A 57,671-nucleotide genomic window follows, 5' to 3' on the forward strand; every position below is an offset into this window, starting at 1 on the left:
GCCCTGGTTCGAGGCTGCCGGAAGCTTCTCCGCTGTTTTCGGACTGACGTGGCGGATTGTGTTTGCCAGCCTGACCGCGTACCTGATTTCGAGCTTGCTGGACGTGGAGTTGTTCGCCAGGCTACGCGCAAGGCTCAATCCGGGAATGCGCGTCGTCGCTTCCAATGCCCTTTCGACGCTCGCGGACAGCGTGGTCTTTATTGCGATTGCATTCGCCGGAGTGTTTCCGCCGGCACAAATCGGGATGCTTATCCTGGGACAATACGTCGTGAAGCTGGCCGTGACCGGCGCAAGCGTTCCGCTGATATATCTTGTCCGGGCGACGGTGGAAGTCGGAAAATCAGAAACGGCCTAGGAGACTTCCATAGGCTTTTCGCCGCGCACAACGGTGCAAACCTGGTGGATGCCGCCGCGGACTTGGTAATCCAGCTCCATCCTGATCCATTTCGGCTGGACGCATTCCCAGAAATCGTTGAGGATGCGGTTGACCGCGTCCTCCTGGTAAATTCCCACATTACGGAACGTATGCAAATAGTATTTGAACGACTTCAACTCGATAATGTTCAAGTCGGGAAAGTACCAGAGGCGCAACGTCGCGAAGTCCGGCAGTCCGCTCCAGGGGCAGACACAGGTGAACTCCTTGGTTTCAATGAATACGCCTGTGTCCTGCGGCTGGTGGTCGTAAGGAAGCGTTTCGAGCACGGATGGGTCGATAAGCTCGACGCCGCCGATGTCGAACCTTTTGTCCTTGAGGGTTTTTATGTCCATCGAAGAAATTTTAGCGCAAACTGACTATCGGGCCATGGCTTCGAGGCGCTTGATGCGCTCCTTCGTGCTCGGATGCGTCGAAAACAGCGAAACGAGGGAGCCGCCCATCGCAGGCTGGACGATGAACATGTGAGCGGTAGCCGGATCGGCATACGGGAACTCGGCTCGCTTGTTATAACCTTCGAGACGCGCGAGCGCATATGCGAGTCCACGCGGGTTGCCGGTGATTTTGGCCGCACCCGCGTCCGCCTCGAATTCCCGGCTGCGGGAAATGGCGAGCTGAATCAGCGTCGCGGCCAGAGGAGCGACAATCAGCATCGCGAGCATTCCGAGCAATCCGCCGCCGTTGTCCCGGCTTCCGCCGAACCAGAACGCCATGCGGGCAATAAATGTAATCGCCATCGCCATCGCAGCGGCGACCGCCATCGTCAGCGTGTCCCTGTGTTTGATGTGAGCCAACTCATGGGCTACGACGCCTTCGATTTCGTCCTGCGAAAGACCGTTAAGCAGTCCCGTGGTCACCGCAACGAGGCCGTGCGAAGGATCGCGGCCGGTCGCGAACGCGTTCGGGATGTCCAGGTCTACAATCGCGATACGCGGTTTTGGAATACCTGCAGCGCGCGAAAGCCTCTCGACCATTTCGTGCAGCGCGGGAGCTTCCTGCGGTGAAACTTCCCTTGCGCCGTACATTGAAGTCGCGATTTTGTCGCTATACCAGTAACTGCCAAACGTGAATATCAGCGCGATTCCGAGGCCGATTGCGAGGCCGGACTGGCCGCCGAAATACGTTCCCGCGGCCATAATGATCGCGCCCATCACGACGAACAAAACGAAAGTTTTCAGGTTGTTGAGCATCGAATTCACCTGCCGGGATTTGATACCCGAAAAACACCGCGCAGGCGCATTGTTGGCCACCTTGTTACGGTGGTCAACAGCACCATGTTCGGCATCCAGTGAGACGAGATTCAGTGGATTTCGTTCGACTTGCCGATCGTCAGCGCCCGATGCAGTCGGCGCCGCATTCGATTGAATATGTGACAATCGGCTCGCCGCTTGCCGCCGAAGGTTCCCTGACCGCATTCGTGATATGCGCCGCCGTGTTGTAAAGCTTGTATATCGTGTTTCGGTCGCGTTTTGAAGGAACGCCGTTCATCGCAATTGGATACATCACGTCGCCTGAATATGGCGAGTGCTGCCACAGACCGAGCGCGTGCCCCATTTCGTGAACCGCGGCGAGCGCGACTTCGCTTTGGCTCACCGTCCGCCCGTTCACGTGGGTCGGCAGCTCAATCAGAATCGGCAAAATCAGCCGGCCGCCCTGGGCTTGGAATGAGGTCCGCCCCGCCGCGTTGCCGCCGAGCGAGTCCACCCAAACGACCCTTACATCGCCGTTCGACGATTTTTCGGTTTGCGACACGTGATAGATGCCCCATTTGTCCCCGACATCGTTCCAGGCGGTCATCTGCCTTGCCGCCGCGGATTCCAGCCCCGGGCTCCATCCGGAGACTCCTTCGCCGGATGCAATGTAAAAATTCACGTTTGCGCCGACCGTGAATCTGACCACCTGGCCGTTCGTGGTGAAACCGTACGTGTCGAGTTGGTTAATGTCCAGCGGCTCAGGGGTCGGGCTTGTCGGACCACCGCCTCCCTTGCAGGAGCCGAGTGCAAGAAGAGCCAGCGTCAAAACAGCTAGATGGATTTTGGAAATGCGGTTCATGATTCTGCTTCCTAGAAACAACGTTATTTTACCTCGAACAAGGCCAAACTTGAGCCAAATCGTGTGCGGAATAACCAAGGCTTTGACACTCGGCCGCTCTGCAGGCGCGCGTTTTTTTTCGGATTTACACTCATTTTGTAACCTGCAAGGGTAATAAGTGAATCCGGAGGTTGTGGTGAAGAAGAATTTTGTTTTTGGGGTCATTGGGGTTTTCGCGTTTTCGGCCGCGGCATTTGCCGCGGAAGAATACCCATCGTTCGATTTCGGCGCGGAAACCAGAACCAGGTTTGCCTACAACGACAACTACGACTGGAACAACGCAAACCTGGACGAGCGGTTTCCCTGGCAGAGCAGGATCAGGCTGGATTTCAACTGGAAACCTAAAATCGGACAGCGCCTGGTGGTGCAGCCACAGTTCAGCTACTGGGATAGATGGCACGGCGATTTGCCTCTACAAGGCGACCAGTTCGTTCTATACCAAGCCTACTACGAAATCCGCGATCCGAAGAAATGGTCGTGGGAATGGAGAATCGGCAGGCAGGAGCTTGATGTGGAAGACGGCTCATTGGTGGGCGCGAGCTATTGGGACAATCTCGGCCAGACCTTCGACGGGATTCGATTCCGCCAGCGATCCAACGAATTCGAATTCGACGTGTTCGCAGCACGACAGGGCGAATGGCGGGGCACCGGTTCCGAAGAAAGATTCATCGCCGGCATTGCGGCCGCGACTCATCCGTATTCACCACACAAGCTATTCGGACATGTGCTTTACAAAGCGGACAGGCGCGATTTCGCGGTATCGCTAAACCCGCTTTCCCTAGCTAAAAGCTATGTTCCTGCCAAGGAGCTTGATCAATACACGATCGGCGGCGGTTATCACTACAAGCCCAAGAACGGCGTGGATGCAAAAATCGGCGGTGATTATCAATTCGGAGATTCGGCCGGCGCTGACATTGATGCGTACCGCTGTTTCGTCGAAGTATCCAACATGGCGCGCGAACCGGCGCCAATAAGGATTGGAGCGCGGTATGAATTCGCGTCGGGCGATCCCGACTCGACAGACAACGACGTTCAGGGATTTTCACCCCCGTTCGCCGATTACTACGGCAAGCATGGAAATTCCTTCATTCTCGGCCCGCCGAACCTCAACGACCTTGCGCTTTTTGCGGATTTCAAGCCTCGGACGGATTTGACTATTCAGCCGGCTGTACATTTCTTTTGGGCCGACACGGTCCGCGGGTCCGTACATGATGCACGAGGAGGCGCTTCAATCCCTGCAAACGACGAAAGGCAAGGCAGCCGCGATCTAGGGGTTGAATTCGATCTCGATTTCAAATACCGGGCGTCCGACAAGCTTGTAGTCAATTTCGGCTGGTATAGATTCGCTCCTGGAGCAATGATCAGGGATTACACCGGCTTCGGAAACCACGCCGACATGGTGTTCGTGCAGCTTACCTATAATTTTGTCTAAACCTTAAATTTGGACGGAGTTGACTCGGATGTCGATAATGCGAATTTCGAAACTAACGGTATTAACCGCCATTTTTGTTTGCGCGGCTTCAGCGGCGCACGCCCAGCCTGTCACAATTACGAGGATAAAGGGCGAAGTGCAGATCAGGCGCGCGAATTCAAAAGACTGGGTGGTGGCCGAGCCGGATTTCACACTGGAAAAAGGCGACAGAATCCGTACGCTGAAAAACGGCAAGGCCGAGCTTCTATTCCCGGTAGGCACGTTGCTGATGATTAAAGAAGAAAGCGAAGTGCAGATTTCGAAGGCCGGAGATGGAAAGGGCGGCGGGTCGGTTAAGACAATCCTCGGCGCTGTCTTATTGAATATCAAGCAAGGGCTGGACCCCGGCTCAACCTTCGAAATAGACGGATTGTCTGCCCTTGGAGTCGTCAGAGGCACGGTGTTGCGCGTCGAGGTGGATGTCGACACGACCAGCTATTGGCATGGCTTTGAATCCCCTGTTGAGGTTTCCAACGAGCAAGGACGTTGGACAATGGAGGCCGGTACAAATTGCCGCGTTGACCCCTTTGGGAAACCTATTCCCGGCGGATGCAGAACGATGACGCTTCCAGAGTGCATCAGGGAGTTCGCCATTGACGAAACAGACGAAGCCTTGGCTGCCGAAATCGAGCGAAAACTGTCGGGTGAGATACCTTCGGATTCTTAGCACATCCCAAAATGTCAACACGGCTTTGCCGTGCGCCCGCGGTTGAGGTAAACTATTTCCACGCGCCGCAATTAAGCGGGTTGAAATCGCGGCCCGTGCTCGCGCGCGCTTTGTTTGCATTGCGAACGGCCAAGTGGTAAAATAGTGCGTTTAGGGCATGTTCGCGTATTGTCGTCGGAGTGTGCGTTAATGGTAGACAAGTTCGAAGAAATGCTGGATCGTTCGTTGGCCGAGGCCCATACCGTGGGCAGCATCGTCTCGGGCAAAGTCGTCCAGATTAACGAAGAAGGCATCTTCATCGACATCGGATCGAAAAGCGAAGGCATTCTCCAGTACAACAAGATTATTCCGGATGAAATTCCGGAAATAAACATCGGCGACACGATCGAGGCGAAGATCGTTCTGAAAAAGGAAGGCGTCTATTACCTTTCAAAAAAGGCGCTGGACTTCGAGCGCGGATGGAACAAGATCAAGAAGGATTTTGAATCACAGGAAATCCTCAAGGTCAAAATCACTCGAAAAGTCCAAAACGGCTATATGGCGGAAGCCTATCGCGTCGCATCCGGCTTTCTTCACGAGAAGAACTTTCAGACACCCCCGTCAATCGGCGACGAAGTCGATGTGGTTATCTCGGAATACAATCCCAAAACCAAAAAGCTGCTGTTTTCGCGCAAGCCATTGATCATCGCGGAACGCAAACAGCGGATGGAGGAGGAATTCCAAAAGATACATGTGGGAATGGAGCTGGAGGGAAAAGTAGAAAAACTTACGGAATTCGGTGCGTTTGTAAGGTTGAACGATTACCTGACCGGATTGATGCACGTAAGCGAAATGAGCCACGAGCATATCAAATCGCCTTCTCATGTGTGCAAGCTTGGCGACAAGATAAAGGTCAAAATCATCAGCATAGATCGCGACTCCGGCCGAATCGGCTTATCCCACAAAATGACCACGACCGATCCGATCCTCGACATCATTGAAGGTGAAGATTACGAAGGTAAAGTGGAAAACCTGACGGATTTCGGCGCGTTCGTTCGTCTGCCCAACGGCGTTGTCGGCCTGGTGCACATCTCCGAGATCTCGTACAACAGGTTCAACAAGCCCGGCGACGTGCTGAAAGCGGGAAGCAAAGTTCGCGTCAAAGTACTTAACGTCAACATACGCGACAGGCGCGTTTCACTGTCTATCAAGGCGCTTGAACAGGATCCATGGCAAGTAATCCACGAAAAGTACGGCTTGGGCGAACGGGTTGACGTAGTAATCAAGGAGCTGACCTCGGCCGGAATTGTTGTGAAGTTGGACGACCATTTTGAGGGATTTGTACCCATCTCGGAAATAGCCTACGAACGAGTCGAGCATCCTTCGAAGCTTTACTCTGTCGGCGATACGGTTAAAGCCCAAGTGATTAACCTTGACCCGGCGAAACGCAAAGTAAAGCTTTCGATCAAACAAACCTTGGACAGGTTTGCGCCGGAAGGCGAGCAGCAAGATGTTCGATTGACCGACGCCGAAGCAAAGCCGACCGGAACCGCCATGAAGCTCGGCGAAATGCTCGCGAAGAGCGGCATCGTGGCAAAGGAAATCGAGTCCGCGGATAAGGCGAGGGAAGATGACAAAACCGAAGCAGCGGCGCAGGAAGCTTCTTCCGAGATAGAACTAAATCGTCAGTCCGCTATGGAAGTCGACTCCGCAGTTCAAGGAGAGGTAGAAGAAACGACCGCTCCGGACGAAATCCAGGAGCCGGCAGCATCTCAAAATGCCGAAAATCATGACAGGTCCGGAAACGACAGTTAGTTTGGCCGAAATGCTTAGGTTTTGGGTCAGGAGCTAAATATTGATTGTCGGACTGACAGGCGGAATAGCATGCGGTAAGTCGATCGTGGCTGACACACTCGAACGCATGGGAGTGCGAGTCGTTGACTGCGACGTTTTGGCCCGCGAGCTGGTTAGGTTTGGCACAGGGGCGCTCCAAAAGATAACAGAGGTTTTTGGCAGCAGAATTTTAAATCCCGATGGTTCGCTCGATCGCAAAAAGCTCGCGGACATTGTTTTTTCCAGCAGTGCCGAGCGAATCAAGCTTGAAAGCATTCTGCATCCGTTGATCAAAGAAAGGTTGCGCGTCGAAATAGACGAGTGCAAGTCCAGAGATGAGGATTTGGTGATTGTTGCGCCGCTGCTAATCGAAGCCAAGGTCACCGACTATGTGGATGTTATCTGGGTTGTGTCTTCGCCCATCAGGCTAATGATTGAAAGGCTGTGCAAACGAGACGGAATCTCCGAGCTGGATGCTCACAGACGGATAAACTCCCAGATGCCCGTGGAAGAAAAGATTAAATACGCCCATTACATCATTGACAACTCCGGCACGATAGAGGAACTGAAACGGCAGGTGACTAGTACATGGGAGAAAATGCACAAGGAATTCGCCGCCGCCCGCAGCCCGATAAATGTTGTCGGCAGGGGAAGGTCATGACAGGCGGCGCAGGCATAGAGCGACACTCCAAAAAGCTTTTCCTTCAACCATTTTTCATTGCGGCTGTTTTGTTCGCAGCATTGCTTTATCCTGCTTTCGCGCAGGATTCGGATGGACCGGATAACCAGGAAGAACTCACTGTCGAACAAAAGGCTATCCGCTGGGCAAGACCGGAGCTTTCATTATCGAATATTCGCGAGCTCATAGAGGAAATCGAGCTCAACGCAAGCAAATTCGGCGTGGATTCAAGCTTCGCCGTCGCCCTTATTGCGGCGGAAGCTAGCGTATTTCCCGAGCAGGCGTTTGGACGGCAATGGTCGAATTACATGCAGCTTCGAAAGATGCATTCGTACGACCGAGTGGATATCGAGCCGGTTTGGCTGGACTCGCCAAACGCGATAAGCACGATTAGATTCGCCATCGACCAAGTAAAGACGTCAGGCAAATACGCAGACAGAACGCTGAAAAGCGCGCTTGAAATCTACTGGATGGGACCTGACCGAAGTGCAAACACTTCGTCATTTGACCGTTTTTATTTGGTTTTCAAGGAAAAATATAAAGCAATAGCAGCTGATTCGCATTCCTCATCTGAAGGCATGCCCATAATTCCGGACGAGCTCTCACAATTTCAAAGCAAATTGCCGAGAATGAGCGAATTGGATTCAAAGCTAAAGGCCTGGCCGATGGAAGACGCCTACGTGAAGGCCATTCTGAAATTCAACAATAAGCTTTCGGACAAAACGGCGTTGCTAATCGCAAGGGCTGTGCTTTCTTTTTCACACGATGCAGGGGTTGATCCCAGGCTGGTGATGGCCTTGATTGCGGTCGAGAGCAATTTCAAAGTGGGAGCGACAAGCCCCAAAGGAGCGATGGGACTGGGACAACTGATGCCCGCCACGGCAAAGTCCTTCGGAATCCGCGACCCGTACGAGCCAGTCCAGAACATATGGGTTTGTGTCCGTTATCTCGAACGCGAGTTTTATCGTTACAGGAACCGCTCCAACAGCCTTGACCTTGTCCTTGCGGCGTATAATGCCGGGCCGGGAGCGGTTGCCAAGTACGGCGGCGTACCGCCGTACAAGGAAACGGTACGATACGTATCCAAGGTCAAATCGCTCTACAAATCGTTAAGCGGCTAGCGGCCGGACCGCCAGTACCGACCTCGTCCGGACGCCCGCCTTGGAGACACGTATGAAAGTGATGATGGAAGGCGATATGACGGACGAACTGAAAAAAACCGCGCTTCACCAAAAGCACGTCGAGCTTGGCGCGCGGATGATCGAGTTCGCAGGATTCCACATGCCCGTATGGTATACGGGTATGATCGAAGAGCATATGGCGGTAAGGACAAAGGTCGGCATTTTTGACCTTGCGCACATGGGCGAGGTGTATTTCGAAGGGCCGGATGCTTTCGCGTATCTGCAGTCAATAACCTGCAACGACCTTTCCAAGATCAAGCCGGGCAAGTGTCAATACACGCTTTTGACAATCCCCGGCGGCGGTGTGGTCGACGATTTGATCATCTACCAACTCGAAAGCCAGCGATATTTGGCGGTAATAAACGCTTCCAATATCGAAAACGACATCGCCTGGTTTCGGGAACACTTGCCCATCGGCGGCGTTTCGATGACAAATGTCAGCGACGAAACTACCCTGATAGCGATCCAGGGACCGAACGCGCCCAATCTGTTGTCGGAATTCGGTCTTCCGGAAGTGGCAAAGGAAAAACCTTTCAGAGTGTTCGAAAAAAACGTCCGGGGAAACTTGATCACGGTCGCCACCACCGGATATACCGGCGAGGCCGGTGTCGAGCTGATTGTTCCCAACGAGTGCGCCGAATGGCTGTGGGATTCGCTTTTGGAAATCGGCGCAAAACATCAGATCTCTCCAATCGGCCTCGGCGCACGCGACACGCTCAGGCTCGAAGCCGCGTATTCGCTTTACGGACACGAACTGGACCGCACCACGACGCCGTACGAGGCCGGATTGGACTGGACTGTCAAGCTTGATAAAGGCGATTTCCTCGGAAAGGATAAGCTTGTAGAGCAGAAGGAAAAAGGAATAACGCGCCGAATCGCGGGTTTGGTTACCGAACGCAAAAACGGAATCCCGCGCAACGGAATGAAGGTGTATGCTATGGACGGCTCCGAGGCCGGCGTGGTAACCAGCGGGGCTTTTTCGCCTATCCTGGGTATGAACATCGCGCTGGCATATCTCCCTCCCGCGTTGGGGGAGCCGGGAAACAAGGTTCAACTTGAGATCCGCAAGCAGAAGGTAACCGCTGAAACTGTCAGACTTCCATTCTACAAGCGGGCCGATGCGTGATAGGGCTGCGCCTTATCCACCGTGATATATTCCGTAATCTTCCCTCGGAGGAGTATATGTCTGAGATTTGGTTTACCAAGACCCACGAATGGATCGCAAAGTCCGGAGCAGGCTGGAAAATGGGCATAACCGATTATGCCCAGTCCCAACTAGGCGACATCACTTTCGTCGAAGTTCCGGACGCCGGCACGCATTACAGCGCCGGCGAAACCATTGGCTCCATCGAAAGTGTGAAGGCGGTCAGCGAGTACTACGCGCCGGTGGACATTGACGTGATATCCGGCAACGAGGCACTGGAGGACAGCCCTGAACTTGTCAACGAGGATCCACTGGGGAGGGGCTACCTGCTCGAAGTAAAGGTACTCGATCCATCCCAGCTCAGCTCACTGATGGATGAGGCTACCTACAACGAATGGGAAAAAGGCGAGTAGCGCAAATCAGGGACAAACATCGCCCGTATGCACTGCGCAACGCGGCAGGATATGGCGTGTGAACAAGCGGAGCGCGATGAATTGGCCTTTTCTGGTTTGGGTGCTGATCATCTGCGCGTTCGCCGGTCTAAGGATTTTGTTCCCGGATGGCGTACCGAAGCTGGAATCGGAGCCTTCGGAACACAACTCAAAGCCCGAATTTGAAGTCTTCATTTCCCAATCTTCACTCCAGGCTTCAGGAAGCGCGCGCGATTACCGCACCTCAACATCAACAATCAATGGAATAATCGATATTTGCAGAAACGCAGATGACGCGCTTTTTTGCACATCCGCAGCCGATATCGTAAGCAAGCCAAGCGGGCAGGTTTTGTCCCAGGCATTTTATCTTGATCCTGTAATAGTTGTTGGAAGCCAGGACGAAAACGGAATGCTCTTGGTTGAGCTGCCTGCCCAACGCGGCTACCGCGGTTATTTGAGGGCGAACGAAGTTGCCGGCTGCGATCAGATCCTTCCAATTCAGCTGGCGGTTGTCAAGTCGCTAAACACCTGGGTTAGAGATGCCAGAACGGGAGAGGAATCCAAAATCCTGCAACTTGGCGCCATAGTCCCGGTGCTCGGCGCAGGGGGCGACGAAATTCAAATATCGGCTTTTAATGATACATACTGGGTGAGCTCGGAATCGCTATATAGAATTTCGGACGGACGGAAACCGAAGGGAGATGAAATCGTCCAAACCGCAGAGCGGTTTTTGGGACACCCATTTCTTAGCGGCGGGAACAGCTACGGGGGTTTCGATTCCGGCGGCTTCGTTTATTTCGTTTATAGGCTGAACGGGGTATTTCTGTACCGCACTCCTGCGGAGCAGTTGGCGGACGCCGAATTCTATGACATCAATGCGGAGTCCATCGGAACGGGCGATCTCGTCTTTCGAACATTCAAATCCGGCGCAGTCGAAGTCGGGATCCTGTCGTCATCAGATGTGGTGATTTACGCATCCGCCACAAAGGGAGTAGTCGAGGAACAGATTGACAATAGTCCATTTGCGCCGATTGGATCGGCGAAAATCAAAAGATTCCGCGGCTTGGAAATCAACAATTGACGCCGACTACTTTTTCTTGCTGTTTTTTTCATCCTCTTTTGCGGACGCGCTGGATGTGATTATCTCGTCCACTATCCCGTATTCAACAGCTTCTTCGGGGCTCATCCAGTGATCGCGCTCGCAGTCCTGAACGATCTGCTCGTACGGCTTTTTCGTATGCTTTTCCAGAATCCTGAAGATGCGCTCCTTGTGGAATTTCGCCTCGCGCATCATTATTTCGATGTCGGACGCCTGCCCCTGTACCTGGCCGAACGGCTGGTGAATTAAAATGCGGCTGTTGGGCAGCGCGAACCTGCTACCCGTCGTGCCGCCCGCAAGTATCACCGTGGCCAGCGACGCCGAAAGACCGACACAAATCGTGGAAATACGGGGCCGTATGTGTTGCATCGTATCGTAGATCGCCAGCCCGTCCAAAATGGAGCCGCCCGGGCTGTTGATGTAGATGTCAATGTCCTTTGAAGGATCTTCTTTTTCCAGAAACAGAAGCTGCGCGATAATCGCGTTTGCCACTGCGTCGGTGATGGGGCTGCCAAGAAAGACGATACGGTCCTTTAGAAGTCGGCTATAAATGTCGTAGGCCCGCTCGCCCCAGTTGGATTGCTCGATTACTACAGGAACAAAGTATGTCATTCAGTTCCTCCCGCGGCCTCCGGCGCATCTGTCGTCCGGTTGTTATTCTCTTCATCGGGCGAAGCTTGGGAAATATCAGCCGCAGCAGCGGCGCTTTCCCCCTGCTCCACGAACTTGACCTTCTCTGCCAGAAATTCAAGAACCTTACGCTCGACGATGCGCGCGTGCGTCTGGATCACGAAGTGGCGGTTTTTAAGAAGCGCGGTCGCTTCCCTGCGTTTCAAGTTGTACCTCTGTGCAACGTGCGCCGCCTCGAGCAGTATCTCGCGATCCGTTGCCGCGATATGGTATTGCTCTGCGACTGCGGCAATGACAAGATCCCGTTTAATCAGCTTTTTGGCTTGTGGCTCAAAATCCTCGCGGAGCTCCTTGATGGTGCGGCCCTGCTTTGAGAGAAACTCATCCAGCGTCAAACCGTTCCTTCTTAGCATCCGCTCCTGTTCCTCGACCATCAAGTCGACTTGAGGATTGATCATATCTTCGGTGATAAGCACCTCCGCGCCGGAAAGCACTTGGTCAGCCGCCAGTTCCTGTTTCCTCCGCCGGTTTTCTTCCTCGACTTCGTAACGAAGTACGGTTGTCAGGTAATCCTCGAATTGCTGTTCGTTCTCGAACTTGAAATTCTCTTTGATGAAATCCAGCGTGAATTCGGGGATAACGATGTTGCCGGCACCAAGCAGCGTGGTATCGATAATAAGCTTCTGGCCTGCCACACGGTCGTCCACAAAATCCTCGGGCATAATGTATTCGAACTGCCGGCTTTCGCCTTCCTTCATTCCGTATACGTGCTCGTCGAATCCAGGCAGGTTGTCGGGCAGCCCAAGCTCGTATTCCACGCTGTCGTTTTCAAAAGGCGATTGCTCACCGGTTTCGGCGAACTTGCTTTTTATGGCAAGCCGAACCCTGGCGCCCGCTTGAACCGTTTCGCCCTCGGGAAGGGGCTCGTACGACGCGTACCTTCGCCTAAGCTGCATCCTCAGGCGCTCGCGCATCTCATCGTCTATTTCCGTTGGCGAAAACACGATTTCCGCTCCTTCGAAAGGCGGAAGCTTCACCTCCGGAAGCACCGGGGCAGCGAAATGAAACTCTGCGCCCTCGCCTCGGACGGCAGGTCCCTCCCTGCTCCATTTGACATCGCCACGCCGCGGCCTAAGTCCGCTTTGGTCGAACGCGAGCTTCAATGCGCTTTCCTTAAGTTCATCAAGGACAATCGCTCCGAGGGATTCAGCGCCAACACGGCTTTCGACAACTTTCGGGGGAATCTTGCCGCGCCTGAATCCGGGAATGTTCAGCCGTTTCGAGTAGTACCTAATTACTTCGCGATAGTTGCGTTCGACCTCGTCGGCGTCGAACTTCACGGCGAAACTGGCATAGTTCGCCTCAACTTTATCAAGTGTAACGTTGCTCAATTGATGCTCCAATGTCCCGCAGTACATCCGGAAACTACTAATACCATCTTCGGGAACCTCATATCCTACACGCGGCTTCGATTAGTGTAAAGCGAAGCGGGCGCGGGCGCCAATTCATGCCAATGAAGGTTTCAGGATTCGCGCTTCTGATTGGCTGGGGAATGTGCTAGAATTGGAATCGTGACTTGCTCCCGACATCTAATTCTTCTGGCCGTGCTGTTGCTGGTTTCCTGCTCGGCCGGATCGGAGCCATGGCCGGCTCCCAGCGCCGTGGCGGGCCAGTGGCGCGGCCTTGCTTTCGGCGAAACAGAAAGTATCGCCGTTTTGCTTGTCTTGGTGCAGGATGGCAGGGATTTGAGCGCCGAGTTGCACTTGCCTACCCTGCCTTCAATTGAGGAGGCGACCGGCTGGGGCAACGTGGACGGCGGATCCATAAGCCTGGCCTTGACAGACAAGTCGGGCCGCTCAGTATTCGTCACCGGGGTATTGGACGAAATCGGGGCTGAATTGACCGGCGAAATGGCGGTAGGAGATGACGGAGCGATTTTGACTTTCGATTTGTTCAAGCAGTGATTTTATCGCCGCCATTCCGGTGCCTGTTTGTTGCGGTAGCGCTGGCCGCGAGCTTAGCCGCGCCGATTGTCGCCGGCGAACTTCCGGTGCCCGCGGACGGTCAGGATTGCGTGTATATTGTCGCGGAAAACGGCACCATCCCCGTTGCCCCACCGCCGGAAACCGTCGGCGAGCTTTTCCGCCAACTGGGTTTTGCTGTTCCCGCCTCGGCATTCGGACTAGATGCAGGCGCAAAACTGTCTGCGGGGCAGGCCCTTTTGCTTAAAAACGTAACTTTCGTGGAAGCCTCTTTCGAATCCCGTGTGCAGGCTCCCACCATTTTCGAATACGAATTCGATCCGTCAAATATCGGACTAAGCATAATCACACAGGGAAAAGAAGGGCGTGAAAGGTACACGGTACGCCGCTTCATCGGCCCCCTGGGTACTATCGCAGAGGCAAAAACATCCACAATCATACGTAAGCCCGAACCGCGCAAAGTGATTATGCGCATAGGAGTGCTGCCGGGATATTCGCCCACCTTCGAGGAACTACTCGAAAAACCGATTTTGTCGGAGGCGCTTCCCGCTCCACGAAGCTTCAAAAAAAAGCTTCTTATGGAAGCGACGGCTTATTTTCCCGGATTCGCGTCGAACGGCAAATGGGCCGGGACGACCGCTATGGGCTACGAGGCCCGCCCCGGCAGGGTCGCCGTTGATCCGAGGATTATTCCTTTAGGCTCTAGGCTATTCGTGGAAGGATATGGATATTGCGTAGCTGTGGACACGGGCGGAGCAATCAAAGGCAATCGAATCGACCTCTGTTACAACACAAGCGAGGAGTGTTTCGAATTCGGCCGGCGCGAAGTTTACGTATACGTACTGGATTAGACGATTCAGGGCAAGCGCGGCAATGCATCAGGCCTTTTCAATACGCGTGCTAACATTCGGCCCGTGGATCTCGAAACTTACACAAAATCCTGTCTGCGCAGGCTCGGATTCAAAGCAAACAGGCTTCGCGGCCAGAATTTTTTAATCGACGACAATGCACTGCAAACGATGGTCGAGTTGGCAGCGATATCACCATCCGACATCGTAATTGAAATCGGCACCGGTCTGGGAGTGCTAACGAAGAGTCTTGCAGGCCGGGCGAAGCAGATACACACGTTCGAAATCGAGAGAGAACTGTATCCATTTCTTGATTCCGAGCTGGCCGGCCTCGAAAACGTAACGCTGCAAAGAAAAAGCTTCAACAAATACAGCTTCGGAGAGCTGTTGGATGAAATAGCGGGCGTTCTTCAAGATGGAAAGGTAAAGATTGTGGCTAACCTGCCGTATCAAATATCCAGCCTGTTCATTCAGACGATTATCGAATACTCGGAATGGATCTCGCTAGCGTGTGTGATGCTTCAGCGGGAAGTCGCATTGCGGCTCGCCGCGGAACCGGGCGATCCGTCATACGGCAGCCTGACGGTATTCGTCCAAACCTGGTTTGAAGTCGAACTTGCGGCCGAAGTTCCACCGGCTTCATTTTTGCCCGCGCCAAAAGTAACAAGCTCGATTGTCAGGTTCGCGCCGATATTGTCGGATAAATTATCCACTCCGCCGGATTCATTTGAAAAGCTTGTCAGGGGATTGTTCCGCCATCGGCGCAAAACTGCGCTAAACGCATTGATGCGCGCTTTTCCGCATCTTGGCCATGAAAAAGCCAAGGCCATATTCGGCTTATCCGGAGTTGATCCTCACCTGCGACCGGACATGCTGGGGCGAAACGAGTTGTTGGCGCTTGCGACGGCATACGGGGCAACGATGCGCTCGTCACTTGACACTGACGGCGAAGCAATGGAAACACTGGAAGAGGCCTCAAAATGAACGACGGTGTTTTGTACCTTGTCGGCACGCCGATCGGAAATCTTGAAGACATGACCTTTCGAGCGGTCGAAGTTCTGAAAAAAGCCGAATTGATCGTTTGCGAGGATACGCGGCGGACCAGAAAGCTGCTTACACATTTCGGAATTTCGAAACCCGTCGAGAGCTTCCACGCCCACAGCGGCTATGTCAAGTCGCGGAAGTTAATCAAACGTATTTTAAGCGGCTCACAAATAGCCTATGTGACGGATGCCGGAATGCCAGCCCTTGCCGATCCCGGGTCGGAGCTGGTTGCGGAGGCCAGGAAATCCGGTTGCCGCGTAACGGTGATTCCCGGAGTAAGCGCGCTGACAACGTTGATTGCTTATTGGCCGTTTGAAGCGGGACGGTTCGTTTTCGATGGATTCTTGCCCAGGAAGGGCAAGGAACGCGAGTCCCGGTTGGCGGAAATCGCGGCGCGGCCCTGCCCTACCGTATTGTTCGAATCGCCCGCACGAATCGACGCGACCTTGCGCGAATTGGAGGCGGCCTGCGGCCCGGAAAGGACGGTCCTAGTGGGCCGCGAGATGACAAAGATTCACGAGCAAATAGAGATTTTCAGGCTCTCCGACAGAGATTCGGTGAGCCTGCCGGCAATGGGCGAATACTCGGTACTGGTGGAAGGCCTTAAAAATGCTGAAAAAAGCAATGAAGACCTGGAACAATGGCGGCGCGCAGTGGTCAAAATGCGTGAGGCCGGTATGAGCGGCCGTGATATACTTTCCGCACTTAAGGCGCTTGCGCCCGAAGCGGCCGGACGCCTTAGACGGATGGTGCAACGGAACGATGACTGAAACTCCGAAAACAGATGGCGCCGCTCCCGTGCGCGCCGGCTCGCACAAAACCGCCGTGCGGTTTCTCATTGCCCAGGCAGTCTTCTGGGGGCTATGGCTTGCGATTCTGGGCGCCACGGGCGCCAGAGATCGCGGCGTTCGCCTGTTTTTGCTCAACCACACACCGGACGAGCTCGTGGTCGTGAACGCCGAAAACGGCGCAATCGAGAAACGGCAGGCAATCGCCGACGGCCTTCGCAAGCTGGTATTCTCCTCGGACGGAAAGTACGCCTATATTTCCAATGCGGTAGATGTCACCAACAAAGTAACGGTTCTTGACGCGCATTCGTTCCTGAAAACCGAAGTGATACCTGTGGACGGCATTCCCCAGGATTTGGCAATTTTCCCGAACAACCGGTACCTGGCCGTCGTGAACGGGGCGCGTACCGACTTTATGGCCAGCGGCTTCGACGTAATCGACCTAAAGGAGAAAAGTCCAAGCAGCCCTCAGAGGAGAATGGTACTTTACCGCGCGCGTGATCGAAAGCTAGTCAACAGCATCCGTGTTTCCGAGGACGGGAAATGGGTTTATGTAATTGACTCCAAGGATTCAAAGGTTTTCAGATACGACTTCGAGAAGAGGGAACTTAAGGATTCGGTGGAAATTGACGGAGCTCCCATTGAAATGCATTTCCCGAAGAAGGGGCCTTATTTCTTCGTATCCACAATACGCAGGGAAAGCGTTTTCGTGGTGGACAAAGACAGCTTCAAAATCGTCAAGCGCATCAAAGTCGGCAGGTGCCGCCAGATGGCGTCGAATGAAGACGGCAGCATTTTGTACATTCCCCTAACGGAAACCAAGGATTTGGCGATTGTGGATGTGAATGCGGGCAGGGCCGTTAAGTTCCCGGACCTGCCGTTCAAGTCCGAAGTCATCGAAATGGGGCCTTTTTACGACAAGCTGTATTTGGTGGATACGTCAGTCGAAGGCAACCTTATTTGCGTCGACGTCAAAAGCCTTATGGAGGAGAATCGGAAACGCGTGAAAGTCCTTTGGCGGCGTTCGCTGACGGGCGAGTTTAGGGACATAGACGTGAGACCACTTGGAGGAAGCTAGTTGCCACTTACCTTCAGTTGGCCTGGATTCGCAGTATCACTTTTGGTGATTGCGTTCGGCATATGGGGCTATAGATCCGAGCGCAGGTTTCTTTCTTATTTGGCTCCTTCCGATCGGCTTTGGAGCGCGACACTCGGCGCCATCATAAATATTTGCCTGGCTTTTTTCTGCGTGGTTTTTACTTTCAACCTCTGGGTCAAGAGGGAAGTATTCGCCTTTACTATAGCCCTACTAATCGTGTTCCTGCTTGTGGTGATCATTTATCTTGCCGTCAGGTGGAGGCTGTCGCTTTTGCTTTTGGGCAATGAAGCAAAAGAAGGTATCAGGAAACTGAAAGAGGAGCTTGAGCGTTTCTCCGGCCAGGACAGAGGAGGAAACGGAATATGATTCAGCCGGTTATGGCAATTCTTTCCGGGCAAGCGTCGCTTTTCGCGATTTCGGCGGATTTGATTAGAGCCCTTTTGATCCCATCAGTAATATTGTTCGCATTGGTGGTGATTTTAATTTATTCGATAATGCTTTTAAAGCGATATCAAATGCGAAATCCCATCGCAGAGCTGGACAAAGAATTCCGGGCGGAAAAGGACACCCTATTAATTCTTGCGGAGAAAAAAAAGCAGGAACGTGAAAAGGCGATGAAGGCTGACGAGGCCAGAATGCGCGTTCTTGAGGAAATGGGGGAGCAATCAGTCAATATGCCCGATTATCTCGGTACGGAGTGCCCAAATTGCCTGCAGCCGATGGCCGAAGATACTGAAATATTGGTTCTTCTGGATTGCGCGACGGCCGTCCACTCGGTTTGCTTCAAGGATTTTCTGCTTCTGTCGCCCGAATCCAAAAGCCGTTACGTTTATTTGTATCCTGACGGCGAATTCGCCTCCTGGGATGACATCAAATCAAGGCTCTGACAATCCTCAAGGAACAAGCTTTGAATCCGGAAACACCAGCGGCAGTGCTCCTGACAAAATTTACAGCCCTTACCATCCTTGTCATCTCGATTATTTCGATCTTCGCGTTCTGGGCAGTAAGGCGGATAATCGCGGCCACATCTACGGCGGGCAAAATTCGCGAGGACGACGGCAACGAAACAAAAAAGCGGAATGAATTGCTCGCGAAACTTGAAAAAATGGCCGCATCGAAGGAAAACGAAGATACCGGCCAATAGGCTTACAGCGTTAGAAGAGACTTCTAGAAGAGACTAAAGGTTTTGCGGAATGCCGCTTATTGGGAGCCGATCACCGTGATTCAAACGACTTAAACCTAATATCCACAGCAATGTTGCCCGCCTCTTGGATATTGTTTGTGGCGGACATAAAAATGGTTGGCGGAATCACGCCTTCTTGGCGTGCCATGAAATCGCGGAATCTATCGTATTTGGAACTCGGAATTACGAGATGGACTTCCGTAGGAAGGCTTCCGGCAAACCTAAGCAGATTTTGCTGTCCCGGCAGTGAAGCGCCGCCAGGAGGATTTACCGTAGCGCCGTCAAAAATGGTTGTCTGATTGAAAAACGGCGCGACGACATCACGAACCGCTTCGCCGCTGGCGTAGCTGGAAAGAACACGTGAGAAAAATTCCTCAGGTGCAACCCCAACAACCTCGAACAACACTTTTTGTCTGGCGCTGGCTTCAAGAATCTGGTTTTTAACCCCTCCTGAAACACCCGGAGAAGCAAGGCGGTTTTGCGGCCCAACAGTCCTTTCAACGCTTACGATATATTTTTCAGTCCGATCAAGCCAATTGACCAATCCAGTAATTCCAAGGGCAATCCCGCCGAAAAGGAAAGACACCAAGATAACGGAGAGCGTTACCGTCGCATAGTTCAGCCGGTAATTGCGCTTAACCGGGATAAGCTCCTTGTCAACACGGCGCAAAAGGTGGCTTTTGAAGTTATCGTTAAGGATTTCGACCTTGGGAAGGCGCTGGAGATAGTTCTTTATCCTGCGCTGGAACATTACTTCAGCTCTTAAGGCTGCATCCGATTTTAAACGCTCCTCAAATTCCGCGCGCTTGGCAGGCTCCAGCCTGTCGTCCAGGTATGCACTGATCAACTGCCACCATTCGTTTCCGACCACTAAATCTTCACCTTATCCCTGATCATGGACCTTGCGCGGCTGATGCGGCTTTTTACGGTCCCTATTGATATACCCAAAATCGCCGAAATCTCTTCGTAGGAAAGCTCGTTCACTTCCCGCATTATGAGGATATCCCTGTAAATGTGGGGCAATTTGCGGAGCTCCTCGATAATGCTCTGGGCAACCTGCCTGTGTTCGAATAGGACTTGCGGATTGCTGGCCACATCAGGCTGGTTCTCAATCACGTCCACGGACTTTTCCTCGTCCCGCTCGACCGGAACGAAGAAAAGCTTGGCCAGCATCGAACGTCGCCTTGCGTAGCTGCGGCAATAGTTGAGGACGATTTTGTATATCCAGCTCTCAAAAGAGGCTTCGCCCCGGTACTTGCGGATGAACCTGAATACACGCAGGAAGATCTCCTGGGCGATGTCCTCAATATCGTCCACATTGCCCAAATGCTGGTAGACGAGGTTGAACACGTACTTTTGGTAGCGGGTGATAAGCTCGTCGAACGCGCCCAAGTCTCCGAGCTGACACCTGGCTATCAGCTCGTTCATTTCGGTCGCGTTGAAGCGGTTATCCACAGAGATAACTACCAAAGACATCTGCCGGTGTTTAGACCCTCTGTCGCAGGATTTGTTCCCGACCGGTCCCCTCATCCGGCCCATTGGATTGTATCATGGGTTCGTGGATGTCTTCGAGTTTAAGGCTGTTATCGATGCACTGGCCCAAGATTGGACGGGCGCTCGCGTCCTTGATGTAAATTCTTTCGGAAGATATCTTTTCGGAGTCAATCTATCCGCTCAAAGATGCTCCATTTGGTTCTTGTTTTCAACCAGCAGTGGACATCCGGGAGTGGGATTCTGCAGCGAGTTGCCGGCGCAGTTTAGCGAAGCGAAGACAGAAAGCAATTTCGGGGAAGTTATGAGAAGCCATCTGGCAAACTCGCTTCTAACCGGCGCGTTCAGGCCTCCTGGCGAACGCCGCGTAGAACTGGTATTCAATCGAATGCAAAAATTTGACAAATCGGTCGAAAGGGTGATTGTCATCGAGATAATGGGACGGCACAGCGGCGCTTTTCTACTGTCCGACAAAAGGATCGTACTCGGTTCAGCGAAGCTTTTTAATGCAACTTCCAGCAGGTTCCGGACGATTTCGGTCGGAAAGCCCTATATAGAACCGCCGCCGCTCTCAAAGCTTTCTCCGGAGCTGCTTACTTGGGGAGACTGGAGTAATATCGCCAGCCAAATCTCCACTGAAAGCCGGGACAAACCTCTTGTCGAAGCGCTTTTGGAGCGGTTTACGGGGCTGACGCGCGAGTCTGCAAATCGTATTTTGCAAATTGCGGGCCTTAATCCGGGCGAATCAAAGGCGAATCTGGTGTCGGAGGGATCAACCGCGGAAAGCTTGTTCGGCGCTTTCGAATCGCTCCGGAATCCGGAAACCCTGGAGGCCGTGCTTGGGGTTGCGGAAGCAGCCGGTGCCCTGCCGGAGCATTTTGCACAAAGGCTGTTTTTCCTGGTGAATGCAGTAAGGGATTCAGTTCCCTCTATTCGGATGGGGAAGGACGCGAAATCAAGGAAGCTGGAAAGACTTCGCGAGGAACTTGCAAAGGCATCCAAGTGGAGGTGCCTTGAAACGGTGGCGGCGCTGTTTTACGAGGGTGCTGGCCGGAATTCCGGGGTGTCGCCTTCGAGGCATGACATTGCAAAGCTGTATTCGCAGGCGGAAACCAAAGCAAAACTACTTGGATGCCTTCGCGAGATGGAAAAACTGATCGGGACGATGTTGGCGTCAAGGGACAAAATGCCTTCGCCGGGCGCCATTGCCTCCAGGCTCGCTGCAGGGGCGGCGCGATATCAAAGGGCCATACCGGAACTTGAAAAGCGGATAGCGGCGCTTGAATCCGGCGATGATTTGAAAAATCGAATCACGAGCAAGCAAAATGCCGAGATCCGGGAAACCACTGCTCCCGAAAGCACCCTGGCAGCGCTTCGTGGACTCGGAATTCGTCATAGGCTGTACTTTGCCGACGACGGAACGCCTATTGTGCTTGGGCTTTCCGCGCGGTCAAACGACGCGCTTTACAGAAAATTCGGCTCAACACCGAACTGGTTTTTTCATGTCAGGGATGCGGCGGGAAGCTGGGTGATCGCTTTGACGGGTAAAGCGCCCCTTTCGGATTGCGCCAAGCGCGATGCGGCGATTATCGCGGCAGCCAACAGCAAGCTGAAGGGCGACAACACCGTGGAAGTGTCCTACACTCAAATGAAAAATCTCAGAAAGCCGAAAGGGCTGGGAACGGGCAAGGTATTGATTGCCAAGGAAAAAACAATTGCGGTTAAGCCCGCGGATTTGGCGAAAATAAAAGACAGGGATAATCAGCCTGCCCCTTTTAGGACTAAAAAAGATTGAGTCTAGTTCCCATACAAAACCTGCACCCAATGAAGCCTCATTCCATTTGGTGACCAGACCTCGCTCCTGCCGCTGCCGTCGTAATTCACCGACCAGACTTTGCCGTTTTCCTGGAAGATCACAAGTTTGGAGCGAATGTCGAGGTCGTAAAAACCTTTGCCCGATTCCTGCTTGAATCTGACGACTTTTTCTGCGGCTTCCGGCCCCAACGTGCGGCCGCTGTCCAAATCGGAAAGTGAAATCTTGTGCACCTGATAATAGAAATCCGGCCTGCGCCGCTCCTCTGCGCTTCCGCTTTGCGAATACTCCGCCTCAAGCGTAACATAAAACATTAGACCGTTCAGCCTGTCTATTCTCGGCCTTCTGACATGCTTTTGCAATTCAAGTGCGGTTCTGTAAATTTCGTTAGGCTCGTGAAATACGCGAATTACATTGCCGAGGTCGTTTCGAGCAAGGTCATCCGCAATGAGTGCGACATCGCCGCTTGGAAGCCGGATAAGAAACCGCGGCTCGTCCGCGAGAGGAATTTCGGCCTTAACCTCCCCGTCGTTGTCGAATACAAGCAGTTGATTGGTTCGGCCGACTAGCGCGACCCAGGTTTCGTCTTGCCCGAACAGGACATCCCGCAGGATCGTCCTCACGGGAACGGATTTGAGACCTGTCCAATTCCGTGAACCTGCTTCAGTATCGAAAATGGAATGGCGCACAGTTCTTGGATATCCTGTGGCTATCAGTGTTTGAGGCACAGTAACGAAAGTAAAAAACACCCGGTCGTCGGAATCCCCCCATATACCGATTTTGCCGAAATTTGCTGAAAGAATTTCCCCGGGCAATCCGCTTGATAAGACCTTGATTTTTCGCTCCGGGCCGTCCAATACGCATAAATCTGAAGGAATTTTGCCCGGAAACAAAATCCGCCACAAAAACCGGGATGGAACATCGGCGTCTTCGAGATAAACCAGCCTGGTCTTTGCTGAATTAACCGAGGCGATGTTTTCAACGGCAAGATCGGCAATTTTCAAAGCTTCCTTCGATTCCGGTGAAAAAGCGACAAGTGAGCTTTTGGTTCCCTTTTCGAAAGCGACACCAAGAAACACGCGTCCTCTGTTCAACATCGGTTCGAGATTCCTGACAATTCCGGCTCGGGCATAGGACTTGGTCAGGTGAATATAAAGCATGACGAATAGCGACAAAGCTGTCGCAACTGCAGCGACAGTGATCAACACCGCGATCTGCCCTTTGACAGCTTTCGAAAACCTGCGCGTCTTTTTTTCACGCTTTTCGCGCGTGGTCAGAACGGCGGACGGGGATGGCGGCCCGGAAGGACTCGATTTGGTCTCCACGTATCAATGATAACCGACGGACTAGATTGCCGGAGTTCCGGAGCCTGAAAACGCATGCACCACCTTGGCAGCCCAGCCGACGTACTCCGCCATCGGAACCAGAAAAAGCTGCGCAAGCAATGTACCTGCAATTTTCGTCCATATCAGGTAAAAGTTCATCACCTTGATATCGGTCTCCGGACGCTTGCCCAGAATGCATTGATCGGTTATAAGCGCGGCTGTCGGATCGACAAGCATAAAAAGCAGGAAAGTCGCTATGCCGTTTACCAGCCCGGACAGAGTCGCGGCGGTGGCGCGGAATTCGGGGAGCATCGCGCCCGCAAGCAACGACGAAAGCACTCCGATGGTATAAAACGTAGTGACGAACAGGTGCCAGAAAAGGAATCCTTTGGGTATCCGGCGCCAGTCCATGTATTTTTGGAAATGCTCGCGACCTGGAAGCTTGAGGCGGAGCAGATTGACGGGATTGAAAATCATCGCGGCGGCGCGGGCCATGCTCTTGCGCTGTTCGAAATCAAGAATCACCGCCGAAAAAATCCGCTGAAACGTCGGCGTCAAAAACGCGCCGATCATCGCTCCGAAAGTATAGGCAAGAACGAGCATCCGGAACTTGGGCAACACGATGTCGAATGCAGTGATTTCGTTGGCCGTTTCAAGTAACGGCCCGGCACCCTGCGCCGCTACCTGGTTCACCGCGCTGTCAATCATCCCGCCGACGAAAGGCGCCTGAATCATGTTCGACATGCGGGAGAAAACCATCAGAATATTGAAAAGCGAAAGCGCAATTGCAAGGCGTTTGGTCAGAACACCGGCCACGCGAATGGACAGGTTGAGCGTGTCAACAACGCTCATCAGGCCGAGCAGTACAAAAACAAACAAAACCACGCCGTCGACGCTGAACAGACTTAAAAGCGCGTCGAAGAAATGGATTATCGAATCCAATCGGCGTCCCTCCGAATCACTCTATCTGCTTCGGACCAATAGGACTCCATGGACTAAAACCAGCCGCTCCCGCCAGAGCCGCTTTCTTCGGAGCCGCCGTCACCCGATTCGCCTTCTTCGCCGCCGTCAGCTTCTTCCGAACCACTCTCGCCTTCCGGAGGGCTTGCCTCCTCCGAGGGAGCGCCTGCTTCAGGTTGTTCTTCGGCAGCGGCGGAAGGCGCAGTTGTCAAGGCTGGAGCCGCGCCGATGGCCTGTGGATGCCATTCAAGCAAGCTGGTGAATCCGAGCGTTTTGCCTTGCGTATAAAGGAATTCTCCTTCGAACTTATACAGTTTCTTGCCGGCCTGGACGCCGCTGTTTTCCGAGCCGTCCCAGAATGCGTTGAAATAAAGCGATTCGCCGGGAAGCAGTGTAAGTGAGTCCACCTCGTTTTTCCAGTACCTTCGGGCAGCCCAATTCCAGACCAGGCGGTTTTCCTCCTTGACGCGGAAGTCCACGCGTTGGAAAGTTTTGAAGTTTATCAGTTTGTTGATGTCCCCGACGTTTGTAACCGTCAACCTGAACTCGTACAACTGCGCACCGCCGGACTCCCTTGGAAGCACGGCGAATGCATAGTGAAGATTATCCTCCGTGAGTTCCGCCACTCCAAGATAAATTTCCTCGACCATAACGGGCTGCCCGGAAGACCCCTCGGGAGCAACGTCTTCGAGGTTCACGATTTCGCCCTCCAGAGGAACTTCCGGTGCGGCCTCAATGGGCTCCGCCGCTTCCGGCTCTGTGTCCGTTTCCTCGGGAATGTAAACTTCAGTTGTTTCCGGCTGCTCGGTCAAAAAGTAAATTCTGCCGTCAGCAGCAAACGATGCGTTGGAATGCTGCCGCAGATACGCTTCGACCGCGTCGCGCAAAGAAACGCCGGTGTAGACAAGCGGCTTTTTGTCTTGAAAAACGCCGTATCCGTCGCCTCCGCTCGCGATGTAATCCGTCGTAACAACAGTGTATGAGGAGTCGGGCAGGAGATTAACGCCCCGAACCGCTGCTTCATACGCCCTGCCCCCAAATATCCCGAATGACAATCCAGAAACAAGCGGAAAACCGGGCCTGCCTATTTTCGATGCGCCTTGATCCAAAAGCCTTTGAATTTCGGCACCAGTTAACTCGAAGCTGACCAGAACGTGATCGAAGGGAAACGCGCTGTAAACGTCTCCGACGGTTACAGGGCCGCCCGGCAGCGAGGCGCGCACGCTTGCCGCGGAAAGAAATGCGATGTCCGTACCGGCGAATTCCCGCGCGATTTCAGCGCACAAGTTCCCAAGTTCGGTTTCGGTTGCACGTATCTTGAGGTCGGAGTAGTCTTTATCCAGCTCGCAAATGACGACGCCGAGTTTGGAATCGAGCTTCTTTTCGTAGTCGCGAAGGATTTTCAGGATATCTGTGTTATCCACCCACTTCCCGTCCATCGGGATGAGCGTTTCGTCGAAATAACGTATTTTGTATCCAGACTCCTTTTCACCCTCAAAGGTGCATTTAAGCATCCCAACTTTTTTGCCCCATTTTCCGGCATGTACGATCAGCGTGTCTCCCACGAGCATCGGAACTTCAAGCTCGGTGCCATCCATCCCGCCTACCACAATGTCGATGTCGGGACATTCGACGGCGAGCTGGATGTCCGCGGCGATTCCCTGATGGGTCAAGGCTATTATCACGTCGCACTTTGCAGAAAGTTCGGCAATTAGGGATTTTGCGGTCGCTATGGGGTCATCAAACGAAATACCTTCGATCAAATTCGGATTAATCCGATCCGCCGCCTGCCCGGAAATAAGTCCGAACACGCCGAGCCTCAATCCGCCGCGCTCGATTATCGCATAGGCCTTTCCAACAAGTTCCCCGGAATCAGCGCGTTTTGCGTTTGCACATAACATTGGAAACTCTGCTTGCGCCATTCTGTCTTTCAGCACTTCCTGCCCGAAGCCAAATTCCCGCAGCCCCAGAGCCATGGCGTCGTACTTGAGGCGGTTCATCATTTCGATGTCGACGAAGCCCTGGTATAAGTTCGAAAGCGGCGTACCGCCCAAAGCTCCGCCGCTATCCAAAAGAACCCAATTGAGCTTCTTCGCCTGACGCTTCGTCGTAATGAACATATGGCGCTTGGGGATGCCGCCAACCGGCTTGCCGGTGGTGCCCAATTGCGCGTAGGCAGGATCATCCAGGGTGAAGGGCAGCAAGTGTCCTTCGGTGTCCCCGGTATGAAGAAAGACGAAGTTGTATATCTCCGCACTGGCGGGCCTGGATAGCCCGAAAATCAAGACGGAGACCGCAAAAATCGCTAAAAACGGCCAAAACTTGCGCATGGCTCCTCCCCGCGGCAACAAAAAGCTTGCCAACAACTTACCAACAGAGGCAAGACGAGTTTAGCACAATCGGATACGACAATCCTGCCCATACGCCGGATCAGCCGCAGCTAATCCCGCGCTCTCGATATCGCCAGGCACTTCCCCGATAAATCGTCTACTACAGCCGAAACCGCGGCCAGCACCTGACGCTCGGTTACGAAGCTCGATAGATCCAGAATCCCTGTTGGCGACAGAACGTACATTTCTGGAATCATCTCTCCTGAATCCGTAAACTTCGTGCTCTCGGCAATCAGCTTTCGTACCACAGGCACAATATCGTCCGCGCTGCAAGGTTGCCAGTTTGCGCCCGACTTGACCAGCAGCGAGCGGCCCATCCTGTCAAGGCAAACCAGGATTTCCGAGTTGCGGATCGATAATCCTGGCGACCTTGAGGACACTTTGAATGCCACCGACATACCGGAATCAAAAACCGTTTCAACGCTTTCGGAGCCATTTCCCGCCAAGGCGGCCGCGCGATCCGCCAGCTCCGACGCGGACATCACCCTCTCCATTTCCTCAAAGCGCAAAGTCCCCTCCGCTTCCACGCGCAACACCTTCATTTTCGGATCGTATTCGAAAGAGCACCGCATCTGATCGGGGGGCACGCCGGCTCGGCCCAGCTCGGATCGAGCAAGCGATTTCAGTTTTGAAAAATCCTCTTCGGACGGATTGTCCGCAAAAACCTCGTGAGTAAAGGTGGATACGGCAACAGCAACGCCGATGGCGGAAATCGATTCGGGATGCTCTACCACCTCATACGGCCTCCCCAGCGCCTCTGCGACGCCTTCGATAATCGAATTCACGCCTCCGCCACCGCCTACAATGCGAAGCTCTTGTATTCTTGCCTGGTAATCTTTGGCAAGCTCGCGGACCGCGGCAACTACGCGTTCGCGGCATTCCGCTATCATTTTTTCTGCAATGTTTTTGGCAGGAACACGCTTTTCGCGCGCAACGGCCTCGAAGGCTGTAAATACAAGTCCACCTGCGCTGTACGCGGGATCGCTTTCAGGAATAAGGCCGAGAAAATTAGCGGCATCTGTTAAAGTTATCCCGTACAAGTTTCCGTTTATTTCGGCTGTCGCATATTTACACCCGCTCTTTTCCGCCAGCTTTTTGGGCGTCGAGCCGAATCCGATTTTCAGCAAATCGGCGCGGTTCACGTCTTCCGGTGAAGGGAAAGACAGATATTTCAGCCCTGCTATATGTGCACTGCGCGGCCCGCATCGCGCGCGCCCGCGCTTGTCGAACCAAAGGAGCGAGCCACCACCAGCCGCGACCGTCCGTAGGTCAAGCGAACGCGTATGCAATATATGCCCGCCCACGCGCGCGGGCTGCTTGCGCACTTTTCCGGCAAGAATCAGGCTTATGTCCGTCGAAGTGCCCCCGACCTCCAAAAACACCCCGTCGCTGATCTTGGCGACATGCAACGCGGCGCTTGCTCCCGCGGCGGGTCCGCTTAGAATACAAGAGAGCGGGCGCTTTTCCATTTCTTGCGCGTCCATCACGCCGCCCTCGCTTTTCATCACCATCAGCTTCTTTCCGGGCATCAGCCTATCAACGGCTTCTCTTGTGTAACGCGCTGTTTCAACCGTTCTGGGGATCATCGCCGCGTTTACCACCGCAGTCTTCGCCCTGAGCTTCACACCCAGCCTGCCCGATAATTCGGAAGCCCTGACCACAGCCTTTCCAGAGGAAATACCTTCCTTTTCAAACTCCGCCAGAATGTCAAGCTCAAGCTCGCCTGTAGGATCTTCCGTTCCTCTGGATTCCACAATGGCAAGGGATGGAACTTCCGCGAACAATCTTAATAATCCAATAGAGGTTTCAGCCCAAAGTGGCAGCTCTGAATCCTTGATCAGTTTTACAATCATCGGGATTGAGCTGCCTTCGCCCAGTTCGATCGCTGACTCCCCAAACAGTCTTTTTGCAAATCCGATGTGGGCTTCGGGCACAATCACCGTCAGTCCGACGGGCGCTACATCCCCCTCGAGGATCGAATTGGTCGCCTGGGTTGTGGAATGGGCAATCAAGTCAACTTGCTCAATCGAGATTCCTGTGCGCTCTATGAGCAATTCGAGAACCCTGACGACTCCTTCGGAAACTCCCAGCTTTGCCTGGTGAGTCGTCGGCACCATCGCGGAGCCGACAAGCCTTCTGTCCTTGTCCAGCACGACGCCGTGTGTGAATGTTCCGCCAACATCCACGCCGATTCTATATTTTGCCTCGCCAGACGATGTCAATCGCGTTATCCAGTGGCCAATGAACTGACTAACAAACTAGCATTGCATCGATCCTAACGTGCGCTCGCAATCGAAAATTCGGGTCCGGCTTTCGCGATAAAAACCGGCAACGGATTCGGCACCGTTGCGTCTATAAGGAACAAGCCGGTCGATTCCACCGCATCATCGCCCGTTTTAAGCGTCGAATAGACGACAAGCGAATTTCCAGACGGCAAAAGCGCAACACGTTCCGCGGAGATGCCGGTTGCCTCGGTGAAGTCTGCCATTTCAAGGTGACCTTCATCGGTACGCTTGGCAACCATAATCCTATTCTGACTTCCGGAAACTCCTTCAATCCAAGCTGCAAAATGACCGTCTTTCGAAAGTGTGAGCGAGGACTTCACGGCAGCCGAGCCGCTCACTTGCTCGACGCCCGAGTCTCCAGCCAATTCCATCAAAGCCCGTTTGGAGGTGACAAACAAAATTACGTTGCCGTCACCGCTGATGGCTGCATCCTGTACGTCGCTTGCAAGCTCGCTCGGCTTGCCCCATCTTCCAGATTCCGCATCAAAGTCAAGTCGAATTAAGGAGGCGGTTTTTTCCTGTCCTTTCCGGCATGCAAGCAGAATCGAATCACCAACATCCGTAATCGCGAGAAGGTCCGCCGAGCATTCCTCCGGGGTCAAATCTACTAGCCCGCTTTTGGATGAATACACGTACACCGACTTGGAAGTTTCCTTTTCCACGGAAACAAAAACCGGATTTCCGAACCTGGGAACAGCGACCCCGACCGCCTTCCCCTCTGCGGGAACAAATGAAAACGATTCCAGGCCGGTCCAAGTTTCGATAACCGCAACTCCGCCTTCTGTAAGGTATCCCGCGTATGCACCATCCGGACTTAAATACAAACCCGCGCCTGTCGGTGCATGAATTGAGATCGGAAGCCTGTATCCCTGCTCTCCAGAAGCATCCAACATCCATATCTCTGCGACGCTTTCGTTTTCTCCACGGATCGAGCACAAAACAGGATTGCGCAGCTCCTCCGCCCTTGGAAGCACCACTACCTGGATTGGTTCCGAAACCGCACGCGTTTCACCGGAAACGGCCGTTACCGTAACGTTGTAAGTTCCCTCTGCAGGAAAAATGTGCGATGGCGACGCCTCCGAAGAAGTTGCGCCATCCCCGAAATCCCAGGTGTATTCAGCAGGCTGATTGAGACCGTTCGCGATACAAACCGGAGCGAACGCCAGCGGAGCTAATCCTTTCACCGTGCGATCGCCTTGGATCGCAACTGTTGGAACGCTTCCCACGGGAAGATAAAGGGTTTCGGAGCGCCTTTCCCCGGATTCTACGATTTCCGCCTTCACTTCAAAAACGCCCTCTTTTGCAAACTCATGCTTTGGCGAAGGCTCCGAGCTTTTAAATCCATCCCCGAAGTCCCAGGAGACAAGCGCGTCGCTTCCGGTTCCCTTTACCATGAACGAAAATACTAGCGGGTTTTCCTTGGACTGACTGGGAACAAGCCCGAATCTACCAAAGCGGGCGGAGAAATAGTCGCGGGCGGTTTCCCTGCCTTCAAGCGACGCCCCGCCTTCTGCTGCACGAGCAGTTACCAAGACGAAAGCGGTTCCGGTCGCCATATCCGCATCCGTAACTATAATGCGTGCCAGGTAAAGCCCCGGACGCTCGTAAGTGTGGGTTACCTTTGCGCCGCTACCCGGCTCGATTGGAGCATCCGCTGGTTCGTCCCCGAATTCCAGCTTCCATTTGAAAGGCTCGCGCCCATTCTTCACCTTAATCGTGTAATCGACCGCAAACGGGGCGTCGCCCGATTCGGCACTCGGAACAAGCGACACCTTTAGCGGAAGTTGGTACTTGGGCTCAAGTCCATAGCTTTGGAGATTCACGGTAAGCTGGCGCGCCAGCTCTTGGCCTGACTCGTCGGCGAGATAGACGTTGACCTTGTACTTCCCTTCCTTTTCGAACTTGTACGACGGATTCATAATTTCGGCGGTTTTGCCTTCGCCGAAATCCCAAAGCACACGGTACGGTGACATGCCGCCCACCGCACTCGCTGCGAAATTGAGCGTAATCGGCACCTTCCCGCCGGGAGGATTAACGGAAACGTTGATTCCGAGCTTGTCAGGAGTCTTTGGAGGAAAAAGCATATCAATTTCAATCGGCTGGGTCGCGAACGCAACATTAGGCTTGAGACCGTTATCGGTCACCTTCAATATAGTTGTGTAAACGCCAACCTTGGGAAATAGGTACGAAGCCGCGGGAGAAGTCGGGCTGGAATAATCGAACACACCATCGCCGTCAAAGTCCCAGTCGTACCGCACTATCTTTCCATCGGTATCGCTGGACGCGGCGGCATCGTATTCAACCCTTTGCCTGCCGTCTTCGAGAGCGATCGTGGCGAACGTGAAGGAAGCATCTGGCGGCGCGTTGACTTTCGCCCGGCTCGTGCTTTTGACGACCAGCGCCACCTCCGACAGGTAATCCAGCGGAGCGCTTACGGTTAAATTGTCGGCGTCGACGATGCTTCCGCCGATTTCCCTCCATACGCCTTCGACCAAAATTCCCACCACCAGGTCTTCCGCTTCGAATCCCGAAAGATTGCCCGGATCGTATTTGATTTTTATCAGCGCGGGTTTTTCAAATATGAAGCCGGTCGGAAAAAGCTGGTGATGCGTCTCTTTTATGGCCTGACCATGTTGCTCCTGAGGGAATTTAACCGTAACGTACTGCTTGGAGCGAAGCGCTCCGCGGGGAACGATGAGCTCGCAATTTCCGAATGCCAGCCGGCCGCCGTTTTCGCCGATGTAATCGCTTTTTTCGACCGGAGTTTTGGGCGGAGCTTCTACATCCTTTTCCTTCGGCGCGCGGCTTTCCGTGCGATCTGCGGGCGCGCCCGGCAGGCCGAGCCCTTCACAGCCGGCCACAGCCAAAACAAAAATCGTTGCGAGTAGTAACGCGGCGCAAAAACAGCGCAAACGCGGCATCGAAGCCTCCTTGCCAAAGGCTGCCAATTCTACCAGAAGGCGCGCCTCGCGTTGTTAAGACGGACGCGGAGAAACCGTTATTCAATTCGAAACCATTTAATTGTTCATCTCGTACAGCAGTCGAAGCCCATCCAGCGTCAAATGCGGCTCGATGTGACCAATCAGTTCGCTGTGCTGAAACACCTTTTCGGCCAGTCCGCCGGTTGCAACAACTCCGGTTTCCGTTCCTATCGCGTTCCAAGCGCGCCTTATAAGCCCGTCCACAAGAGACACGTAACCGTAAAAGGTTCCTGACAAAATTGAATCCACGGTGTTCCGGCCAACGACCTGTTCCGGGGCGCGCAAACTGACATTCGGCAGCCGCGCCGCGCGCGCGGTAAGCGCGTCGAGCGCAAGCTGCACTCCGGGAGCGATCATGCCGCCAAGATATACATTCGGCTTAAGACAAACATCCAACGTAGTCGCCGTGCCGAAATCGACGGCGATAAGGGGTGCGCCGAACTTGGCCAAACCGGCCACACAATTTAAAATCCTGTCCGCGCCGACCTCCCGCGGATTTTCGTACTGGATATCCAAGCCGGTTTTCATTCCCGGGCCTACCACCATCGCTGCGACTCCCGTAGCCCTTTTCCAAACGTCTTCCCAGACGCCGGTGAGCGCCGGAACAACCGAGCCGATTATCGCGTCCGAAATCTCTGATGCGTCAATTTTCTGAAGCGCAAATAAACTAAGCACATAAGCAGCATATTCGTCCGACGTCCTATGGGTGGCGCTGACAACGCGCCAGGTACCCAAAAGATCGCTCCCGTCGTACACGCCGACAACCGTATGTGTGTTGCCGATATCGGTCACTACCAACATGTGGCACCTCCGGTACGAGATTATAGGGCATTTGGGCTAGTGGAAATCCAGCGCGAGGTTCAGCGGCCGGGCGCTTTGCGTGATTTCGCTGGAAGAAACGTAATCAACGCCGGTTTCGGCGTATTCCCGAATGTTGGAAGCGTTTATGCCGCCCGATGCTTCAAGCACAACACGGCCGCGTGCAATCTCCACGCCCTTTTTGACGTCGGCGGGAGACATATTATCCAGCATCACCCAATCCGCACCGAGCTCGATTGCAGTTTCAAGGTCCGCGAGCGATTCGATTTCGACCTCAAGCTTGTACACGGGAGAGGAGCCGTCACGCGCCGCTTCAAGCGCCTTTCTTAGCCCGCCGGCAGCCCGAATATGATTGTCTTTGACCAAAACGTGATCGTACAGCCCCATCCTGTGGTTCACCCCTCCCCCGTGAAGAACCGCGCGCTTTTCCCACTTGCGCCAAAGCGGAGTCGTTTTTCGTGTGTCCAGTATTTCTGTTTCAGTGTCGGAAATCAGATCGGCGAGTTGGCGCGTGCGCGTAGCGACGCCGCACATCCTTGACAACAAATTCAGTGCAAGCCTTTCGCCTGTCAGTATCGTTTTCGGATCGCCTCGCAAATCCGCGATTGTCGCACCGGAATCGAACCTGGCACCGTCTGCAGATCTGAATCTAACCTCGACAACTCCGGGAAGTGCTGAATAGACAAAGTGTACCAGTTGGCTTCCCGAAAGCACTCCCGACTCGCGCGCGACCAGGGACGCCGAAGCCTCGCGAGCCGATACTACCGACGAAATCGCTTCCGTTGTTATGTCGCCCGTTCCGATGTCTTCTGCAAGCGCTAGTTTAATCAATTCAAGGTCATTAAGCATAAACTGGCTTCCTCAAGCAAGTTAACGAGGTTAAATCGCGGCCAAAAATTATGTTCCAGTGACGAATCCAGCGGCGAGCTTGCGAAGTGTCGCAATCGCGCTTTTGGCGGCAAGCAAACTTGTCCGCGGCACTTCAGGGTGCGGCTCGTTTTCAAGCGTTATCGTCACCTTTCCGGCACCGCCTTCCACTTCCACTTGATGTGTATTCACCAAAACAGCCGGGTCGCTAACAATTTTAACGGTCAAAGGCACATTGCTTCCCAAAGCAAGAAAGAGCGTCATCGCCACGTTAATATTCTTTGGAAACGCCTTGATGGCTTCGGACGCAGAACCTTCAAACACAACAGCCGCTTCCTTATCGCTTCTTCCAAGTGATTTGGGGGGTTTGGTCGTGGTCAAAGTCGCGCAAAATACCCCCGACTCACGCATCGCAAGGATTGCATCCAATCCGCCGATAGCTCCGCTGGGAACCGCAATGCGAAGACCGCCCACTTCGGCGTATCTAAGCTCATCGTTGGATATTTGCGCAAGTCCGCCCACGCTCATAATGACGGCTGTTCGCGGCCTGTCGGTTTCAACACAGGCTGCAGTGCCGGCCGCAACTACATCCTTGACAGCATCTGAAGAGGCGCATTCCAAAATGTAGTCACATTCCGCGACCAGATCTTCAAGCGCCAACACAAACGGAGGCGAATCCGCGAAAGTCCCATGGGCCGACCAGGATGACCCGGCGCTTTCGCGCAACTCAACCGCCTTTGACGGGACTATATCGCAAAGCGCATAAAGCGAAAGCGGCAAATCGCCCAGCGCAGCTGCGTATGCCACATCGCGGCCGATCGCGCCGCATCCGACAATACCAAGCCTGTTGCCGCCCACGCGCTGATTATACCTTTAATTAGCCGGTACGATTATTCCGCCCCAACAAGTGCAAACCTTTACGGAAAGACGGATTAAATAACTTCCAGAACTCCCTCAAGAGCGCCTGCCGCAGCCATCGCTTCGAATATCGCGACAATGTCTTGTGGTTTTGCACCCAGGGCATTCAGTCCAGCAACAACATCGCCTGCATTAACACGTATCAACGCTTCGCTCCGTCTTTCGCTGCCGGAGCCTGCATCAACATCCCCGTCGTTGCCCACGCTGATCGACAGCGAGCCGTGTGCGACTGCGACAGGCTTAATTCCCACATCCCCTCCCATTACTATGGTTCCTGTGCGTTGGTTAATAACAACTTTTGCAACCGCGTCTGTCTCGATGTCCAGCGATTCGAGGACTGACACGAATGGAACCAGATCGTTCGCGAAAGCAGCCGGCACGCGCACGGCAATAGTTCCTCCATCAAGCGCGGAAGCGGAATCCCGACCGAGCAGCTCTTCTATTCTCAAAGCGATATTTTGGGCGGTTGTAAAGTCCGGTTGGTGAAGGTTGTACCTGATAGTGCCGTCCTCTTTGAGTACCGTTGAAGGTACCTCCCGTTCGACAATCGCACCACCGACAACACGGCCCACCGTCGTGTTCCGCTTCTGCCTTCCACCCGCTTCTCCGGCTCCTCCTCCGATAAAATCGCCCAGGCTGACCGGCCCCTGTGCTACGGCGTAAATTTCGCCATCATCGGCAGTCAATATCGTCCTGTAAAGAATCCCTCCTTCAAGACTTTTCGCCGAGCCGATCGAGGAAACGGTAACGTCCAACTTGTCCCCGCCTCTGTAATACGCCGGAAAGTCCGCGGTCACTGCAACAGCAGCAAAATTTTTCACTTTTATACTTGCCGGATCAACCTGAAAGCCAAACTGCGACAGCATCCCCGCGATAGCCGCCGCCGTGTAAACGGCGGACTTGGGATCGTCGCCGGTTCCAGCGAGGCCGCCCACCAGCCCAAAACCGATCAACCTGTTTATCCTGACGCCGTCGAGGGAAGCAATGTCTTTAAGCCGCGCCGCTTCCGCCTGATTTGAGGCGAAAAACAGCGCAAAAAACAATGCGGCCGACGCTATGTATCTGAAAGTCATGTAAATCCGCTCCTTTCTAGAACAGAATGTCGAATACGCGGCTGATGAATCCCGGCTTCATCTTTTTCGACAGAGCGCCTTCACCGACATATTCCACGCGGGTATCCGCAAGCCGGTTGGACGGTATCGTGTTGTCCTGGTCTATGTCCTGCGGGCGCACTACTCCGGAAATCACGAGAATCTGCGTTTCGTGGTTGACCTTGACTTCCTTGCGCCCTTCGACGACAAGGTTCCCATCCTCAAGCACATCCACGACCAGCACGCTGACCGTAGCCGAAAGCTTCCCCTTGCGGTCTGTATCACCTTTTCCGTCGTATTCATTCTTCGTATTCTGCGAAAGCTTGCCATTGAGCCCGATCAATCGCCAGAGCGGGCTAAGCACCGCATCGAGAATGCCCGTATTGGTGAAATCCACGTCGGTTTTGTGTTCGCCGGAAAGCCCCGTCGTTGTTTCGGTTTGGGCCAGAGCGGTCTCATCGATCTTGACCAGAATAATGTCGCCTGGACGGTATTTCTTCGGCTTGCGGTGGTATAAATCCACCGCGGACGAATCCGCGGGGAAAAGCGAATCCGCGCGGCCGGGAATTCCCCCGAACACAATCGCAAAAAACAACATCGCGATCGCAGTTTTAACGGCGTATTTGTTCATTTTCACTCCGTAACGCTAGGCATCATCATCAAAAGTCACTAACACAAAACCAGAAGCTGCAAGAATGCCGCGAAGCGACCGCCCGGTACTGCCGATCCGGACAAGGATGCGGTCGCCAAGGTAGCCAGATTCCATCGCCGTTCCTTCAGTCTCGATGTCCACGGCTCCCCGTGAAATCCGAACGGAAACAGAATCACCTTGGCACACGTCGAATGGCTTTAAAAGCGAATCCGGTGAAATTTCCTCGCCCGCGCCTATCGTTCTTTTCGCCTCCAGCCCTATGCATTCCGCAATTGTGGACACCACGGGACGCCCCGGAGGCAATGTGCGCACCTCGCAATCGATCATTCCCGGAGCAATCTCCGCGCCGCGCGGGATCGTTTCGAGCGCCAACACAATCGGTACTTTAAACGCAGCGTACCGTGAAAGCGGATGCTGCCCGACAAGGCTGCCGTCCGCACAAATTAGTATAGAGATTGGCAATGCGCCTTCCCGCCCGGAAGGATAGGAAAGCTTCAGTTCCACTTCGCCTTGCCTTACCTGCAGGTCAGGTAATTTTGTCTTCCAAACAACCTTCGCGCTTTCGCCAAACCGGGACTTGATTTCAGATTCAAGAAATTCGGCAACTGACTTTCCGGAAATCGAGGTCCCTGCCCTTTTGATTAAGACGGAATCTGCTCCGGTAACCGAGTATTCGCTTTCTGCGTATCCGGCAAAATTCAATCTGGAGATGAGGTCCGTCCGCCTATAAAGGAATTCGCGGCCGAGGGCCGGCGCAATTCCCAGCCTCAAGTCTTTGATTTCATCCAGCCTGTCTTGAGGCGCATCAATCTCCGCAATTTCGGAAAGCTCGATATATGGCCCTTCAATAACCGCTTCCCGATGAAGGTGGATGATGATGCCCGCGGCGGCCGCAGGCAAGGCGCAGTGAGCAGCAAGCACTGCCGCAAGAACACCCGCAATCATCCCGAATTTGACTTTCATCGAACTGTTACCGCTTCAGATTGGCCGCGATACCCAAAATTTCGTCCGACGTTTGAATCGTCTTGGAGTTGGTTTCGAACGCGCGCTGTGCGATGATGAGCTGTATAAGTTCGTCCACCATGCTCACGTTGCTCTGCTCCAAGAAATATTGCCTTGTCGTACCGAATCCCTCTTCGCCCGGCACGCCGTCCGTCGGAGCACCGCTGGCGGCGGTTTCACGGAACATGTTGCTGCCGACCGCCTGCAATCCCGCAGGGTTGACGAACCTCGAAAGCGTGATTTGTCCAACCTGCGAAAGCTCCGTTTCACCCGGCAACTGCACCCATACGGTGCCGTCGGTTTGAATCGTTACCGAAATGGCGTCCGCGGGGAAAGTAATTGCGGGATCCAAGATATATCCGCTGTTATTGACCAGATTGCCCTCGCCGTCCAGCGTCAGCGCGCCGTCGCGGGAATAACCTATGGTTCCGTCGGGAAGCGTGAAACGGAAGAATCCATCGCCCTCGATCGTTAGATCCAAGGTACGCCCTGTTTCGATGTAGGAACCCTGCGTAAAGTCCTTTTTCGTAGCGGCGATGCGCGACCCGAGACCGATTTCAAGGCCGGTCGGGAGCACTGCCGCTCCTCCGGCCTGCGACCCGGCGACGCGAAGCACCTGGTAAATCAAATCCTGGAACTCCGCCCTGTCCTTCTTGAATCCGACCGTGTTGACGTTGGCGATATTGTTCGCCGTGACGTCGGTCATCGTTTGCTGGGCCTTAAGGCCCGTTGCACCTGTGTAAAGCGCGCGAAGCATACCGGCTCCTTTTTCCGGCGGGCGATTTGCGGGAATCAATCGGTCATCCCGCGAGGCCTCCGCGCTCGCGCGCAGTCCAGCCCAGTACCCGCCTTAATTCAAAATTTCAAACCACTATCCGACAACTCCGGCCGTGTTCACTGCGCGTTCCAGCGTGGAATCCACAGCTTGGATCGCGGTCGCGCCCGCCTCGAACGCCCGATGGCTTTCGATGAGCGCGATAAGCGAGTCGATCGCGTTTGCGTTGCTCATTTCAAGCGCGCCGGGCTCGATTTTTGAAGCGACCTGCGTACCAGGCCGGTCGGCGGCAAACAGATTGTGTCCAATCCTGCGCAAGCCTTGCGGGTCGTCAAACTCTACAATCGAAAGCGAGTCCAGCAATTCGCCTCCCGAGAAAACCGACCCGTCAGAAGAAATTTGCGCGGACGCACCGGCGGGAATGGCAATCGGCCCGGCTTGTCCCAAAACCCGCATGCCATCGTCCGTGCTTAGAAATCCTTCGGAATCGACGGCAAAGGATCCATTTCGGGTGAATCGAACCGTTCCGTCCGCCGCAAGAATCGAGAAAAAGCCATTTCCCGTGATCGCCGCGTCCAAAGGATTGCCGGTGAACGCGGTGCTCCCATTCGAATGGTCGGTAACAGTTTCGAATGCGATTACTCCGTTTGTCTCGTAACCGATAGCAGCCGAACCAAAACCTCGGCCTGATTCGGGAAAACCCGGAATACGGCTAATCGGCACTTCCGGCGCGGCGATGGCCCGCACCAATTCCGCCTTGAATCCTGTCGTGTTGACGTTTGCCAGATTGTGCGCGGACACATCGAGCTTGCGCTCGGTGGCAAGCATTCCGGATGCAATCGTGTAAAGGCCGCGAACCACTCATGCGAGTTATCGGCAGCTGGAACGGAGCCTTGAGATGAAACCGGGATGTTACTTGAGGACCACGGTGGGCTCGCGCTTTTTGTTCGTATCAATACGAATTGCCAAATTCAGTGTGCGGCCGGATTGCAAATTGTAAGTTTCTTCCTTTACCGGAACAAATTCCTCACCGTTGGGACCTTGCACGTAGATGTTGTATTTCCCAGGATCAAGTTTTGAAAAGTAAAAGTGCCCGTTCTCGTCGCTGGTTTGCGAGTCTTTGATTTTTCCGGTATCGGCAAATACCAAAATAATGGTTCTGTAGGCTTCGGGATTGCCGGACGTATCCACAACATCGCCCGCAATGTTGCCCGTAATGCCGGTAGCTTTTGAAAGCGCGTCGCATCCTGCCAACGAAAAAATTCCGCTGGCAAGGAATGCAAGAAATACCAAAGTAAAGTGCTTCATGAATTCACCTCTTAAAGTCATACCAATTGTACACCAGGGACGCGGCAAACGCGCCCAATTGGCCTTGCGCCGGGCGAAATCGAGTCCAGCAGCTCAATGCAGCGCGCGCACAGCCGGGACTCCACAACCACCGCAAGGCCAATCCCCATGTTGAAAGTTCGAAACATCTCCCGTTGCTCAACCGGTCCGGACTCCGAAATGATGTGGAAAACAGCCAGTTTTGGCAGAGATCCAGTTTCAATTACCGCTCCCAAACCTTTCGGCATCACTCGAGGAAGGTTATCCAGCAGTCCGCCTCCCGAAATATGCGCCATGGCTTTGGCAAATCCCGATTCCAGCAGCGCCTTGGCCTCGGCGGCATATATTCTGCATGGCCGCGTGACCTCCACCTCCGGCGAGCAGCCCAGCTCGCCGCTTACTTCGCTCCATGCTCCCTCGAACAATCTATCCAAAACCTTCCGTGCGAGAGAAAAGCCGTTGCAATGCAGTCCGGACGACGGAATCCCGATTATCGTGTCACCTTCCGCCACTTGCGAAGAGGGCAGCATTCTTTCCCTTGAAACAACACCCACACCAAATCCGGCAAGGTCGTATTCTCCTTCGCGATAGGTGTCTCGCATTTCTGCAATCTCGCCACCGATTAAGGAGCATCCCGATATAAGGCAACCCTCGGACATTCCCGCAACCAGCTCCTCAATCACTGCCGGCTCGACTCGATTGCAGGCAATGTAATCCAGGAAAAAAAGCGGCTCCGCACCCGCACAAATTATGTCGTTGATACAGGTCGCCACCAGGTCGACTCCTGCTTTTCGGTGCGTTCCAAACCGATAATGGTATTTCAGCTTGGTTCCGACGCCATCCGTACTGGAAATCAATACGGGATCTTCGATTCCCTGGAATTTGGCCGAAAATGCCGCCCCGAAAAGCCCTACATCCGTTAAAACTTCAGGCCGGAATGTCGAGCGGGCATGCCGTGCAAGCCGGGCGATCGCCTCGTCCTGTGCGGCAATGCTCACGCCCGCATCAGCATAAGTCAAACCGGTTTCGTTGGACGAATCTGGCATAAGTATTTGGAGCGGCGATTCTAACATCAATTGCAAGTCCGCCGAAGCATTATGAATTGTAATGCTAGCCGCCGGCATCCTCGGTTGGTGGAGGCGGATCAACTTCCCCCGGAGGATCGTCCACGGGAGGCGGAGATGGAGGCGGCGCGGGAGAGGGAGGTGGTTCCGGTGAGGGTGCAGGAGACGATTCGGGCGGTTTTATCTCCCATTCCTCGCCGGCCTTCGGTGGTTTTGCCTGCTCTTCGGGTTTTTTCTGTTCCGGCTTTGGTTTGGGTCTCAGCGGCGGCGCGGTCTTTCCCATTTGAGCCCGGGTCAGCGCAAGCTGCTGTTCTGTTATAAGGTTTCGCGCCCCCGGCTTGGCGAATACCTTGAATGTAATCGAATCTTCATCTACCGACGAAGTGATGAGCACGGGGCTGTCGTAAGTATTGACAAACTTCAAATCCCGATGCGGATACGCGACCGTGGCGTCCCTGTTCCAACCGATGTAATGAACGGCCAGTCCGTGAGGCCACCGCTCGACAACCGCCATCCCCGCTTCCAAACATGCCGCATTGTAAAGTGTTGTCGACACCTGGCAAGAGCCGCCCCCAACGCCGGGCACCAACTCCTGATTTTCAATCACCGGCGCGGATTTGTAACCCGTGCTGTACGTCCTGTCGCCCGTTGTCGCATTAAACGACAGCTCCTCGCCGGGCATCAGGATTTTTCCGTTGAAAAAACTTGCGCATAGGGCGATGTTGTAATTACGGTTGAATTGCCACTTCGGAAACTTCGTTGTATATTCCCCAACGGGTGTCTCCGAAAAACCTCCGATATCGGCGGCTTCCATTTGCGCCGGAATCGAGTCAAAAACGGCCGGGGCCATCTCATCACAGGGCGCTCGCGATAGCATTGCCTCGCACGAACGAATGGTTTCGTCTACGTTCAAGCGCATTCCCGGAACTTCAGGAAGTACCGAAAGATCCAACAGGTTCAGCATCGCGTCACGCGGCTCGCGATTTACAAGGGTGGCAAGAAATTCGATCTGGCGTCGAAGCATTTGTTCGTCGAATTCGGCGACCGGCCTTGAGCCCTGCCAGAAATATGAAAGCCCTATTTCGCCGGGATAGATTACAAACGGATCGCCATGCACGCTGACAACTAAAGGCGCCGGCTCGGGCTCGGCTATCGCAATGCCGGCTATTTTCAAAACGTCTTGGGGTATCAAAAGGTAGTCACGCGATCCAGTTAGGATAACGGCCGCGAAAACCAAAGCCGCAATCGCGGCCTTGACCGTTAATCCAATAACTTTCGAAGCGCCGACCCGCATCAGCAAAAGTATACCAGCGTCAGGCCGGATAATGCCTAGCCGCGCCGGACGCCTTTGGTCCAGCCGCTTTCCTTTTCGAACAGCTTGACGTTCCAGTCGTTCTTTTCAAGCCAGCTTCTGAGCGCCGCCACGATGTCCGCCTGCAAATGTTTTCCTTTGCGAGTTCCGTATCTTTCGTCCACATGGGGAATGGTCATCTGCTCGCATATCTCGATTGCCTTGCGCGGAGGCAACCCCAGCTTGTAAGGACGATTTTGAATCAAGGCATGAAATACATCCGCCACCGCGATAATACGGCCTCCGTACGGAATTTCCTCTCCTTTCAACCGGTGCGGGTAGCCGCTTCCATCAATTGCCTCATGATGCGTCGCGGCGATGAAAGGCACGTCCTGCAATTCCTTCGCCCAGCGGATGTCCTTTAGAATCGTCTCGGTTTTTTCCACATGAAAATTCATCAGATATACTTCGCACGGAAGAAGCTTCGCCGGCTTGCATAACACCGCGTCGGGAACGGCGATCTTTCCGTAATCATGAAGCGTCGCAGCGATCCTGATTTTCTCCACGAACGCGGGATCGAGCCCAAGTTCCTTGGCTATCACGACACTTGCGCCAGTCACGTACATCGAGTGGTCCGACGTAGTCGGATCCTTAGCGTCAACGCTAGCCGCGAGCACTTCGATGAAGCTTGAAAACTGCTTCTTTTGCTCTTCATACAGCTTTGCATTTTCAATCGCAACCGCGGCAAAGCTGCCGAGCGTGCGCAAAATTCGTTCGTCGTTTGCAGTAAAGCGTTTGGCTGTCTGTTTGTTTAATACCTGAAATACACCGATGATTTTGCCCTGGCGGTCGAACATGGGCGCGCAGAGGACGCTTTTTGTGCGATAGCCGCTTTTTTCATCCCAACTGCGGTCAAAATAATCGAGTTCGTATGCATCTTCGACGTTTATGACCTGCTCCGTCTCGTAAACCCGCCCGGCAATTCCCTTGCCTTTGGGCAACTTGATTATTCCTATCTCATATCCTTGACCGAAAAGCGTGTATATAACCTCTTCATCATCGTCCACGACATAAACACTGGAACGCTCTGCTTCCAACAGTTCGCTTGTAGCAAGCCCGATTTCGGCCAGAAGCGGTTGTAGCTCAATCTTCGCCGCAATCTTGGTTCCAACATCCAAAATCAAATTGAAGCGTTCGGCGGATTCGGGTGCATCGGAAAGCCTTTGGTGGTCCGAGATTATTTCAGGAATGTGGTCTGTCAGCTTGCCCAATAACCGCTGCTCCACGGAACCAAAACGCATTTCGTCTTCGTACTCCAGAATTAACACGCCCGCGACCTGGTCCTGTTTGTTCTTGAGCGGGCAGGCAATGGCAAGCGGTTTCAAATGATAATCCTGCTTGATTATGTCGTCCAACCAGGGTTCGGGATGCGATGCCTTTACTGTTATTTGTTCGCCTGCAGCTGCCGCCCTGTCCGCAATACGTTTCCTGGCAGGAAAGTCTGGAGCGTCCTCGCGATCTGTTCCCGAAAAAGGCAGAAGCGCGCCGCTTTCCCTATCGACCACGTAAACATAAGGTTTGGAGCCGCTAAATATTTCATTGGCCGTATCCCGTAGTATGTCAATCGCAACCTTGAAAGTGCTGGCGGCATGCATCTTAAACAGGTCTTCCAGCAGTCTTTCGAGGCGCTCCGCCCAAACCTCAAGCCCGACCGATGAGACCGAATTCGATTTGGCTTTGACCGCCATCTAACCGTCCCTCCGGTCCCAATCATATGGAATATCGCAGCCGCGCGGCGCAACACGGAACTCATCTGGATCTTCGTAGTTGTACGCCTCAGTGGGAACGTTGATAAGTAGAGCCTCATGCTCGGAAATGGTCTTGAAGCCGTGAAATACGAGCGGAGGAATCACCAAAAGCGACGGATTATGCTCTCCCATAAAGAACTCGTTTATCGCCCCGAATGTTGGCGAGTCGGCCCTGGAATCGTAAAGTGCAACTTTCATCATTCCGTGAACAACGCAAAAATGGTCTGTTTGCCTCTTGTGGTAGTGCCATGCCTTGATTACGCCGGGATATCCGGTTGTCAAATAGACCTGGCCGAAGCGCGTGAAGTCCGGATCGTCAGATCGAAGGATTTCCATCAACCTTCCGCGCTCGTCCGGAATCACCTTTAGCTTTTTAAACACAACCCCGGTAATTAGGCCGCTGACCTGTCCCATAGAAGTTTTGATTATACACAATAGCCCGGGCCATGGCGCCATCAGACTAAAAATAAAGCCCTATGAAGAAATCCACCGATATGTGAAGGCAAACGGCCGGAAGCACGCTGCGGGCTTTCAGTGTCAGCCAACCGGCGGCGAGGCCGAAAATTGAAGCAAGAGCGATCCCGGCCGGCCCTGAAGGAGTGCCCTCAAAGTGTATTACCCCGAACAAAATGGATTGGTAAATAACCGCAAATCCACCGGGAAATACTCTGGCGAACGCGCCCAAGATTAGCGACCGGAACCATAGTTCCTCCATAGCGCCGTTGAAAAGCGAAAACACCGCCGCGAGAGCAATCGAAAAGGCGGGATCGGGAGACGCAAACGCGGTCATTTGCCGCCCGCTTGCGGAAAAGAAAATCGCCATCGCCCCCCATGATACAAAGGCGAATCCCGCCGCGTATATCCATGAAGCCCTCCAAGCGGGCCGTCCAATAAACAAATCCGCATGTTTGAAACCTGATTTGTTGAGATACAGCCATTCAGCGGTAATTCCGGTGTAATTGGCAATGTAATATACAATCGATGGAGACAACAGAGCGGGAGCCGCGACCAAAGAGATGAACAACCACGATGCAATGGGCGGAATCATCAAAAACGCGAAAACCGCGCCGACTGCTTTTCCCGACCCGTCGTGTCCGCACAACCTGGAAAATACGATCACCAACACCAACAATCCGCCTGCGGCAAGCTGGTATCCGGAAAAAACCCTCGGCGCCGGATCGAATTCGAACAGTAGAACGATGATTGGCAGAAACGCCAAAAAGAAAACAAAAAACGCGGGCAGGCGCGCCTCTTTGAAGGCCGGCTGCTTCGAATCTTGTTCGCCTGGCTTGCTCAAGCGCTTCCGCCCGAAACTTCGGAGCCTGAGGCCTTTCCGGATTCGGGCGTGACGGCACCGCTTGCTAAAAACGGATCCGGTAATCCCGGCGATTTGGACTCCACTCCCCAAAAAACGTAACCCATCGATCCTTCAGGCTTGGGAATTTCCACCGTAGTTTCGATTTCACCGTCGGTATCGGCAAACTCGCTACCAGCCGTGAAAATCCGGCGTTTCTCGCTCCAGCCCAACGGTACGAGAAACGTAACATTGCATTTAATTTCGCCCTGCGAGTCGGATTTGGCATTTATGGAAAGCACATCATTGGCCGCCTCCGCCGATAGGCTTATACCCGAAATCGAACCTCCGGTTTCGAGGTAGGCCTCGCAGTATCTCATTGGATCTTCGCCGCGCAAATCGTGGTAAAGAATTTTTCCATCCGGCGAAATCACCCAAGTGTTTGGTATATACTCTACCGCGTAGTCCAGAGATGCCTGCTGGCTCCAACCTTCCCCCGAGTACAGGACCGGATACGTGATCCCGTTTTCGGAAATGAGCTTGCCCAGCGCATCTTCGGCGCCCTCATCGTCCAAGCTTATGCTTAAAACAGCAAACTTGTCTCCTCGAAGCGCCCTGTCGAGCGCGACCACATTTGGCAATTCTTGAATGCACGGACCGCACCAGCTTGCCCAAAAATCCAGAAATACGAGCTTTCCGCGATAATCCGCCAACGTTATCTGTTTGCCAGATATCAAATCTTTGCCCGAAAACGCGGGGGCATCCTGGCCAGCCTTTTCCATATAGCCCCCCGGGCCGTTCGATGCGAATGGCAAGGCCGCCTCAAGCAGCGCTTTCACATCTTCGACGAAGGGGGAAATCGCATCCTGCGGAAGGTCGGCAAGGTCTCCGAGCGCCCCTTCGAACGGATAATTTGAATGCGATGCAATGCAGGCTGCCGCCGCATCCACATAAGTCAGCCACGACTCGGCGTATTGGCCGAGCCGCAGCGATGCCAACGCTGCGTTGAAGTGTGCGTAATGAGCTTCGCGATCCGCCGCGTATGCCTGCATGCTGTATACGCGTGCACGCTCAAATTCTCCGTCCTCGTATTTCATCCAGCCAAGCTGCCCCGAATAATTCGAGTTTTTCGGCGCAAGCGCGACCAGCTTGGTCAGGATTTCAATCTTTTTCTTTCTGTCTTCCTCGACTGTCAGCAATCCTTCCAAAGGTTTAACGTTTTGCGCGTCGAGCAAACAGGCTTTGTTGAAATAATCCTTGGCGAGTTCTATTTCATTCGTGTATCTCGCGAACCATAATCCCGCTGCGACAAGCGCATCGACGTCTTCCGGATGCTCAAGCGCAAGCATCCTCATTGCTTCCGCTGCATCGTCAAAGCGGTTCATTTTTTGCAAAATTCGCGCGCGCTGCTTTAGCACGGATTGATGCTTGGAAATATCTTGGTCAAGAGCATCCAAATATTCAATCGCCTTTTCCCCGCCTTCCTCCCTTTCAAGGATTTGAACGTAAAAAGCATGCGCGTCGCCGCTTCCCGGCGAAAGCTCCAGGGCTTGTTTAGCCAGTTCTTTCGCTCTGTCGTAGTTTTTCTCCTCCCAAGCCTTCGCCCCCTCCTCCAGAACGCCCTGGGCCAGCTTTTCGTTTCGTTTTGCGGGCGAATATCTCTCGGCCAGTCCGCCGCTGATACTGCTCCAGTATTCGCCCGGAGTAACGTCGAACTTGGCCGCCGAGTACATGAAATATAAATACGCGCCTCCGACAACCAGTACGACGAGCGAAATCACCCTGAAAAAAGAACCAAAAACGTCGCGTCCGCGCATACCGGGCTCCTTTTACCTCATACAGATTTTAACAGACATCCTAAACCAGATCCGTGAGTCCCGGCAAATCCGGATCGTCCACCGCGTATACATGCTCCTCCCGCTCGCGTCCCTTCACCCTCATCCTTGCCAGAAACGTGCAGGGAAAGTGCCCGTCAACCTTTTGTTTCACTTCCTCGCTTATCACAACGGCTTTTTTGTATTCTTTCGTAGTTCCTTCGAGCCTGGATGCCAGGTTCACCGCATCTCCGATTATGCTGTAATCCGCCCTGCGCATGCTGCCAATGTTTCCCATAATTACTTCACCATAGTGAATACCCACTCCAATTAAAAATCTGGGGACGCCGATTTCGTCCATTCGCGGATGCACGTTTTCTTTCAGATTTCGAATCATTTCAAGGGCGCAACGCACTGCGTCGAGCGATGGATTTTCCCTGGGAACCGGCGCGCCGAACACCGCCATTATCCCGTCTCCCATAAACTTGTCCACGTACCCGCCATTTGCATCGATTATGTTCGATGTGCTCTCGAAATACTCGTTTAAAAACAGGAGCACGTCGGCAGGGTCCATTCTCTCGCTGATTGGGGAAAAATTCCTGATGTCGGAAAACAAAACCGCAACTTCGCGCCGAATACCGCTCATTTCTGCGAGTTCCGGATTGTCTATGATCTCGTTTACCACCGCTTCGCTGACGTAGCGCCCGAATGTACGGCGGATTTTGGCTTTGTCCTGTTCTTCGGAATAAAGTTTAAAAGTCAATACCAGTGTATACGAAAGCGGAAAACTGAACGATGAAAACGTGAACGCCAGCAGGATTCGCCAGAAAACGAACGCATAGACGATCGCAGTCGCGGATACGACCATGAACAGTATGGCAAGAAGCAGGCTCGTTGTTCTGCGCTTGATGTAAAAGGCGAAATAGCCCGCAACCAAGCTTCCCAAAAGAAACAGAACGAACGTAATCCACGCCGGAACTATGCGGATGTGCTCCCCCGTGAGGAAGGTCTGGAACGCCTGCGCGTTCGTTTCAACTCCCGCCATTTTATCGGAGAAAGGAGTGGCAAAAAAGTCGTTGTCCGCTTCCGAAAAAGAACCGACAAAAACGAAAGTCCCCTGTAAATCGGTAATCCTGGTTTGCGGAGATTGTTTTTGTTGCGGCAGCTCGTCCCCGACCATTCCAATCTCTCCGGAATCCTCGACAACGCCCGCGAGCTCTTCGCCGCCATCGCTATCGGATTCCGCCGCTACCGATTTGCCAACTGCTTCCCCGTCCTCTTCCGGCTCGTCCCAGCCTTCCTCGGAAACAAGGCCAAGGCGCTTTGCGGTTTCGCCTGTTTCCCACTCTTCATCGGCGCCCAGCATGGATTCACCGGTCAGAGGATTGACTCCTTCAGCAACTTCGGGAAACATCTGAAGAAACTGGATTGTCGCGATGTGCTTGTAGTTGCCGTTGAAGTAGTTCACGTACATGAATCCGAATCGGTCCACGCCGTGTTCTTCGGGAACAAACACCATTTTCTTTTCCAAAAGGTAAAGCCGGAACATCTCCGCGGCCTGTGAGTAATGAAACTGGTCCAATAGCTTTAAAACCGCAAGCTCCTTGTCCCGGTAAGCTCCCTTCCCTCTCTCGCCGCCCTTTATGGAAGTGTTGGCCAGTCCCAGCGTTACAGGAGCCGAAAGCAGAGTTTCGTTTGGCGTGATAAGCGTAGCTTGGCGGTATCCCGATGAGCTGCTAAAGGGAATCGCTGCGGATAAAACTACGTTCGTTCCCTTTGATTTCGCGTATTCAATCGCTTCCTTGAAAGCGAGGTCATCTTCCGGTCCGTACGAGCTTTCGAGGTCGAACAAGATATCGAAACAGACCGCCCTTACTCCTGCGTCGGCAAGTCTTTTCAATAGCTTGCCGTGTAGAGCGCGCGGAAATGGATAGTTTATTCCTACCCCTCCTAACTCACTGATGGAATTGTCGTCCATCGCGATGATGCGAATCAATGGATTGGGATCAAGCTCTCCGCGGGCCGCGAACCGAAGTTTAATTGTGCCGATTTCCAGTACGTCGTTGTACGGAATAAAACCGGCCATAATCAACGCGGCGAAAAAGCCCGCAATCGAAATTGCCGCGACATACATGGCCTCTTTTGACTTTGGATTCCTCCAAAAGCGAAGGAGGCCGAAAAACCTGGCTGGTTTTCCCACGGGAAGCTTCAAATCACCTCAATCTGGGCGTCTTCCCTGAATACCGAATATTCCTCGCCCGAGGGCGAAACAAGCGTCACTTCGAGCAAGTCAAGCAGCGAAATCGAGCCCTGTATGCCGGTTACCTGGAAGTCGAGTTCGCAAAGTACGCCGTTTCCGGTTACAAAGCCGACATCCCTGCTGACCTTACCCGATACCGACACTTCGCCGGGAGTGGTATCGCTGAAAAAGAGGGTGGAAGATTCCCAGAATGTGCTGGTGCGGCCGCGTTGGAATTCAAGAACACTTGGGTCGAATCTCAACCTAATCCTTGCTTCCGAGAGCGCTCCGTCAACTTCGACCAAAAGCTGGACGGACAGCGTATCGTCCGGTCTGACCATTGTGGCAAGGGGCACCACCCGCAGCGCGGCATTGCCGGCCTCCGCGATGACGATATCGAACGTCCGCGCGTTGCTTGTCAAAAGCCCTTCGTCGAAACCTCCTGCGCCGAAAAACGTCTGGTCAAGCTCGCCCGTGACGAACCAAGTGAAGGTTACGCGATCGGTATCCGCAAATAACTGCCCGAAATTGCCGCCCGCCCGATTCAACAGGTTGTCAATCGTCAGCGTTTCACTGTCCGAAAACATCGGCTGTGTGTAAACAAGCCCGCCCGCCTCTATAAACAACTTGTAGTCGCCGATTAAATCGGTTTCGGCGGGAATAAATCTGAACTCGATGGAATGGTCAGCCGGCCAGGTGAATACCTCCTCCTGCTCGGGCGAAACCGCCTTAATCAATCCATGCTCGGTATCGTTTATGTTCGGATCGAGTCCGAGCTCTAGTTCAAGAGGATCGGACAATCCGTCGTTATCGCTGTCAATCGCGCCGTCACGAATGGACAAGCCCGGATTCGGCTCCGGAATGAGCGGCTCAAGCTCGTCCATAATATCAGCCGGTTTGCCCAGGAACTGGCTGATTAGGAACGCCATCTCGTCCAGCATATCGCTGATTCGGCGCGACCGGAGGACGTGGCGAAGCATCGCATTGCCGAATGTATCCAGCGTTTCCGGTGCGAAGTCATTTTCCTCGCTTGAATCGCCGGGTCCCGCTGCGGCGTCTCCGGAGCTTTTCGCGTCTTTCCTTATCACGCCTTTTTCATCAACGAAATACTCTGAATTGCCGCCGCCCGATTTCAAATCGTCCGGCGCGTTATTTGCGAAGCTCGATATCGCCTCCGAAATTTTCTTGAGCCTGTCTCTGAAATCCGGAACGTTCCTGTAAATAAGCTCCATTCCGGGGAGATTGCCCTCGGTATAGAACTCCATGAAGTCGAGGTAGTTTTCCCTTACTTCCCGCTCGAGCCTTACCAAATCCGAGCCATAAGTTTGCAGCGCGGCAAAATACCTGCCGGTCTCCTCGTCCCCGGAAAAATCAAATTCGGAATCCGCCATCTCTTCGGTGTAATCCGACGGTTCCGGATCGCTCGGGGTGCCGCCCGGCTCGACGCGCGTTTCGAATCCCGGGGATACAATTACCGTTTCGCCGCCCGCGGAAACCTCGATGTCGCTTTCGAAAGCGACAAGCAAAAGCGCGCCTCCGAAGCTGATGAACTGCGCCCATTTGGACCCTCGCACAACGGCAAGCGCGCCCGGAGACTCGACCTCGAAGGTGGAGCCCGGAGAAAGCGCTTTTTCAAGGTTGAAAAGAAAACTTCCGGCAACAGTCTTTACCTTGCCTCCGCCTCCCGCGGACAGCTCCTTCAAATTGAGCTGGGAGTTTTCCTTGATGAGCACGACCGCGTCCCCGGGGAAAAGCAGCTGAACCTTGGAGTTTTTAAGCGTGCGGATGGAATCGCCGCCCTGGAGAACCATATCCGGCGCCGACTTAGTCCATTCCTTGGCCCCGGCTGTTTTTACCTCCACTTTGCCGGCTTGCCTGATCACCGTCACCGAAAACGCTTGAGCAATTGCGGCGCCAGCTAGCAGCAACAAAAGCACCGCAGCTGGAATCGAAACGAAGCTAAAATAATTAATCCGTTTTAATGACTTCATTGCCATCGCCCCTTAGTAATTGAACGCGAAGCGCGCCCAAATGAGCCAATCTTCGATGTCGTCCTGGTTCGCGAAATCCCGGAATAGGTAATCGGTGCCAAGGGAAAACCTGTAATTCGAGGACGGATAGTATGTTACCTCGGCTGCAAGCCGATCGGTCGTGTAAATGTTGGTCGAACTTGAATCGTTCTGATCTAGATCTTCCACCGAGCCTTGAAGCCTCAACCTCACGTTTTTCCAGTACTTGTTGTAGCTTCCCTGGACACCCGATACGACGAAATCACGCAATGGTGATGTATCGAAATTACGGTCAGTTCTGGTGTATTCAAGGCCGACGTTCGAGTAATCAGGGAAGCTGTACGTGAAGCCGGTTCTGAAACGGAATTGGTCGAAACTTGCGGCGTCGCTGATGTAATCGTACTCGTCGAAGGTGTTTTCGCAGTAAACGCGCAGCCTCGGACTAGCCCAATACTCCGCTTCACCGGAAAACATATTTTGCTCCAACTCGTATGGATCGTTTACGGTGAAATCCTTGTTTCTGGTCAGAGCCCGCAGCGTGAAATTCAAATCTGGATTGGGTTTAACGTAAACCCGCGCCTCGAACCTGTCCTCGTCGTAATCGTTCAGATTCCCGGGATTGCCGGAATCGTTCCGGTCGTTGCTGAGCGTGCGATAGCGCAAGTCGGTGCTCAAGTATTGATTCGCGTCCCATTTGAGGCCGATCTGGTATGCGCCTTCATCGTAAGAAAGCGACGGGCTGTCCTGGTAGTTTTTGTCGACGCTGTAAAAATCGTTGCGCAACTCGAATCCGGTGCCGGGGCGGGTCTCCCAGCCAATTCTAAAATTACGGTTGACATGGGACAAAAGCCCGCCGGTTCCGTAATCGAACTTGGAACGCTCCCATTCCGCGTCCGCGGTGTTCTGTTTGTTGATTTCGTGCCTGATGAAGCCGTTCAGCCTGTTGAACTTATAGCTTCGCGATTCCGATTGCTCGAACGTGCGGTCGTCCCATCTGCCGCGCAGCCGGAAGTAGCTGCCCCGCTTGCCAAAAGGCTGCTCCCAGTCGAATTCGTAGCGCCACTCGTGCCTGTCGAAAGCCGCGCTGCTAAGCCCCTCCACGTCCTGGTACTGCTCGAAAAACCTCACTTCGCCCGCCCCGACCGGAAATTCCTGCCTGGCCTGCGTCGTGTTTGTGGCCAGGTTGAGGAAGCGGTGCGAGTTTTCGTAGCGATGCGACACGTCGATCAAAGAACCGTCCGACCGCTTCCAGCTCGCGCCGATTTTGAAATCGGTCATGCTCTGGCTGCTGCCGTAAGCGTCGCCGTCCCCAAGCGCCGCCTCGCCGTAAAAGCCGAAGCGCCATTTGCCGGCCCCCTCTTTTGACCTTGACCGGTACGCGATCAACGCTTCCGACGCGGCCTCGCTGTATCCGTCGTAAACCAAGGCCAACTTGTCGGCCAGAAAAACGACTTCGGTTATCCGCTCCTGCTCGTTCGGGGAGAAGTCGTCGAACCGGTCCGCCCAAACGTCCAGCTTGGGATCGATCTCGACCAGGTAGCGGCCGATTCTGTCCAACAGGGCGACGAACTCCTCCACTGACGAAGCGTAATAGGCGTACGACTCAGTCGGGGCGCCCGCGTCAAGGCTTTCCTCAACGACATTCAGGGCCGCGGAAGCCTCCGCGAAACTCTGATCCAGCTCGCTCAGCAGGTCGGTCAGATTGTTGATATAAGGGGTAAATTCGTCCTGTACCTGGCCGTGCGCGGCCGACGCGAATGAAAACACAAACAACGTACCGATCACAAGGAAGCGCTTCATACCCATCTCCATTATGCGTCCGGATGGGCCGGACGAAAACCAAATCAGATAAAGCCTCACGATTCTATATGAATATTAACAGTATTGCAAACTGGAATTGGCCACAAAATCGGCGATATCCGCGCCCCGCAGCCCGAAGTTGCCTGCATGGGGGCAACAAAGGCTGCTTGGATAGTAATTCCGCTAAGGCCAACCAAACTGGCAAAGCCCGTGCCAACCGAGTATAATTGCTTCCCGATTCCATGCCGGAGTTGTTTTACATACTTCTGATTCCCCTTACGGGGCTGGCGGCCACACTTGCCGCGACTCCGGTTGTCATACGGCTGGCCGGAAGATACAACGCCTATGACACCGTAAACGAGCGCAAAGTGCACAGGCGCCCGGTCAGCAGGCTGGGTGGAATAGCGCTGTTTTGCGGGTTCTCGGTTTCGTTCGTCGTGTTGTCGGTGTTGACGATGTCCGACAGGATTTCGCTTGATTTCGATCCGAGCTTGTTGACAGCATTCTTCGCAGGCGCAGCGCTTTACTTCGGGCTGGGGCTTCTTGACGACTTTTTGGAACTGAATCCGAAGGTCAAATTCGCCTCTATGGTGGTCATCGCCCTTCTCGTGGCTTATATGGGCATCAAGATCGGCACACTTTTCGGTACTCTTGTCCTGCCTGCGTGGGTTGCCGTCGGATTCACGGTCTTCTGGCTGGTGGGCGTTGTCAATACGATCAACTTCATTGACGGGCTGGACGGGCTAGCATCGGGCATCAGTCTTTTCGCCGCCATTGCGTTTCTTGTAATTTCGGTTGTGAGAACGGACTGGGCATCTGCTCTGCTGTTGCTGGCGCTGTTGGGCGCGCTCATAGGTTTCCTTCCATACAACTTCTTCCCCGCGAAAATATTCCTCGGCGATTCGGGCGCATTGCTTCTCGGCTTTATATTGGCTGCAATCTCCGTCACGGGACTTTACAAGCAGATTACGGTTCTTACTTTGGCGATTCCGCTTGCAGCGCTCGCCCTTCCGATTGCGGACACGACATTCGCGATTGCGCGGCGCATAGCGCGCCACGTGCCGATTACCTCACCAGACCGCAGGCATATTCACCACCGGCTGCTTGCGATGTTCTGCCGTAATGCCTACGACGCGCAAAGTGCAATGGAAGGCCCCGCCCACCGCAGCGCAGTCATTGCCTGCTACGCGATCAGTCTCGTATTCGCCGGAATCGCCGTTTATCTCGGAATCTCCGGCTGATGGCCGCGACGGTGAAAATCGTTTCGGTCTTCGGCACCCGGCCTGAAGCCATCAAAATGGCCCCGGTCCTTCTAGAGCTTGCAAGGCGCAAAGGCGTTGAATCAAGGCTCGTCGTCACCGCGCAGCACAGGGAGATGCTGGACTCCGTCCTATCTCGTTTTGGACTCACACCCGACCTCGACCTGGACATTATGAAACGCGGCCAGTCGCTTGAGCACATCACAACCGCAGCGCTGGAAGGTCTGACCCGCTATTTCGAAGCCCAGAAGCCCGACGCGATTCTAGTGCACGGCGATACAACTACGACCTTCACCGCAGCACTCGCAGGATTCTACTTGGGAATTCCCGTAGGACATATCGAAGCAGGGCTGCGCACCGGCAACCGATTTCTACCATTTCCCGAAGAGATGAATCGGCGGCTTGCCGACGAACTATGCAGCATATTCCTCGCGCCGACCAACCGCGCAAGATGCAACTTGGAAGAACGCGGCATTTCCCCTTCGGACATTTTCGTAACCGGCAATACTGTGGTGGATGCGCTAGCGATGCTTCCCGATAACGAAATGCAGTTCGAAAACGAAGCAATCGCCGGCTTTTTGTCGCGACCCGATTTCAAAATCCTGTTTACGATGCACAGGCGAGAGTCCTGGGGCGAGCCGATGCGCGACGTATTCGCCGCGATCTGCTCTTACTTGTATTCAAATCCCGAAATCTCGCTTGTTTATCCCGTGCATCCCAATCCACAGGTATACGACGCGGCAAATGAAATCCTCGGCTCCTGCCCTTCTGTTACGCTAATTCCGCCGCTTGAATACTTCGACTTCCTGAGGCTGATGCGCAAATGCGATCTCGTGCTTTCCGACTCCGGCGGCGTTCAGGAAGAAGCCCCCAGCTTCGGAAAGTACGTGATCGTTATGCGCGATGCAACCGAGCGTCCGGAAGTCGTAGGGGCCGGTTTTGCCGAAGTCTGCGGAACCGACCCCGCAAGGATTTCCAGCGCGCTCGCCAGCGCGATTCCGCAGATTAAATCCGGATTAATCCCGCCGAAAGGCAAATCCAATCCGATTGGAGACGGAAAGGCTGCCAAGCGAACGGTTGATTTTTTATTGTTCAAGCTTTGCGGATCGCCCTTTCCTGAAGGTGAATTTCCCGGTTAGCGCTTTAGTTTACCGCTCCAGCATCTCATCCACCATTTTTTTCGCCTTGGCCGGATCTGTCGTGCCCAGCATTCTTGCAAGCTCGGCGCGCCTTTCCGCTCCGTGCACTGCAATAAGCTCAATCTCCGACGCTTCCCTCCCACCCGCTGCTTTTTTGACCGTCTTTGACACAGCGATATGATTGTCGGCCTTTCCCGCGACCTGCGCCAGGTGAGAAACCGCAATAACTTGCCGGTGCGAAGCCATATCTTTCATTACGTCCGCGACCGCCTGCGCGGACAGCCCCCCCACCCCGGCCTCGATTTCGTCGAACATCAGAACCTGGGTAGCCGAATGCTCCGCCAGTGCCGCGGTTACTGCCAGCATCAGCCTGCTCATCTCCCCCCCGGACGCCACGCGTGCGAGCGGGCGTGCAGGTTCGTCCGGATTTAGCGAGACCAGAAATTCAACATCGTCATACCCGGATTCGCGGAAGGCCCGTTGCTCTTTTATTTCACCCGCATCCGTTGCTTCCTCATCCGGAGCCAGTTCGCCGATTCCCGCGACTTCGAACTCCGTTGCCGCAAAGTCAAGTCTTGCCAAATAACCCGCAACTCGCTTTACCAAAATCTTCGCGGTTTTCGCGCGCGATTTTGACAACGCTTTTGCGGCCTCGTCTGCTTTGCGATGCGCCTCCGCAAGTTCCGCTGCCACCTTTTCCCGTGATGTCTCCCCGCCTGATAATTCTTCAAGTTCCGCCGCACGCGCGGCGAGCTCCGCGGCCAGACCGTCCACAGCGCATCCGTAACGCAGCGCCAGGTTGTCTATTTCCGCAAGCCGCGCCTGGACGCGCTCAAGTTCCGACGGATCTGCGTTCGCGGTTCCAAGCGCTTCCACAGCGGCCCTTTCAACTTCGCCAAGCCCCGCCTCCATTGAGGAAATATCGTCCGCAAGAGCCAACCACTGCTCGCCGACTTCGGTGTCTTCTCCAAAGTGAGCGGCAAGTGCTCTCGCCGCCTCTTCGCATTTTGCAAGCGCGTCTCGCGCCGGGAGCGCCCCTCCCAATTTGATAGCCGTTCCAATTCCGGCGCCTACTCCCGAACCTGCATCTCCTCCGGAAATTAGCGCAATTATCGTCCCCGCGCGTTCTGAAATCCTAGACGCGTTCGCAAGCCTGCGCTTTTCCGAAAGAAGCTCGTTGTGCTCGCCGGGCCGCACGTTTGCCTTCGCAAGCTCACCAACTTCGCGGTTAAGAAGCTCTATCCGCGCAAGTCGAGCCGCTTCCCCTCTGTCAATCAATTCCAGACGCCGCAAAAGCGCCCCGTGACGCGCCCGCGCGCCCGCGAATTCCTCCTTAAACTTTGAATGCGTCGCGTCCCCGAACGAATCCAATAACCGCACGTGCGTCGCGGCGGACAGTAGTGACCGATTTTCTGTCTGTCCCGAGTAATCAAACAGCTTTGCCGCCAGAGCCCGCGCCTCTTGCGCGGAAATCCGCACACCATCCAGCAGAATCCTACCTGCCCCTCCCGGTCGCGCAATGCGGTCAATTTTATGCCATCCCTGTTCCTCCCTGCTCATCTTAAACTCGACCGCAACCCGGCATCTTCCGCCTGCAGCGGGAAAAATATTGGACGACGCCCGCGCGCCGAACGCGAAATCCACGGCGTCCAGGAGCAGCGTTTTCCCGGCGCCGGTCTCGCCCGTCACAACGGTCATTCCCGGAGGAAACTCGGCCATGACCCCCGCAAGGAGCGCGAACCTCTCTATTTCAACCCGCCGGATCACGGCCGCGATTATAGCGCGTATATTTTCTACCCTCAGGATTATAGTCTCATCATACCAGGGGATTTTCTGTCCCGTCTCGCGACAATACAAGAATTATATGAATTCGAATATTTATACTTCCGCAATCGCAGCCGCGCTTACGAAGTCGGTTTTGATAATGTGCTACACGCAAACAGTCGGGCCGGTGGCCTTATCCTTTGCATTACCCCCAAGCCCGCCTAACTTCGACTATTTCGTTACATTGACTTGGTACGGTGCACTTTGCGCTTCCTACCTGCTCGCGACAGTTTCCGGCTCCGGATCTTCGGAGGGCGGCCAGGGTCGGCCCTCGCGCTTCGCCGTCAGGTAACTGTCGATCGCCCGGGCGGCCTTCTTGCCGTGTCCGACTGCCATTATCACTGTGGATGCGCCGACCGCAACGTCGCCGCCCGCGAAGACGCCCTCGACGTTCGTCGTCATCCACTTCTCGTTGATGTTGACGGTGCCCCACTTGGACACATCCAGCCCTTCGATGCTGCGCATCAGAATCGGATTCGGGCGCTGGCCGATTGCCACGATTACCGTGTCGCAAGGGATTACGAACTCGCTGCCCTCGATGGGGACGGGCTTGCGACGGCCGCTTGCGTCCGGCTCGCCAAGCTCGCACTGGAGGCATTTCAGTCCGGTGACCCAGTTTTTCTCGTCGTGCAGGACTTCGATCGGCTGCGTGAGGAACTTCAGGATGACCCCCTCTTCCTCTGCGTGGTGGAGCTCCTCGATGCGGGCGGGCGCCTCGTCCCGGCTGCGCCTGTAGACGATGTACACATTCTCTACTCCGGGCAGGCGGCGGCTGGTGCGGGCGGCGTCCATCGCGGTGTTACCCGCGCCGACGACGCACACGTTTTTGCCGACAAACACCGGTGTCTCGTAC

Annotated in this window: 52 protein-coding genes (1 of these 52 running past the window's edge); 20 read left to right on the plus strand and 32 right to left on the minus strand. The window is 54.1% G+C overall.

Translation table 11 applies throughout. The annotated features are described in order from the left end of the window. Positions 1–355: queuosine precursor transporter (locus HRF49_02510; protein MEP0813522.1), on the plus strand; the 355-nt coding region annotated here is incomplete at its 5' end. On the opposite strand, the gene queF is transcribed toward HRF49_02510, so the two are convergent. From queF to HRF49_02525, 3 genes are all read right to left on the minus strand, one after another. Beyond that, positions 352–768, minus strand: coding sequence for an NADPH-dependent 7-cyano-7-deazaguanine reductase QueF (queF, locus tag HRF49_02515; GenBank protein MEP0813523.1), 417 nt, complete (start codon positions 766–768; stop codon positions 352–354). The genes HRF49_02510 and queF overlap by 4 nt on opposite strands. Before the next feature lie 24 nt (positions 769–792). Further along, positions 793–1,623 carry a zinc metalloprotease HtpX gene (locus tag HRF49_02520; protein ID MEP0813524.1) on the minus strand — a complete coding sequence of 277 codons (831 nt, stop codon included), beginning with the start codon at positions 1,621–1,623 and terminating at the stop codon, positions 793–795. A gap of 139 nt (positions 1,624–1,762) precedes the next feature. Beyond that, a complete protein-coding gene (locus tag HRF49_02525) occupies positions 1,763–2,485 on the minus strand; it encodes a matrixin family metalloprotease (protein MEP0813525.1) in 723 nt (240 codons plus the stop codon). Between the two features lie 175 nt (positions 2,486–2,660). Between HRF49_02525 and HRF49_02530 the strand changes: the two genes are divergently transcribed. The 8 genes from HRF49_02530 (at position 2,661) to HRF49_02565 (ending at position 10,990) form a co-directional block, all read left to right on the plus strand. Beyond that, on the plus strand, positions 2,661–3,956 hold the full coding sequence (locus tag HRF49_02530) for an alginate export family protein (GenBank protein MEP0813526.1): 1,296 nt from the start codon (positions 2,661–2,663) through the stop codon (positions 3,954–3,956). A gap of 37 nt (positions 3,957–3,993) precedes the next feature. After that, on the plus strand, positions 3,994–4,662 hold the full coding sequence (locus tag HRF49_02535; protein MEP0813527.1) for a FecR domain-containing protein: 669 nt from the start codon (positions 3,994–3,996) through the stop codon (positions 4,660–4,662). 189 nt (positions 4,663–4,851) lie between these two features. Beyond that, positions 4,852–6,456: a S1 RNA-binding domain-containing protein gene (locus HRF49_02540; protein MEP0813528.1), complete on the plus strand. Its 1,605-nt coding sequence runs from the start codon at positions 4,852–4,854 to the stop codon at positions 6,454–6,456. Between the two features lie 40 nt (positions 6,457–6,496). Beyond that, entirely contained in the window at positions 6,497–7,135 is a 639-nt protein-coding gene (locus HRF49_02545; GenBank protein MEP0813529.1) for a dephospho-CoA kinase, read from the plus strand. Continuing rightward, entirely contained in the window at positions 7,132–8,274 is a 1,143-nt protein-coding gene (locus HRF49_02550) for a lytic transglycosylase domain-containing protein (GenBank protein ID MEP0813530.1), read from the plus strand. The genes HRF49_02545 and HRF49_02550 overlap by 4 nt, the downstream gene beginning before the upstream one ends. A 52-nt stretch (positions 8,275–8,326) precedes the next feature. Continuing rightward, the gene (gene gcvT / locus HRF49_02555; GenBank protein ID MEP0813531.1) at positions 8,327–9,460 is read left to right on the plus strand and encodes a glycine cleavage system aminomethyltransferase GcvT; all 1,134 of its coding nucleotides are present in this window, start codon (positions 8,327–8,329) and stop codon (positions 9,458–9,460) included. A gap of 56 nt (positions 9,461–9,516) precedes the next feature. Continuing rightward, on the plus strand, positions 9,517–9,891 hold the full coding sequence (gene gcvH, locus HRF49_02560) for a glycine cleavage system protein GcvH (GenBank protein MEP0813532.1): 375 nt from the start codon (positions 9,517–9,519) through the stop codon (positions 9,889–9,891). 58 nt (positions 9,892–9,949) lie between these two features. Then, a complete protein-coding gene (locus tag HRF49_02565) occupies positions 9,950–10,990 on the plus strand; it encodes a C40 family peptidase (GenBank protein ID MEP0813533.1) in 1,041 nt (346 codons plus the stop codon). Positions 10,991–10,996: 6 nt separating this feature from the next. Here the strand turns inward: HRF49_02565 and HRF49_02570 are convergent, their stop codons facing one another. Both HRF49_02570 and tig read right to left on the minus strand, forming a co-directional pair. Further along, positions 10,997–11,620, minus strand: coding sequence for an ATP-dependent Clp protease proteolytic subunit (locus HRF49_02570; protein MEP0813534.1), 624 nt, complete (start codon positions 11,618–11,620; stop codon positions 10,997–10,999). Further along, positions 11,617–13,029, minus strand: coding sequence for a trigger factor (gene tig, locus HRF49_02575; GenBank protein MEP0813535.1), 1,413 nt, complete (start codon positions 13,027–13,029; stop codon positions 11,617–11,619). Before tig ends, HRF49_02570 begins: the two co-directional genes overlap by 4 nt. Positions 13,030–13,209: 180 nt before the next feature. Between tig and HRF49_02580 the strand changes: the two genes are divergently transcribed. The 8 genes from HRF49_02580 to HRF49_02615 all read left to right on the plus strand — a co-directional run bounded on the left by HRF49_02580 (position 13,210) and on the right by HRF49_02615 (position 18,543). Continuing rightward, positions 13,210–13,602 carry a hypothetical protein gene (locus tag HRF49_02580; GenBank protein MEP0813536.1) on the plus strand — a complete coding sequence of 131 codons (393 nt, stop codon included), beginning with the start codon at positions 13,210–13,212 and terminating at the stop codon, positions 13,600–13,602. A 485-nt stretch (positions 13,603–14,087) separates the two neighbouring features. Then, positions 14,088–14,471, plus strand: coding sequence for a 3D domain-containing protein (locus tag HRF49_02585; protein ID MEP0813537.1), 384 nt, complete (start codon positions 14,088–14,090; stop codon positions 14,469–14,471). A gap of 63 nt (positions 14,472–14,534) precedes the next feature. After that, positions 14,535–15,452, plus strand: coding sequence for a ribosomal RNA small subunit methyltransferase A (gene rsmA, locus HRF49_02590; GenBank protein ID MEP0813538.1), 918 nt, complete (start codon positions 14,535–14,537; stop codon positions 15,450–15,452). Then, positions 15,449–16,282, plus strand: coding sequence for a 16S rRNA (cytidine(1402)-2'-O)-methyltransferase (gene rsmI / locus HRF49_02595; GenBank protein MEP0813539.1), 834 nt, complete (start codon positions 15,449–15,451; stop codon positions 16,280–16,282). Before rsmA ends, rsmI begins: the two co-directional genes overlap by 4 nt. Beyond that, positions 16,275–17,378 carry a YncE family protein gene (locus HRF49_02600; protein MEP0813540.1) on the plus strand — a complete coding sequence of 368 codons (1,104 nt, stop codon included), beginning with the start codon at positions 16,275–16,277 and terminating at the stop codon, positions 17,376–17,378. Before rsmI ends, HRF49_02600 begins: the two co-directional genes overlap by 8 nt. Continuing rightward, positions 17,379–17,765, plus strand: a complete 387-nt coding sequence (locus tag HRF49_02605; GenBank protein MEP0813541.1) for a hypothetical protein — start codon at positions 17,379–17,381, stop codon at positions 17,763–17,765. Continuing rightward, positions 17,762–18,286 carry a hypothetical protein gene (locus HRF49_02610; protein ID MEP0813542.1) on the plus strand — a complete coding sequence of 175 codons (525 nt, stop codon included), beginning with the start codon at positions 17,762–17,764 and terminating at the stop codon, positions 18,284–18,286. The genes HRF49_02605 and HRF49_02610 overlap by 4 nt, the downstream gene beginning before the upstream one ends. A 44-nt stretch (positions 18,287–18,330) precedes the next feature. Then, positions 18,331–18,543 (plus strand): hypothetical protein, encoded by a 213-nt coding sequence (locus HRF49_02615; GenBank protein MEP0813543.1) that lies wholly within the window; start codon positions 18,331–18,333, stop codon positions 18,541–18,543. 70 nt (positions 18,544–18,613) lie between these two features. Here the strand turns inward: HRF49_02615 and HRF49_02620 are convergent, their stop codons facing one another. Both HRF49_02620 and HRF49_02625 read right to left on the minus strand, forming a co-directional pair. Then, the gene (locus HRF49_02620; GenBank protein ID MEP0813544.1) at positions 18,614–19,453 is read right to left on the minus strand and encodes a hypothetical protein; all 840 of its coding nucleotides are present in this window, start codon (positions 19,451–19,453) and stop codon (positions 18,614–18,616) included. Beyond that, the gene (locus HRF49_02625; GenBank protein MEP0813545.1) at positions 19,453–20,037 is read right to left on the minus strand and encodes a sigma-70 family RNA polymerase sigma factor; all 585 of its coding nucleotides are present in this window, start codon (positions 20,035–20,037) and stop codon (positions 19,453–19,455) included. Before HRF49_02625 ends, HRF49_02620 begins: the two co-directional genes overlap by 1 nt. 103 nt (positions 20,038–20,140) lie before the next feature. Between HRF49_02625 and HRF49_02630 the strand changes: the two genes are divergently transcribed. Beyond that, positions 20,141–21,868 carry a fibronectin/fibrinogen-binding protein gene (locus tag HRF49_02630; GenBank protein ID MEP0813546.1) on the plus strand — a complete coding sequence of 576 codons (1,728 nt, stop codon included), beginning with the start codon at positions 20,141–20,143 and terminating at the stop codon, positions 21,866–21,868. Positions 21,869–21,870: 2 nt separating this feature from the next. Here HRF49_02630 and HRF49_02635 read toward each other — a convergent pair whose 3' ends face one another. The 23 genes from HRF49_02635 to HRF49_02745 form a co-directional block, all read right to left on the minus strand. Further along, entirely contained in the window at positions 21,871–23,211 is a 1,341-nt protein-coding gene (locus HRF49_02635) for a hypothetical protein (protein MEP0813547.1), read from the minus strand. Between the two features lie 21 nt (positions 23,212–23,232). Beyond that, a complete protein-coding gene (locus HRF49_02640; protein ID MEP0813548.1) occupies positions 23,233–24,153 on the minus strand; it encodes a DUF2837 family protein in 921 nt (306 codons plus the stop codon). Between the two features lie 53 nt (positions 24,154–24,206). Further along, entirely contained in the window at positions 24,207–26,501 is a 2,295-nt protein-coding gene (locus tag HRF49_02645) for a 5'-nucleotidase C-terminal domain-containing protein (GenBank protein ID MEP0813549.1), read from the minus strand. A gap of 110 nt (positions 26,502–26,611) precedes the next feature. Then, positions 26,612–28,783: a hypothetical protein gene (locus HRF49_02650; GenBank protein MEP0813550.1), complete on the minus strand. Its 2,172-nt coding sequence runs from the start codon at positions 28,781–28,783 to the stop codon at positions 26,612–26,614. Positions 28,784–28,836: 53 nt separating this feature from the next. Further along, entirely contained in the window at positions 28,837–31,707 is a 2,871-nt protein-coding gene (locus HRF49_02655) for a PKD domain-containing protein (protein ID MEP0813551.1), read from the minus strand. A gap of 156 nt (positions 31,708–31,863) precedes the next feature. Beyond that, positions 31,864–32,628, minus strand: coding sequence for a type III pantothenate kinase (locus HRF49_02660; GenBank protein ID MEP0813552.1), 765 nt, complete (start codon positions 32,626–32,628; stop codon positions 31,864–31,866). 36 nt (positions 32,629–32,664) lie between these two features. Beyond that, positions 32,665–33,495 carry a carboxylating nicotinate-nucleotide diphosphorylase gene (gene nadC, locus HRF49_02665; protein ID MEP0813553.1) on the minus strand — a complete coding sequence of 277 codons (831 nt, stop codon included), beginning with the start codon at positions 33,493–33,495 and terminating at the stop codon, positions 32,665–32,667. 48 nt (positions 33,496–33,543) lie between these two features. Then, a complete protein-coding gene (locus HRF49_02670) occupies positions 33,544–34,320 on the minus strand; it encodes a DUF108 domain-containing protein (GenBank protein MEP0813554.1) in 777 nt (258 codons plus the stop codon). Between the two features lie 125 nt (positions 34,321–34,445). After that, entirely contained in the window at positions 34,446–35,504 is a 1,059-nt protein-coding gene (locus tag HRF49_02675) for a flagellar basal body P-ring protein FlgI (GenBank protein ID MEP0813555.1), read from the minus strand. Positions 35,505–35,520: 16 nt separating this feature from the next. Continuing rightward, entirely contained in the window at positions 35,521–36,153 is a 633-nt protein-coding gene (locus tag HRF49_02680) for a flagellar basal body L-ring protein FlgH (GenBank protein ID MEP0813556.1), read from the minus strand. Positions 36,154–36,168: 15 nt separating this feature from the next. Then, the gene (gene flgA / locus HRF49_02685; GenBank protein ID MEP0813557.1) at positions 36,169–37,137 is read right to left on the minus strand and encodes a flagellar basal body P-ring formation protein FlgA; all 969 of its coding nucleotides are present in this window, start codon (positions 37,135–37,137) and stop codon (positions 36,169–36,171) included. Positions 37,138–37,144: 7 nt separating this feature from the next. Further along, on the minus strand, positions 37,145–37,933 hold the full coding sequence (gene flgG / locus HRF49_02690; protein MEP0813558.1) for a flagellar basal-body rod protein FlgG: 789 nt from the start codon (positions 37,931–37,933) through the stop codon (positions 37,145–37,147). A 114-nt stretch (positions 37,934–38,047) separates the two neighbouring features. Further along, positions 38,048–38,812 (minus strand): flagellar hook-basal body protein, encoded by a 765-nt coding sequence (locus tag HRF49_02695; protein MEP0813559.1) that lies wholly within the window; start codon positions 38,810–38,812, stop codon positions 38,048–38,050. Positions 38,813–38,863: 51 nt separating this feature from the next. Further along, positions 38,864–39,259, minus strand: coding sequence for a carboxypeptidase regulatory-like domain-containing protein (locus HRF49_02700; GenBank protein MEP0813560.1), 396 nt, complete (start codon positions 39,257–39,259; stop codon positions 38,864–38,866). Positions 39,260–39,276: 17 nt separating this feature from the next. After that, positions 39,277–40,350: a phosphoribosylformylglycinamidine cyclo-ligase gene (locus HRF49_02705; protein MEP0813561.1), complete on the minus strand. Its 1,074-nt coding sequence runs from the start codon at positions 40,348–40,350 to the stop codon at positions 39,277–39,279. Positions 40,351–40,387: 37 nt separating this feature from the next. Then, the gene (locus HRF49_02710) at positions 40,388–41,635 is read right to left on the minus strand and encodes a VanW family protein (GenBank protein MEP0813562.1); all 1,248 of its coding nucleotides are present in this window, start codon (positions 41,633–41,635) and stop codon (positions 40,388–40,390) included. 35 nt (positions 41,636–41,670) lie between these two features. Beyond that, positions 41,671–43,380: a GAF domain-containing protein gene (locus tag HRF49_02715; GenBank protein ID MEP0813563.1), complete on the minus strand. Its 1,710-nt coding sequence runs from the start codon at positions 43,378–43,380 to the stop codon at positions 41,671–41,673. Further along, positions 43,381–43,854: a dTDP-4-dehydrorhamnose 3,5-epimerase family protein gene (locus HRF49_02720; GenBank protein MEP0813564.1), complete on the minus strand. Its 474-nt coding sequence runs from the start codon at positions 43,852–43,854 to the stop codon at positions 43,381–43,383. A gap of 46 nt (positions 43,855–43,900) precedes the next feature. Next, complete coding sequence (locus HRF49_02725; GenBank protein MEP0813565.1) at positions 43,901–44,737, minus strand: CPBP family intramembrane metalloprotease; 837 nt, start codon at positions 44,735–44,737, stop codon at positions 43,901–43,903. Next, the gene (locus HRF49_02730) at positions 44,734–46,551 is read right to left on the minus strand and encodes a redoxin domain-containing protein (GenBank protein MEP0813566.1); all 1,818 of its coding nucleotides are present in this window, start codon (positions 46,549–46,551) and stop codon (positions 44,734–44,736) included. The genes HRF49_02725 and HRF49_02730 overlap by 4 nt, the downstream gene beginning before the upstream one ends. A gap of 40 nt (positions 46,552–46,591) precedes the next feature. Continuing rightward, positions 46,592–48,748 carry an adenylate/guanylate cyclase domain-containing protein gene (locus tag HRF49_02735; protein ID MEP0813567.1) on the minus strand — a complete coding sequence of 719 codons (2,157 nt, stop codon included), beginning with the start codon at positions 48,746–48,748 and terminating at the stop codon, positions 46,592–46,594. An 8-nt stretch (positions 48,749–48,756) separates the two neighbouring features. Continuing rightward, positions 48,757–50,778, minus strand: coding sequence for a FecR domain-containing protein (locus HRF49_02740; protein ID MEP0813568.1), 2,022 nt, complete (start codon positions 50,776–50,778; stop codon positions 48,757–48,759). A 12-nt stretch (positions 50,779–50,790) separates the two neighbouring features. Next, on the minus strand, positions 50,791–52,596 hold the full coding sequence (locus HRF49_02745) for a hypothetical protein (GenBank protein ID MEP0813569.1): 1,806 nt from the start codon (positions 52,594–52,596) through the stop codon (positions 50,791–50,793). A gap of 227 nt (positions 52,597–52,823) precedes the next feature. Here HRF49_02745 and HRF49_02750 point away from each other — a divergent pair, with 227 nt between their 5' ends. Together HRF49_02750 and wecB are read left to right on the plus strand one after the other, a co-directional pair. Then, positions 52,824–53,837, plus strand: a complete 1,014-nt coding sequence (locus HRF49_02750) for an undecaprenyl/decaprenyl-phosphate alpha-N-acetylglucosaminyl 1-phosphate transferase (GenBank protein MEP0813570.1) — start codon at positions 52,824–52,826, stop codon at positions 53,835–53,837. Then, positions 53,837–54,994 (plus strand): UDP-N-acetylglucosamine 2-epimerase (non-hydrolyzing), encoded by a 1,158-nt coding sequence (gene wecB / locus HRF49_02755; protein MEP0813571.1) that lies wholly within the window; start codon positions 53,837–53,839, stop codon positions 54,992–54,994. Before HRF49_02750 ends, wecB begins: the two co-directional genes overlap by 1 nt. Positions 54,995–55,003: 9 nt before the next feature. Here wecB and HRF49_02760 read toward each other — a convergent pair whose 3' ends face one another. Then, on the minus strand, positions 55,004–56,761 hold the full coding sequence (locus tag HRF49_02760) for an AAA family ATPase (protein ID MEP0813572.1): 1,758 nt from the start codon (positions 56,759–56,761) through the stop codon (positions 55,004–55,006). Positions 56,762–57,031: 270 nt separating this feature from the next. Further along, on the minus strand, positions 57,032–57,671 hold the final stretch of the coding sequence (gltA, locus tag HRF49_02765; GenBank protein MEP0813573.1) for an NADPH-dependent glutamate synthase. It continues 797 nt past the right edge of the window; 640 of the gene's 1,437 nt are visible here — the last part of the coding sequence; its start codon lies beyond the right edge, outside the window; it ends in the stop codon at positions 57,032–57,034.

It is taken from the genome of bacterium (assembly GCA_039961635.1).
Taxonomy (GTDB): domain Bacteria; phylum 4484-113; class 4484-113; order JAGGVC01; family JAGGVC01; genus JABRWB01.

Coding starts and splice junctions, on each gene's coding strand:
- HRF49_02585 (MEP0813537.1), top strand. CDS start 14,088: ATGCGCATAGGAGTGCTGCCGGGATATTCGCCCACCTTCGAGGAACTA.
- HRF49_02520 (MEP0813524.1), bottom strand. CDS start 1,623: ATGCTCAACAACCTGAAAACTTTCGTTTTGTTCGTCGTGATGGGCGCG.
- HRF49_02525 (MEP0813525.1), bottom strand. CDS start 2,485: ATGAACCGCATTTCCAAAATCCATCTAGCTGTTTTGACGCTGGCTCTT.
- HRF49_02550 (MEP0813530.1), top strand. CDS start 7,132: ATGACAGGCGGCGCAGGCATAGAGCGACACTCCAAAAAGCTTTTCCTT.
- HRF49_02535 (MEP0813527.1), top strand. CDS start 3,994: ATGCGAATTTCGAAACTAACGGTATTAACCGCCATTTTTGTTTGCGCG.
- gcvT (MEP0813531.1), top strand. CDS start 8,327: ATGAAAGTGATGATGGAAGGCGATATGACGGACGAACTGAAAAAAACC.
- wecB (MEP0813571.1), top strand. CDS start 53,837: ATGGCCGCGACGGTGAAAATCGTTTCGGTCTTCGGCACCCGGCCTGAA.
- HRF49_02745 (MEP0813569.1), bottom strand. CDS start 52,596: ATGAAGCGCTTCCTTGTGATCGGTACGTTGTTTGTGTTTTCATTCGCG.
- HRF49_02600 (MEP0813540.1), top strand. CDS start 16,275: ATGACTGAAACTCCGAAAACAGATGGCGCCGCTCCCGTGCGCGCCGGC.
- rsmI (MEP0813539.1), top strand. CDS start 15,449: ATGAACGACGGTGTTTTGTACCTTGTCGGCACGCCGATCGGAAATCTT.
- HRF49_02610 (MEP0813542.1), top strand. CDS start 17,762: ATGATTCAGCCGGTTATGGCAATTCTTTCCGGGCAAGCGTCGCTTTTC.
- HRF49_02715 (MEP0813563.1), bottom strand. CDS start 43,380: ATGGCGGTCAAAGCCAAATCGAATTCGGTCTCATCGGTCGGGCTTGAG.
- gcvH (MEP0813532.1), top strand. CDS start 9,517: ATGTCTGAGATTTGGTTTACCAAGACCCACGAATGGATCGCAAAGTCC.
- HRF49_02705 (MEP0813561.1), bottom strand. CDS start 40,350: ATGTTAGAATCGCCGCTCCAAATACTTATGCCAGATTCGTCCAACGAA.
- HRF49_02540 (MEP0813528.1), top strand. CDS start 4,852: ATGGTAGACAAGTTCGAAGAAATGCTGGATCGTTCGTTGGCCGAGGCC.
- HRF49_02730 (MEP0813566.1), bottom strand. CDS start 46,551: ATGCGCGGACGCGACGTTTTTGGTTCTTTTTTCAGGGTGATTTCGCTC.
- flgG (MEP0813558.1), bottom strand. CDS start 37,933: ATGCTTCGCGCGCTTTACACAGGTGCAACGGGCCTTAAGGCCCAGCAA.
- HRF49_02675 (MEP0813555.1), bottom strand. CDS start 35,504: ATGACTTTCAGATACATAGCGTCGGCCGCATTGTTTTTTGCGCTGTTT.
- HRF49_02570 (MEP0813534.1), bottom strand. CDS start 11,620: ATGACATACTTTGTTCCTGTAGTAATCGAGCAATCCAACTGGGGCGAG.
- flgA (MEP0813557.1), bottom strand. CDS start 37,137: ATGAAAGTCAAATTCGGGATGATTGCGGGTGTTCTTGCGGCAGTGCTT.
- HRF49_02680 (MEP0813556.1), bottom strand. CDS start 36,153: ATGAACAAATACGCCGTTAAAACTGCGATCGCGATGTTGTTTTTTGCG.
- nadC (MEP0813553.1), bottom strand. CDS start 33,495: ATGCTTAATGACCTTGAATTGATTAAACTAGCGCTTGCAGAAGACATC.
- HRF49_02645 (MEP0813549.1), bottom strand. CDS start 26,501: ATGCGCAAGTTTTGGCCGTTTTTAGCGATTTTTGCGGTCTCCGTCTTG.
- queF (MEP0813523.1), bottom strand. CDS start 768: ATGGACATAAAAACCCTCAAGGACAAAAGGTTCGACATCGGCGGCGTC.
- HRF49_02710 (MEP0813562.1), bottom strand. CDS start 41,635: ATGCGGGTCGGCGCTTCGAAAGTTATTGGATTAACGGTCAAGGCCGCG.
- HRF49_02660 (MEP0813552.1), bottom strand. CDS start 32,628: ATGTTGGTAGTGACCGATATCGGCAACACACATACGGTTGTCGGCGTG.
- HRF49_02740 (MEP0813568.1), bottom strand. CDS start 50,778: ATGAAGTCATTAAAACGGATTAATTATTTTAGCTTCGTTTCGATTCCA.
- HRF49_02720 (MEP0813564.1), bottom strand. CDS start 43,854: ATGGGACAGGTCAGCGGCCTAATTACCGGGGTTGTGTTTAAAAAGCTA.
- HRF49_02700 (MEP0813560.1), bottom strand. CDS start 39,259: ATGAAGCACTTTACTTTGGTATTTCTTGCATTCCTTGCCAGCGGAATT.